Annotated in this window: 48 protein-coding genes, 2 tRNA genes and 4 rRNA genes (1 of these 54 cut by a window edge); 31 read left to right on the plus strand and 23 right to left on the minus strand. The window is 58.6% G+C overall.

Annotated elements, in window-relative coordinates:
* The first annotated feature begins 9 nt into the window (after window positions 1–9).
* Together ACM1ZW_RS09365 and ACM1ZW_RS09370 are read left to right on the plus strand one after the other, a co-directional pair.
* Entirely contained in the window at window positions 10–432 is a 423-nt protein-coding gene (locus ACM1ZW_RS09365) for a hypothetical protein (RefSeq protein WP_017341791.1), read from the plus strand.
* 40 nt (window positions 433–472) lie between these two features.
* A complete protein-coding gene (locus ACM1ZW_RS09370) occupies window positions 473–895 on the plus strand; it encodes a hypothetical protein (protein ID WP_414880274.1) in 423 nt (140 codons plus the stop codon).
* Between the two features lie 6 nt (window positions 896–901).
* Here the strand turns inward: ACM1ZW_RS09370 and ACM1ZW_RS09375 are convergent, their stop codons facing one another.
* Window positions 902–1,141, minus strand: coding sequence for a DUF1161 domain-containing protein (locus ACM1ZW_RS09375; protein ID WP_414880273.1), 240 nt, complete (start codon window positions 1,139–1,141; stop codon window positions 902–904).
* Between the two features lie 149 nt (window positions 1,142–1,290).
* Entirely contained in the window at window positions 1,291–1,722 is a 432-nt protein-coding gene (locus ACM1ZW_RS09380) for an OsmC family protein (RefSeq protein WP_008152515.1), read from the minus strand.
* A 244-nt stretch (window positions 1,723–1,966) separates the two neighbouring features.
* On the opposite strand from ACM1ZW_RS09380, the gene ACM1ZW_RS09385 reads away from it, so the two are divergent.
* Complete coding sequence (locus ACM1ZW_RS09385) at window positions 1,967–2,968, plus strand: LLM class flavin-dependent oxidoreductase (RefSeq protein WP_008027732.1); 1,002 nt, start codon at window positions 1,967–1,969, stop codon at window positions 2,966–2,968.
* A gap of 67 nt (window positions 2,969–3,035) precedes the next feature.
* On the opposite strand, the gene ACM1ZW_RS09390 is transcribed toward ACM1ZW_RS09385, so the two are convergent.
* Both ACM1ZW_RS09390 and ACM1ZW_RS09395 read right to left on the minus strand, forming a co-directional pair.
* Entirely contained in the window at window positions 3,036–3,257 is a 222-nt protein-coding gene (locus tag ACM1ZW_RS09390) for a DUF1161 domain-containing protein (protein ID WP_017335794.1), read from the minus strand.
* 122 nt (window positions 3,258–3,379) lie between these two features.
* Complete coding sequence (locus tag ACM1ZW_RS09395; RefSeq protein ID WP_010465710.1) at window positions 3,380–3,595, minus strand: dodecin; 216 nt, start codon at window positions 3,593–3,595, stop codon at window positions 3,380–3,382.
* Window positions 3,596–3,753: 158 nt separating this feature from the next.
* Between ACM1ZW_RS09395 and ACM1ZW_RS09400 the strand changes: the two genes are divergently transcribed.
* Entirely contained in the window at window positions 3,754–4,080 is a 327-nt protein-coding gene (locus ACM1ZW_RS09400) for a DUF883 family protein (RefSeq protein WP_008027738.1), read from the plus strand.
* Here ACM1ZW_RS09400 and ACM1ZW_RS09405 read toward each other — a convergent pair.
* Complete coding sequence (locus tag ACM1ZW_RS09405) at window positions 4,077–4,970, minus strand: LysR family transcriptional regulator (protein ID WP_017335795.1); 894 nt, start codon at window positions 4,968–4,970, stop codon at window positions 4,077–4,079. The two genes, ACM1ZW_RS09400 and ACM1ZW_RS09405, sit on opposite strands and share 4 nt — an antisense overlap.
* A 112-nt stretch (window positions 4,971–5,082) precedes the next feature.
* Between ACM1ZW_RS09405 and trpB the strand changes: the two genes are divergently transcribed.
* From trpB to ACM1ZW_RS09420, 3 genes are all read left to right on the plus strand, one after another.
* A complete protein-coding gene (gene trpB / locus ACM1ZW_RS09410; RefSeq protein ID WP_017335796.1) occupies window positions 5,083–6,303 on the plus strand; it encodes a tryptophan synthase subunit beta in 1,221 nt (406 codons plus the stop codon).
* On the plus strand, window positions 6,303–7,115 hold the full coding sequence (gene trpA, locus ACM1ZW_RS09415; protein WP_414880270.1) for a tryptophan synthase subunit alpha: 813 nt from the start codon (window positions 6,303–6,305) through the stop codon (window positions 7,113–7,115). The genes trpB and trpA overlap by 1 nt, the downstream gene beginning before the upstream one ends.
* 121 nt (window positions 7,116–7,236) lie before the next feature.
* A complete protein-coding gene (locus ACM1ZW_RS09420; RefSeq protein WP_017335798.1) occupies window positions 7,237–7,680 on the plus strand; it encodes an anti-virulence regulator CigR family protein in 444 nt (147 codons plus the stop codon).
* Window positions 7,681–7,793: 113 nt separating this feature from the next.
* Here ACM1ZW_RS09420 and ACM1ZW_RS09425 read toward each other — a convergent pair whose 3' ends face one another.
* From ACM1ZW_RS09425 to ACM1ZW_RS09475, 11 genes are all read right to left on the minus strand, one after another.
* Window positions 7,794–9,755, minus strand: coding sequence for a DUF4105 domain-containing protein (locus ACM1ZW_RS09425; protein ID WP_017335799.1), 1,962 nt, complete (start codon window positions 9,753–9,755; stop codon window positions 7,794–7,796).
* Window positions 9,752–10,072, minus strand: coding sequence for a DUF2388 domain-containing protein (locus ACM1ZW_RS09430; protein ID WP_017335800.1), 321 nt, complete (start codon window positions 10,070–10,072; stop codon window positions 9,752–9,754). The genes ACM1ZW_RS09425 and ACM1ZW_RS09430 overlap by 4 nt, the downstream gene beginning before the upstream one ends.
* Window positions 10,073–10,099: 27 nt before the next feature.
* Window positions 10,100–10,408, minus strand: coding sequence for a DUF2388 domain-containing protein (locus tag ACM1ZW_RS09435; RefSeq protein WP_017335801.1), 309 nt, complete (start codon window positions 10,406–10,408; stop codon window positions 10,100–10,102).
* 107 nt (window positions 10,409–10,515) lie between these two features.
* On the minus strand, window positions 10,516–10,833 hold the full coding sequence (locus tag ACM1ZW_RS09440; protein WP_017335802.1) for a DUF2388 domain-containing protein: 318 nt from the start codon (window positions 10,831–10,833) through the stop codon (window positions 10,516–10,518).
* 145 nt (window positions 10,834–10,978) lie between these two features.
* Window positions 10,979–11,188 (minus strand): DUF1127 domain-containing protein, encoded by a 210-nt coding sequence (locus ACM1ZW_RS09445; protein WP_017335803.1) that lies wholly within the window; start codon window positions 11,186–11,188, stop codon window positions 10,979–10,981.
* Between the two features lie 258 nt (window positions 11,189–11,446).
* On the minus strand, window positions 11,447–11,599 hold the full coding sequence (locus ACM1ZW_RS09450; RefSeq protein ID WP_370694728.1) for a DUF1127 domain-containing protein: 153 nt from the start codon (window positions 11,597–11,599) through the stop codon (window positions 11,447–11,449).
* Between the two features lie 382 nt (window positions 11,600–11,981).
* A complete protein-coding gene (locus tag ACM1ZW_RS09455) occupies window positions 11,982–13,475 on the minus strand; it encodes an acetyl-CoA hydrolase/transferase family protein (protein ID WP_017335804.1) in 1,494 nt (497 codons plus the stop codon).
* Window positions 13,476–13,655: 180 nt separating this feature from the next.
* Window positions 13,656–15,089 carry an NAD(P)(+) transhydrogenase (Re/Si-specific) subunit beta gene (locus tag ACM1ZW_RS09460; RefSeq protein ID WP_017335805.1) on the minus strand — a complete coding sequence of 478 codons (1,434 nt, stop codon included), beginning with the start codon at window positions 15,087–15,089 and terminating at the stop codon, window positions 13,656–13,658.
* Entirely contained in the window at window positions 15,089–15,412 is a 324-nt protein-coding gene (locus tag ACM1ZW_RS09465) for an NAD(P) transhydrogenase subunit alpha (RefSeq protein WP_017335806.1), read from the minus strand. The genes ACM1ZW_RS09460 and ACM1ZW_RS09465 overlap by 1 nt, the downstream gene beginning before the upstream one ends.
* A gap of 15 nt (window positions 15,413–15,427) precedes the next feature.
* Window positions 15,428–16,549 carry a Re/Si-specific NAD(P)(+) transhydrogenase subunit alpha gene (locus tag ACM1ZW_RS09470; protein WP_017335807.1) on the minus strand — a complete coding sequence of 374 codons (1,122 nt, stop codon included), beginning with the start codon at window positions 16,547–16,549 and terminating at the stop codon, window positions 15,428–15,430.
* A gap of 435 nt (window positions 16,550–16,984) precedes the next feature.
* On the minus strand, window positions 16,985–17,884 hold the full coding sequence (locus tag ACM1ZW_RS09475) for a LysR family transcriptional regulator (RefSeq protein WP_416740441.1): 900 nt from the start codon (window positions 17,882–17,884) through the stop codon (window positions 16,985–16,987).
* Between the two features lie 157 nt (window positions 17,885–18,041).
* Here ACM1ZW_RS09475 and ACM1ZW_RS09480 point away from each other — a divergent pair, with 157 nt between their 5' ends.
* From ACM1ZW_RS09480 to ACM1ZW_RS09520, 9 genes are all read left to right on the plus strand, one after another.
* A complete protein-coding gene (locus ACM1ZW_RS09480; protein ID WP_017335809.1) occupies window positions 18,042–19,223 on the plus strand; it encodes an acyl-CoA dehydrogenase in 1,182 nt (393 codons plus the stop codon).
* A 13-nt stretch (window positions 19,224–19,236) separates the two neighbouring features.
* Window positions 19,237–20,457: a CaiB/BaiF CoA transferase family protein gene (locus ACM1ZW_RS09485; protein ID WP_416740442.1), complete on the plus strand. Its 1,221-nt coding sequence runs from the start codon at window positions 19,237–19,239 to the stop codon at window positions 20,455–20,457.
* Between the two features lie 641 nt (window positions 20,458–21,098).
* Window positions 21,099–22,635 (plus strand): 16S ribosomal RNA (locus ACM1ZW_RS09490).
* Between the two features lie 82 nt (window positions 22,636–22,717).
* A tRNA-Ile gene (locus tag ACM1ZW_RS09495) sits at window positions 22,718–22,794 on the plus strand.
* Window positions 22,795–22,822: 28 nt separating this feature from the next.
* Window positions 22,823–22,898, plus strand: a tRNA-Ala gene (locus tag ACM1ZW_RS09500).
* A 236-nt stretch (window positions 22,899–23,134) separates the two neighbouring features.
* Window positions 23,135–26,026: ribosomal RNA gene (locus ACM1ZW_RS09505) — 23S ribosomal RNA — on the plus strand.
* A gap of 156 nt (window positions 26,027–26,182) precedes the next feature.
* Window positions 26,183–26,298: ribosomal RNA gene (gene rrf / locus ACM1ZW_RS09510) — 5S ribosomal RNA — on the plus strand.
* A gap of 106 nt (window positions 26,299–26,404) precedes the next feature.
* Window positions 26,405–26,520 (plus strand): 5S ribosomal RNA (gene rrf / locus ACM1ZW_RS09515).
* Together the 16S, 23S and 5S rRNA genes with 2 tRNA genes alongside form the textbook arrangement of a ribosomal RNA operon.
* 481 nt (window positions 26,521–27,001) lie before the next feature.
* Window positions 27,002–28,882, plus strand: coding sequence for a methyl-accepting chemotaxis protein (locus tag ACM1ZW_RS09520; RefSeq protein ID WP_017335811.1), 1,881 nt, complete (start codon window positions 27,002–27,004; stop codon window positions 28,880–28,882).
* A gap of 135 nt (window positions 28,883–29,017) precedes the next feature.
* Here ACM1ZW_RS09520 and ACM1ZW_RS09525 read toward each other — a convergent pair whose 3' ends face one another.
* From ACM1ZW_RS09525 to ACM1ZW_RS09545, 5 genes are all read right to left on the minus strand, one after another.
* The gene (locus ACM1ZW_RS09525; RefSeq protein ID WP_017335812.1) at window positions 29,018–29,485 is read right to left on the minus strand and encodes an SRPBCC family protein; all 468 of its coding nucleotides are present in this window, start codon (window positions 29,483–29,485) and stop codon (window positions 29,018–29,020) included.
* A gap of 22 nt (window positions 29,486–29,507) precedes the next feature.
* Entirely contained in the window at window positions 29,508–32,924 is a 3,417-nt protein-coding gene (locus ACM1ZW_RS09530; protein WP_416740443.1) for an amino acid adenylation domain-containing protein, read from the minus strand.
* A 13-nt stretch (window positions 32,925–32,937) separates the two neighbouring features.
* Window positions 32,938–33,867, minus strand: coding sequence for a diiron oxygenase (locus ACM1ZW_RS09535; RefSeq protein ID WP_017335814.1), 930 nt, complete (start codon window positions 33,865–33,867; stop codon window positions 32,938–32,940).
* Complete coding sequence (locus tag ACM1ZW_RS09540) at window positions 33,864–34,640, minus strand: DUF3050 domain-containing protein (protein WP_017335815.1); 777 nt, start codon at window positions 34,638–34,640, stop codon at window positions 33,864–33,866. The genes ACM1ZW_RS09535 and ACM1ZW_RS09540 overlap by 4 nt, the downstream gene beginning before the upstream one ends.
* A gap of 638 nt (window positions 34,641–35,278) precedes the next feature.
* Window positions 35,279–35,989 (minus strand): GntR family transcriptional regulator, encoded by a 711-nt coding sequence (locus ACM1ZW_RS09545; RefSeq protein ID WP_017335816.1) that lies wholly within the window; start codon window positions 35,987–35,989, stop codon window positions 35,279–35,281.
* A 197-nt stretch (window positions 35,990–36,186) separates the two neighbouring features.
* On the opposite strand from ACM1ZW_RS09545, the gene lapG reads away from it, so the two are divergent.
* Window positions 36,187–36,879, plus strand: coding sequence for a cysteine protease LapG (lapG, locus tag ACM1ZW_RS09550; protein ID WP_416740444.1), 693 nt, complete (start codon window positions 36,187–36,189; stop codon window positions 36,877–36,879).
* A gap of 14 nt (window positions 36,880–36,893) precedes the next feature.
* Entirely contained in the window at window positions 36,894–38,840 is a 1,947-nt protein-coding gene (gene lapD / locus ACM1ZW_RS09555; RefSeq protein WP_414879223.1) for a cyclic di-GMP receptor LapD, read from the plus strand.
* A gap of 86 nt (window positions 38,841–38,926) precedes the next feature.
* Here the strand turns inward: lapD and ACM1ZW_RS09560 are convergent, their stop codons facing one another.
* Window positions 38,927–39,292, minus strand: a complete 366-nt coding sequence (locus ACM1ZW_RS09560; RefSeq protein ID WP_017335819.1) for a hypothetical protein — start codon at window positions 39,290–39,292, stop codon at window positions 38,927–38,929.
* A gap of 230 nt (window positions 39,293–39,522) precedes the next feature.
* On the opposite strand from ACM1ZW_RS09560, the gene ACM1ZW_RS09565 reads away from it, so the two are divergent.
* The 4 genes from ACM1ZW_RS09565 to ACM1ZW_RS09580 are packed head-to-tail and all read left to right on the plus strand — an operon-like array spanning window position 39,523 to window position 43,207.
* Window positions 39,523–40,410, plus strand: a complete 888-nt coding sequence (locus tag ACM1ZW_RS09565) for a TauD/TfdA dioxygenase family protein (RefSeq protein WP_416740445.1) — start codon at window positions 39,523–39,525, stop codon at window positions 40,408–40,410.
* Window positions 40,411–40,428: 18 nt separating this feature from the next.
* Window positions 40,429–41,454: an ABC transporter substrate-binding protein gene (locus tag ACM1ZW_RS09570; protein WP_017335821.1), complete on the plus strand. Its 1,026-nt coding sequence runs from the start codon at window positions 40,429–40,431 to the stop codon at window positions 41,452–41,454.
* A 5-nt stretch (window positions 41,455–41,459) separates the two neighbouring features.
* Window positions 41,460–42,320 (plus strand): ABC transporter ATP-binding protein, encoded by an 861-nt coding sequence (locus ACM1ZW_RS09575; RefSeq protein WP_414879221.1) that lies wholly within the window; start codon window positions 41,460–41,462, stop codon window positions 42,318–42,320.
* A gap of 20 nt (window positions 42,321–42,340) precedes the next feature.
* A complete protein-coding gene (locus ACM1ZW_RS09580) occupies window positions 42,341–43,207 on the plus strand; it encodes an ABC transporter permease (protein WP_414879220.1) in 867 nt (288 codons plus the stop codon).
* A gap of 167 nt (window positions 43,208–43,374) precedes the next feature.
* Here ACM1ZW_RS09580 and ACM1ZW_RS09585 read toward each other — a convergent pair whose 3' ends face one another.
* Window positions 43,375–43,737 carry a helix-turn-helix domain-containing protein gene (locus ACM1ZW_RS09585; RefSeq protein ID WP_238588308.1) on the minus strand — a complete coding sequence of 121 codons (363 nt, stop codon included), beginning with the start codon at window positions 43,735–43,737 and terminating at the stop codon, window positions 43,375–43,377.
* Between the two features lie 222 nt (window positions 43,738–43,959).
* Between ACM1ZW_RS09585 and ACM1ZW_RS09590 the strand changes: the two genes are divergently transcribed.
* The 9 genes from ACM1ZW_RS09590 to ACM1ZW_RS09630 all read left to right on the plus strand — a co-directional run.
* Window positions 43,960–45,588, plus strand: coding sequence for a methyl-accepting chemotaxis protein (locus tag ACM1ZW_RS09590; protein WP_414879219.1), 1,629 nt, complete (start codon window positions 43,960–43,962; stop codon window positions 45,586–45,588).
* Window positions 45,589–45,678: 90 nt separating this feature from the next.
* Window positions 45,679–48,225: an EAL domain-containing protein gene (locus tag ACM1ZW_RS09595; protein ID WP_416740446.1), complete on the plus strand. Its 2,547-nt coding sequence runs from the start codon at window positions 45,679–45,681 to the stop codon at window positions 48,223–48,225.
* A 76-nt stretch (window positions 48,226–48,301) separates the two neighbouring features.
* On the plus strand, window positions 48,302–49,219 hold the full coding sequence (locus tag ACM1ZW_RS09600; protein ID WP_017335827.1) for a LysR family transcriptional regulator: 918 nt from the start codon (window positions 48,302–48,304) through the stop codon (window positions 49,217–49,219).
* 131 nt (window positions 49,220–49,350) lie between these two features.
* On the plus strand, window positions 49,351–50,886 hold the full coding sequence (locus ACM1ZW_RS09605; RefSeq protein ID WP_414879217.1) for an MFS transporter: 1,536 nt from the start codon (window positions 49,351–49,353) through the stop codon (window positions 50,884–50,886).
* 26 nt (window positions 50,887–50,912) lie between these two features.
* Window positions 50,913–51,977 (plus strand): HlyD family secretion protein, encoded by a 1,065-nt coding sequence (locus ACM1ZW_RS09610; RefSeq protein ID WP_414879216.1) that lies wholly within the window; start codon window positions 50,913–50,915, stop codon window positions 51,975–51,977.
* Entirely contained in the window at window positions 51,974–53,545 is a 1,572-nt protein-coding gene (locus ACM1ZW_RS09615) for an efflux transporter outer membrane subunit (RefSeq protein WP_416740447.1), read from the plus strand. The genes ACM1ZW_RS09610 and ACM1ZW_RS09615 overlap by 4 nt, the downstream gene beginning before the upstream one ends.
* 69 nt (window positions 53,546–53,614) lie before the next feature.
* Window positions 53,615–54,400 (plus strand): efflux RND transporter periplasmic adaptor subunit, encoded by a 786-nt coding sequence (locus ACM1ZW_RS09620; RefSeq protein WP_031318206.1) that lies wholly within the window; start codon window positions 53,615–53,617, stop codon window positions 54,398–54,400.
* Complete coding sequence (locus ACM1ZW_RS09625) at window positions 54,397–55,716, plus strand: efflux RND transporter periplasmic adaptor subunit (protein ID WP_017335832.1); 1,320 nt, start codon at window positions 54,397–54,399, stop codon at window positions 55,714–55,716. Before ACM1ZW_RS09620 ends, ACM1ZW_RS09625 begins: the two co-directional genes overlap by 4 nt.
* Window positions 55,717–57,479 carry the 5' portion of a biotin/lipoyl-binding protein gene (locus ACM1ZW_RS09630; protein WP_416740448.1) on the plus strand. The gene runs 334 nt beyond the window's last position, so the window shows 1,763 of its 2,097 coding nt (coding positions 1–1,763); it begins with the start codon at window positions 55,717–55,719; its stop codon lies beyond the right edge, outside the window. It begins immediately after the preceding gene.

The following is a 57,479-nucleotide window of genomic DNA, read 5'->3' on the forward strand; positions in this document are numbered from 1 at the left end:
AGCTCCGCTATGCGCAAGATGATGCTGACGGGAGGCCTGTTGATGCTGACAGGCTGTGCAGGATTCGGATTACCCCACCCTGATCCCGCTCAAGCGTGGATCGATCTCCATACGCAGCAACAAGACACCGCGCTGCAAGCGCTGGAAGTCGATGACAAGGCCTCCACCGACAAGCGCTATTTCGAGGTGCAGCCCGGCAGCCATGAGTTGACGGTGCGTTATCAATTCCCGGTCGAGCCGAGCAACATCGGGCCTGACGCCGAGCCGCTGTGGCGCGATTGCCAGCTGAATGTGAAATTCAACGGCTTCCATGCGGGTGAGAAATATCAGCTGCAAGCAGGGAATATCGGTTTTCGGCCGTGGGCCAAGCTCTACGACCAACAGCGAAAAGTGATAGGCCAGGGCACACCGGCAGGCTGCCAACGCACTTGATCAGCGCTATGCTGAATGACCAATCCTCTGGACATTCATCATGCGCAGGTTGTTGCTATTGCTCGCGGCAGGCGCCATCGCCGGTTGCCAGAGCCCGTTGCCGGCGGTCAATCCACAGATGGCGTGGGTCGAATTCTCGACGCCATTCCCCAACGATAAGTTGCTGATGGCGGAGCGACTGGACAAGCAGCGATTGCGCGATGGGCGTTTCTTCCAGGTGACGCCCGGCAGCCATGAGCTGGTCGTTCGTTTCGACTTTGAAGTGCCCGGTGGCGGGGGCTTGGGTGTGATGAATGGTCCTTCGGAGCGGTTGTGCTACCTGACCATCCACTACGAGCATTTCGAAGCAGGCCAGCGTTATGTGCTGGAAGGCCGCTCGATAGCGTTCACGCCCGGCGCTCGGTTGTATAACGCCAAGCGCGAAATCGTCGCTGAAGACCGAGAATCCTATTGCCTCATGTGAAGCGTATCAGCGCTCGTTTTTCTGGTAGATGATGGCTTTTCTACCGTAGTCGCACGTGCCGACGACCATCGCGGCGTCATGCTTGTCGGCTTCTTCCTTCGACACGATTTCCAGCGTGTAGGAGGGCACGGCATTCGCCTGAATCTTCACTTCGATCTCATTCTTGAGTTCTTCGCAATCTTTGGGCGCTGCAAACGCTGAGGTCGTAAGCACACCGCAGATAATTGCCAAGACAAAACGTTTCATGGTTGAAGCTCCTTTGAGGCAGCACGCAGGTTGATGCGTTTTCGCTGCTGTCATTTATTCGACCACAGTCACGCCAGCCGGGTTTTGTTTCAGCGCAAAAAAATCGCAGCCTGTGGAAGGCTGCGATCACTTATCGCGACAACGCGGATCTAGCTGACCAGTGTGGCATCCAGACTGATCTTCGCATTCAGCACCTTGGACACCGGGCAGCCTTCTTTGGCTTTATTGCTCAGCTCCTCGAACTGCGCCTGGGTCGCGCCAGGAATTTTCGCCTTGAGGATCAATTTCACCGCCGTGATCGCGAACCCGCCGTCCACTTGGTCCAGCGTGACCTCGGCATTGGTATCGATGCTGTCAGCCTTGAGACCGGCATCGCCGAGAATCATAGAAAATGCCATGGAGAAACAACCGGCGTGGGCCGCGCCGATCAGCTCTTCCGGATTAGTGCCCTTGCCGCCCTCGAAACGAGCCTTGAAGCCGTAGGGCGCTTCTCTGAGAACACCGGTTTCCGTGGAAATCGAGCCGATGCCGGTTTTCAGATCACCTTCCCAATGCGCCGATGCTTTCTTGGTAATAGCCATGTCTGCCTCCTCAGGATCCAGCGCGAAGCGTCGCGCCTTCGTGGTTTTCGGTTGCTAGGGTTCTGAGGATAGACGGTGGTGCAAAGTTCACCTGATCTCATAAATCCTACCGTTTACGTAGGATTTTTTGCCTTGGCTATTGAAACTCGGGTATATGCCCTCATTGCATGAAACACGCTTATGGATTCGGCAGGTTTTCGTTTACAAGAAAAAACCTGCGTCCTCAATTTGGAGAAGCAGGTTTATGAAACGACTGTCCGACATCAAATTCTCGACCCTTGACCTTGTGCCCGTGCGCGAGAATGGCAGCGCAGCCCAGTCCCTGCGTAACTCTCTGGACCTGGCGCAGCACGTCGAAAAATTCGGCTACAACCGTTTCTGGGTCGCCGAGCACCACAACATGGATGGCATCGCCAGTTCGGCGACCTCGGTGCTGCTTGGGTATCTGGCCGGCGGCACGTCCACCATTCGGGTCGGCTCCGGTGGCGTGATGTTGCCCAACCACGCGCCGCTGGTGATTGCCGAGCAGTTCGGCACGCTCGAAAGCCTGTATCCGGGCCGGATCGACCTCGGTCTGGGCCGCGCCCCCGGTTCCGATCAGATGACCGCCCGCGCCTTGCGCCGTGAGCGCTCCGGCAGTGCGGACGATTTCCCTGAAGATGTGGCGGAGCTGGTGCGTTACCTCGGCCCACGCACACCGGATCAACGGATCATTGCTATGCCGGGCACGGGCACCAATGTCCCGGTCTGGTTGCTGGGCTCAAGCTTGTTCAGTGCACAGCTGGCGGGTGAGCGCGGTTTGCCCTACGCCTTCGCTTCCCATTTCGCACCGCGTTTCATGCATGAGGCGATTCGGGTCTATCGCAATCACTTCAAGCCTTCGGCGGTATTGGATAAGCCTTATGTGATGCTGGGTGTTCCGCTGGTAGCGGCTGACACCGACGAGCAGGCCGAATATCTGGCAACGTCGGTCTATCAGCGCATCCTCGCACTGATGCGTGGCCAAAGCCTGGTGCAACGTCCGCCGGTGAAAACCATGGACGGCCTGTGGCTGCCCCATGAGAAAGACGCGGTCCATGATTTCCTGGGGCTGGCGATGGTCGGCAGCCCGCAGAAAATCCGCGCCAAACTGGACGTGTTGATTGAGCAGACCCAGGCGGACGAGCTGATTTTTACCTGCGACCTGTACGAACATGCCGATCGCGTGCATTCCTACGAGCTGCTGGCGCAGGTCATGAAAGGCTGACACGCAAGCAGCGCACAAAAAAGCCGACGCAATCGCGTCGGCTTTTTTCGTTATCGACGGAATCCATCTACCGCTTGTAGACGATTTCCTTGGAACCTTTCTCACAGGTGCCGACGACTTTTCCGTCAGTGGATGTGCCTTTATCAACGATTTCCAGTGAGTAGCCAGAAACGCCTTGGGCATCGAGCTTCGCTGCAATTTCGGCTTTCAGCTCTTCACATGGCTTGCCGTCAGCAAACGCTGTACCCGCGAGGCTCAACAAACCTACCGCCAACATAAACATCTTCATCGGTCGCACTCTCTGGTCGGATCAAAGGGAGCATCCAGCCATCAGCCGGATGCACTCATGTAGCGCTTTGCCATTCCGTATGGCACTCGGCCAGCGCGCAAGTTCAGAAGACTCGCTCAAACTCAGCTGCTGGCAATCCGGAACCCGACTTTGAGCGTTACCTGGAAGTGTGCAGCCTTGCCGTCCTTGATGTGCCCGCGGGTTTCGGTCACTTCAAACCATTCCAGGTGCTTGATGCTCTTGTTGGCTTCGGCCAGTGCGTTGTTGATGGCGTCTTCAATGCTGCTGGTGGATGAGCCGACAAGCTCGACTTTCTTGTAAGTGTGATGGTCAGTCATGGGCGTTCTCCTTGGGGTATGAAATACAGCCTAGCAGTGATTTTTCCTATTACTTCTGTCGGCTACTTCCACGCAGAAGTTCAGATTTACTGCACTTTCTCGAACCCCTGGAGTCCCAACCAACACACGCCAGTCATCACCAATGCAGGAGAGCCACCATGGCCAACACCTCTTTACGTAAAGCCTCATTGCAAAGCATGGAAGCCGAGATCGAGAGTCTGCTGAAGTCTTTGGAAAACCTGAAGGACGACGCCTCGGACGAGTCGCGTAAAACCCTCAAGGCCTTGAAAGCCAACGCCGAGAGCGCCCTGAAGCATTCGCGTCATCTGCTCAGCGATGCGTACGAAGAAGTCAAAGTCAAAACCCGTGAAACCGGGATTGCCACTCGGGACTACGCCCAGGAACATCCTTGGACTACAGCCGGTGTCGCTGTAGGTGCGCTGGGTCTGCTCGCGGCTTACCTGCTGTGCAAACGCGGCGATTAATCTGCTTGGCGCAGTTCGTTTTTGAGCCACTGCGCCAGTTGCCGAGCGCGTCCGTCCGCGGCGCGCTTGGGTAGCCACAACGCCAGTTGCGCCGGGGTTTCACTGAAGCCCCAGGGCGCAACCAGGCGACCGGCCTTCAAGTCTTCGGCCACCAGCGGTTCAGGGGCAATCGCCACGCCCAGCCCGGCCACTGCCGCCTCCAGCAAATAATACAAATGCTCGAAACCCTGCCCGTACTTCAACGCTTTGCCGTCGAGGCCGCTTTGCTGCGCCCAGCTTGGCCATGCCTGCGGGCGTGAAGTGGTGTGCAGCAACGGCTCGCTGAGCAATGCGCTGGCCGGCGCCTGTTGAAGCCGTTCGTAACCGGCGAAGCGTGGGCTCATGACCGGGCCGATGCGTTCGCTGGCCAATTCGTAAACCTGCATGTCCGCAGGCCATGGCGGCTCGGCGAACACCAGCAAAGCGTCCAGCCCCGGACGACGGGGATCGAGATCGCCTTCTCCGGCAGACAGGTGCAGGCGCAAGTCCGGTAGATCAGCATTCAACCGGCCCAACCGCGGGATAAACCAGCGCGCGAGCAGACTTCCCGAACAGCCGAGCACGAACGGGGCGTCGGCGGTGCTTTGGGTCAGTTCAGCGCAGACCGTGCGCAATCGCTCGAAGGCTTCAGCGCTTGCATCGCGTAAGCGCACACCGGCATCTGTGAGTTTAAGGCCGCGACCATCCTTGATGAACAGACTCACGCCGAGATGCGCTTCCAGCACTTTCAATTGTCGGCTGACTGCGCCATGGGTGACGTGCAGTTGCTCGGCAGCCTGACTGACGCTGTTCAGGCGGGCAGTGGCTTCGAATGCGCGAAGCGCGTTCAGCGGGGGAAGATCGTGGCTCATGGGATCTGTGAGTTTTCCTGACAGGTTGCGGCGATCTTATCGGTTTTCAGGCTGAGGCGTCAGGGGTAGAGTTGACTCCATTGTCATCTCACGCATTCAACTGGAGCGACCCATGACCCAGACTAATCTGCGCAACGGCCCCGACGCCAACGGCCTGTTCGGCTCGTTCGGTGGCCGCTACGTCGCCGAAACCCTGATGCCGTTGATCCTCGATCTGGCTCGCGAATATGAGGCGGCCAAGGAAGATCCGGCATTCAAAGAGGAATTGGCCTACTTCCAGCGCGACTACGTCGGACGTCCGAGCCCGCTGTATTACGCCGAACGCCTGACCGAGTTCTGCGGTGGCGCGAAGATTTATCTGAAGCGTGAAGAGCTGAACCACACTGGCGCACACAAGATCAACAACTGCATCGGGCAGATCCTGCTGGCCCGGCGCATGGGCAAGAAACGCATCATCGCCGAAACCGGCGCCGGCATGCACGGCGTGGCGACCGCCACCGTGGCCGCGCGTTTTGGCCTCGACTGCGTGATCTACATGGGCACCACCGACATCGAGCGCCAGCAAGCCAACGTATTCCGCATGAAACTGCTGGGCGCCGAAGTGATTCCGGTGGTCGCCGGCACCGGCACTCTGAAAGACGCGATGAACGAAGCGCTGCGTGACTGGGTGACCAATGTCGACAGCACTTTTTACCTGATCGGCACCGTGGCCGGTCCGCACCCTTACCCAGCCATGGTCCGCGACTTCCAGTCCGTTATCGGCAAGGAAACCCGTGATCAACTGCAAGCCCAGGAAGGCCGTCTGCCGGACAGCCTGGTGGCGTGCATCGGCGGTGGCTCCAACGCCATGGGCCTGTTCCACCCGTTCCTTGATGACAAGAGCGTCGAGATCATCGGTGTCGAAGCGGCCGGTTACGGTATCGAAACCGGCAAGCACGCGGCCAGCCTGAATGGCGGCGTACCGGGCGTACTGCACGGCAACCGTACCTTCCTGCTGCAGGATGACGACGGCCAGATCATCGATGCGCATTCGATCTCCGCCGGCCTCGACTATCCAGGCATCGGCCCGGAACACGCCTGGTTGCATGACATCGGTCGCGTTCAATACACCTCGGTGACCGATCACGAGGCCCTCGACGCATTCCATAAATGCTGCCGTCTTGAAGGGATTATTCCGGCACTGGAAAGCGCCCATGCCTTGGCCGAAGTGTTCAAACGTGCACCGACCCTGCCTAAAGATCACCTGATGGTGGTCAACCTGTCCGGCCGTGGCGATAAAGACATGCAAACCGTGATGCACCACATGGAACAATCAAAGCAGGAGAAACACTGATGAGCCGCCTGCAAACGCGTTTTGCCGAACTCAAGGAACAAAACCGCGCCGCTCTGGTGACCTTCGTCACCGCTGGCGACCCGAGCTATGACACGTCCCTGGCGATCCTCAAAGGCTTGCCCGGTGCTGGCGCCGACGTGATCGAGTTGGGCATGCCCTTCACCGATCCTATGGCCGACGGCCCGGCAATCCAGCTGGCCAACATTCGTGCCCTGGGTGCCAAACAGAACCTGGCGAAAACCCTGCAAATGGTTCGCGAGTTCCGTGAAGGCAACAGTGATACGCCGCTGGTGTTGATGGGTTACTTCAACCCGATCCACATGTACGGCGTGCCACGTTTCATCGCTGACGCCAAAGAGGCCGGCGTGGATGGTCTGATCGTGGTCGACCTGCCGCCCGAGCATAACGGTGAACTGTGCGACCCCGCCCAGGCTGCTGGTCTGGACTTCATTCGTCTGACCACCCCGACAACCGACGATGTACGCCTGCCGACAGTCCTGAACGGCAGTTCCGGTTTCGTCTACTACGTGTCTGTGGCCGGTGTGACCGGTGCCGGCGCGGCGACGCTGGAGCACGTTGAAGAAGCGGTTGCGCGTCTGCGTCGCCACACTGATCTGCCGATCAGCATCGGTTTCGGTATTCGTACACCCGAGCAAGCGGCGTCTATCGCGCGTCTGGCCGACGGTGTCGTGGTGGGTTCGGCGTTGATCGATCACATCGCTAATGCATCGACGCCAGAACAGGCGATTGATGGCGTGTTGAGTCTTTGCTCGGCGCTGGCCGATGGCGTGCGTAAGGCCCGCGTCAGCTGAAGGTAAAGTTCCTGATACAGAGGAATTAGAGCCTCGCGGCACAGACTAAACAGCAAGACCGAGGGCTTCAGGACTACGTTCTGAAGCCCTTTTTGCTGTAGGTGCAGTGAGGAAAGACCTGATGAAAATGCCGAAACGTCTGATTGCCAGCCTGGGCGTACTGATGCTCAGTGCCACCCCTTTGCTGCACGCCAGCGCCGATCAGCGCGACGATCACGACCGCGGCGGCCAGCAACAAGGCCATTACGACAACCACGGCGATGATCATCGCGGCCCGCAGGACAACCATCGCGGCGGCCCTCCGCCACGGGACTTTGGCCCGGTGCGTCAGACGATCCGTGACAATCATGGCTATTTCGTACGCGGCGCGCCGCCGCCTCCCGGCATTCATCTCGTACGTGGTCGGCCTTTGCCGCGCGGTTATTACGGAGAGCGTCTGGATCATCGCGCGTTGAGCCGACTGCCGTATTACCCGGGTTACGAATGGCGGCGCGCGGGTGGCGACATTGTGCTGATCGCGGTGGGTACCGGCATCGTCTATGAAATTCTGGAAGGGGTTTTGTAGTGCTGGAGGGACGCGCTTTTGCGTAATGCCAAAAAAGATCGCAGCCTTCGGCAGCTCCTACACAGGATCGCAATCCCGTGTAGGAGCTGCCGAAGGATGAGATCTTTTGAAGTTCACGGCAACTCCAACCCACCCGATGCTTTATGCAGTTTCCGCAAATGTTCGCCAACCTGTTTCAGGTTGGCTTCGTTGGCGGCCATCTCTGCGGCTCGGCTCGGTTCGAGCAACGCTCTCACTTCTTTGTCCAGATCGCCGGTCAATGCCTGAAGCTGTTTCTGCCGCAGGCTGCTTTCCGACTCCAGGCGTTGCCATTCGCTGGGCTGCGGCAATCCATAACCGCCAGTGCCGAGCAGCTCTGCCGGCCGGCTGAGAAAGCCGCTGTTGGCGAGGATCTGCTGCAACGTCGCGTTGGCTTTGTCCATGCCGCCGTTCTTCAACTCCCTAGCGCCCAGGTAGCGTTGTTTCACTTCGTCCTGAGCCAGCACCAGTTGTTGTCGGAACGCGGCCTGCTCCAGCAACAGCAACGCCGCGCTGGTGCGCAGGTCAGCCTGATCAATCCATTTGCGGCGCTCTTCGGCCTTCAATGCCAGCCAGTCTTCGACCTTGTCCTGTTTGATCGGCAAGTGCTTCTTCAGCACTTCGAACATCGCTTGATAACGATCACGGAAAGAGTCGAAGCGATAACCAAGCCGCAGCGCTTCGCGAGGATCATCCAGCACGCTGGTATCCGCCAGTCCGCGTCCCTTGAGCACTTCCAGCAAGCCGTTGGGCATGATGTTGTCCAGCCCGACCAGCTTTGCGTTGTTGGTGCCGCTGCGTAGCAACTTCAGGCCTTCCACCGCACAGTTGTTGGACAGGAAGAAGTAATTGCCGTCGTAGCTCCAGTGCATCTCGGCGGCGTGTTCCACCACGTCTTCAATCTCGTTGCGCGACAAATTCAGCGGCACCGAGGCGAGGCTGCGCAATTCGGTCTTGGTGTACTCGTCGATCACTTGGGCCAGCGGCAGGACGAACAGGCGCGACGGGTACTTGCCGACCAATCCGTCCCAGCTCGACAGCTGTACGTCACCCACGAAGGCCCGGTAGGACAACACCAGGTGCTGATCCAGATCCAGCCGACAATCCGGCCCGCGTGGCCGGCCCGGTGCGCAGATCACCAGGCGCAACATGCTGTGGCCCCAGCGGCTGACCCAGTTCTGGTTGGCTTCGGCCAGCAGATAGTCCACGGCATACACCCGTTCCGGGTCGACCTGGCCCAGGGGTTGTTTTGCGAAATCGTTGCCGGCGTTGAGGAAGGCGAAGGATTTGCCGCAAGTATCTTTGGCGGCAGGTGCCCAGCCGAAATGTTCTTTGTAGTAGCGGTACAGCGCAGGACGGCGACAAGCGTAGCTCGGGTCGAGGAGGAAGTACTCCATGTTGACCGCGACGAACTCTTTGGGACTGCTCGTTTCGTAAATATCCGGGCTGCGGGCGATCTGTCGATTGTTCTGTTCGCGTTCGCCGCGACGGCCGACGTATTGCGGCCAGCCCGCGAGGTCGAGCAGACGCGGGTCATCGCTAAGGGTAAAGCGTCGGGAAGATTGGCCACGGCATTCATCCGGAATGCCGACCAGTCCGGAACTGTTGTTACGACGGGTGCAGCGTTGGATCAGCGTGCGTTCGGCAGCTGGCCAAAAACGCGAGCGGTCATAGATGTGGGTGAGTTCGTGCAGCACCGTGGCCAGCATTTCGCGGCGGACGGTGCCGTGAGGACGATAAGTCTTTTTGGTTGCAGCGCTGCCATCGGTGAGGCTGGCAAGCAGGTTGCGGTTGAGGTCGAGCTCGGACACCAGCGATGCCTGGCCGTAGGCGTTGCTCGGCATGTCATCGGTCCAGCCGACGTCGATGCGCCGGTCGAGTTGTTCGATGAACCGCGGCGGTAGCGCCTGCATGGCTTCATCAAGCAGCGCCTGGCTGGCCTGTTGTTCCGCAGGGCTCAAACCTTCTGTCTTGAGATGTAATTGCAGGCCGGCCTGGGCCGTATTGCCGAGCAGCAACACGACCCCGGCCAGGAGCCAGGCACTTATCGACCTCACAGTGCGAGGATGGCTTCGGCGAGTACCTGGTCACTGGCGTCCCGGGCTTCCGGTACGCGGGTGCGCAATGTGTTGAAGGCCGCTTCAAGGTGCGCACCACGGATTTCACCCTCACTGGCGACGAAACTGGCCGCATCGTCGTGGGCTTCACGAACGATTTTCGAATCACGGATCGACGTCGTGGTGTCGGACGTGAAATCGAGTGTTCGCTGGGTGGCGTTGATGATGATGTTACTGGTGGCTACCAGGGTGTGCGCCTGGGCCAGATCGGCCAATAACAGCAGGCCAAGGGTGGCGACAATCAGCGGGCTACGCATGGAACGACTCCGGAGGAACAAGGATAACTATTGGACGAGAATAGCCTGTGCCAGTTCAAGATCGCTTGCATGAAGTTTTGGCTGGACCCGACGCAGGTAAACCAACGCGGATTCCAGTTGTGCTCCTCGCAATTGGCCGTCACTGGCAATGAATGACGCGGCGTCATCCCGGGCGGCCAGCAGCAGCTTACGGTCGAAAGGGGCGGAGGTCACCATGCTGGTGGCGTAGCCTGTGGCCACGAGACCCTGTGTCGTCAGGTCAAAGGCATGGGCCGTGCCTGCCCAGCAGGCCGCCATGAAAACCGGTGTAATCAGTAGATGTGTAGGAAAACGCATGGGACTCGACAGTTGAAAGCGAGTCCAAAGGCTAGCGCAACGCCCGGTTTAGAGCCAGCGTCGAAACATTGGGACACGTTGGGCGTGTCCCAAGAGGAAATGACGTTTTAGATCGTCAGAATAGCCTGAGCCAGTTGAGCATCCGTTGCATTCAACCCCGGCGCCTGATGGCGAATGTGGTCGAGTGCGCTTTCCAGTTTCACGCCGCGAATGGCGCCTTCGCTGGCGACAAAACTGGCCGCGTCATCGCGGGCGGCACGGACGATCTTGTCATCCCGAAAGGACGACGTGACATCGGAAGTGGCGTCGGACGTGGCCTTGAGTGCACCGACGACAGCATCGGTGGTGACGATGAAGCTGGTGGCGTGGGAATTGGCAGCCACGGCAAGCAGGGCTGCAGCGCTGAGCAGACGAAGACGGGACATGGTGTAACTCCTTTGGGTGAACCGATTGAGAGGTGGCGCGGTATCTGTTGAGTCAGACGCCTGTCGCGCAGTCATCGCCACGTTCTGGATTGATATTAGGCCTGTAGACAGCGGTTCGCACAGTCCCGTCTGTTCAGGTGAGACTTCAGCGCCAGAACGGTTTATCCAGTTCCCTGACACGATCGGAATGACTGATGCCCAGGTCAGACAGCTGCCTGCCATTGAGTTGCGCCAGTAAACGCCGGGTTCTGGCTCTCTCGATGCTGTCGGCGAGGCTTCTGAACATTCTTCTTGTCCAGGTAAATCGGGGCGTCGATTGCGGGGTGTCGGCGGCAAGTTCCAGTAGATGATTCATGGTGCAGTCCTTTTGCGGGCAGGTCGGGATTTCATGATGATCCCGCCGGATATCCCGGAACAGACACACTCAAGTGAAATTGTACTGGTTCAGTTGTATTGTAGTGTTAACTGTACCTGTTGAAAGGTAAGGTTATTGTTTGGGAGGATTTTCCGGCCCAAAAACGACAAAACCCGTCGCGGTTTCCCACGACGGGTTTTGTTTGTTCAATTCGGGTGCTGGCGGTTGATCTTAAGGATCAGAGCCAGCGACGCTAACTTAGCGCCAGAACGGCTTGCTCAGCTCTTCGTAGCGTTGTGCTTCGCTAATCCCGGCGTCAGCCAGCAGACGCGAATCCAGACGGGCCAGTTGGTGGCGGCTGGAGATGCGGCGCTGCCACAGCATCAGGTTGGCGATAACGCGAAGAGGCATGGAAGCCTGGGTTTTTGCAGCGGTGTCTTCGAAGAACAGATCGGAACTGAGTGTACGTTCCATGGTTTTCATCCTTCCGCTTGTGGCGGGATTAGGTAGTGGTTTAACTGATGCCAATGATCCTCTCGTTTGGCCAGTCTCTCTAGATACAGTTCACCTGTATTGTGAGGGACCAGTTAACTGTTAAAGAGTGGTGTACTGGTCAAAATTGAGGCAACTGTACCTATCTGCACTTATATAGTGCATTTATTGGGATTTTGGTCGGAAAGGTAGGCAATTACGGTAGGAAATGACCGGTACAGCAGTACAGTTTTAAACACTTATCTGCCTGACAGTAGCAAGCTGACGAAACTGTGTTTGCGTCAGCCGCTATCTGTATCAATTACACGGCGAGCATCCGCCCGGTTTCTTCCAGATTCATGTGCCAGCTCAGTGCGTCACGCAGGATATGCGGGGTGTGTCCGCCAAGTGCACAGGCGGCGGTGAAGTAATCATTCAGGGCTTGGCGATAGTCCGGGTGCACGCAATTATCGATGATGACGCGAGCCCGTTCCCTTGGGGCCAAGCCACGCAAGTCCGCCAGACCCACCTCGGTTACGAGGATGTCGACGTCATGCTCTGTGTGATCGACATGGCTGACCATTGGCACCACGCTGGAGATCGCGCCGCCCTTGGCGATCGACTTGGTCACGAAGATCGCCAGGTGCGCGTTGCGCGCGAAGTCGCCCGAACCGCCAATGCCGTTCATCATCCGTGTGCCACAGACGTGGGTGGAGTTGACGTTGCCGTACAGATCAAACTCCAGCGCGGTGTTGATGCCAATGATCCCGAGCCGGCGCACCACTTCCGGGTGGTTGGAAATTTCCTGCGGACGCAGGACCAGCTTGTCCTTGTAGCGCTCCAGGTTACCGAACACATCGGCATTACGACGGCTCGACAAGGTGATCGAACTGCCTGAGGCAAAACTCAGCTTGCCGGCGTCGATCAGGTCGAAGGTCGAGTCCTGCAACACTTCGGAGTACATGGTCAGGTCTTCGAACGGCGAGTCGATCAGGCCGCACATCACGGAGTTGGCGATGGTGCCAATGCCGGCCTGCAGTGGGCCGAGTTTGTTGGTCATTCGCCCGGCCGCCACTTCCTGCTTGAAGAAGTCGATCAGGTGGTCGGCAATGGCCTGAGTGTCGACGTCCGGTGGCAGCACGGTCGAAGGCGAGTCGGACTGGTTGGTGATCACGATCGCGACGATCTTTTCCGGCGGGATCGGAATGGCGGTGCTGCCAATACGATCATCGACCTTCACTAATGGAATCGGCGTACGGGTCGGGCGGTACGTCGGTATATAGATGTCGTGCAAACCCTCGAGGTTCGGGTTGTGCGCCAGGTTGATCTCGACGATCACGTGTTTGGCAAAAATCGCGAAACTGGCCGAGTTGCCCACGGAAGTGGTCGGTACGATGTGGCCTTGCTCGGTGATTGCCACGGCCTCGATGACGGCGATGTCCGGCAGCTTCAGCTGCTGGTTGCGCAATTGCTCCACGGTTTCCGAGAGGTGCTGGTCGATGAACATGACTTCGCCGGCGTTGATTGCCTTGCGCAAAGTGCTATCGACCTGGAATGGCATGCGTCGCGACAGAACGCCGGCTTCGGTGAGCTGTTTATCGAGGTCGTTGCCCAGGCTGGCACCGGTCATCAATGTGATTTTCAGCGGGGTGACTTTGGCGCGTTCGGCCAATGCGTGAGGCACGGCCTTGGCTTCACCGGCGCGAGTGAAACCACTCATGCCGACGGTCATGCCGTCCTCAATCAGAGCGGCAGCATCGGCGGCGCTCATCACCTTATCCAACAACGAAGGCAAGCGAATACGATCACGGTACATGGGTTGTTATCTCGGGTAACGGAAGCAAGGTGTGCAGTCTAGTGGCTTGAAAAAAATCCGTCCCGCTACCATGGTCGAATGCCGAGCCCTGATTTAGAGCCTTTGGTCGGGTTTCACGGGGAATAAAAAAACCCCAGCCTACTAAAGGCTGAGGTTTTGGGTATTGCGTTGGAGCAGGTTTTACTCGACGGCTTTGACCATGTCTTCGATGACCTTTTTGGCGTCGCCGAATACCATCATGGTTTTATCGAGGTAGAACAGTTCGTTGTCCAGGCCGGCATAACCGCTGGCCATCGAACGCTTGTTTACGATGATGGTCTTGGCTTTGAACGCTTCAAGAATCGGCATGCCGGCAATCGGCGATTTCGGATCGTTCTTCGCGGCCGGGTTGACCACGTCGTTCGCGCCGAGCACCAGCACCACGTCGGCCTGACCGAACTCGGAGTTGATGTCCTCCATCTCGAACACCTGGTCATAAGGCACTTCGGCCTCGGCCAGCAAGACGTTCATGTGGCCAGGCATCCGACCGGCCACCGGGTGAATCGCGTACTTCACGGTCACGCCGCGGTGGGTCAACTTCTCGGTCAGTTCTTTCAGTGCGTGCTGTGCCCGCGCTACCGCCAGGCCGTAGCCCGGAACGATGATCACCGTATCGGCGTTGGTCAGCAGGAAGGTCGCATCGTCAGCCGAGCCGGATTTCACCGGACGGGCTTCCTTGGCGCCTGCAGGACCGGCTTCGGCTGTGTTGCCGAAACCACCGAGCAGCACATTAAAGAAGGAGCGGTTCATCGCCTTGCACATGATGTACGAGAGGATCGCACCGGACGAACCCACCAGCGAGCCGGCGATGATCAGCATCGAGTTGTTCAGCGAGAAACCGATCCCCGCTGCTGCCCAGCCGGAATAGCTGTTGAGCATCGATACCACCACCGGCATGTCTGCGCCGCCGATCGGGATGATGATCAGCACGCCCATCACGAAGGCCAGGGCCAGCATCAACGCGAAAGCGCCGAGGTTGCCGGTCATCATGAAGGTGATGCCCAGTGCGAGCGTTGCCAGACCCAGCAGCAAGTTCAGCTTGTGTTGGCCGCTGAACTGTACTGGTGCGCCTTGGAACAGACGGAACTTGTACTTGCCCGAGAGCTTGCCGAACGCGATCACCGAACCGGAGAAGGTGATTGCACCGATGGCCGCGCCGAGGAACAGCTCCAGGCGGTTACCGGCAGGAATCGCATCGCCCAGTTGCTTGACGATGCCCAGCGATTGCGGCTCGACCACCGCCGCGATGGCGATGAATACCGCGGCCATCCCGATCATGCTGTGCATGAAGGCGACCAGTTCCGGCATCTTGGTCATTTCAACGCGCTTGGCCATGATCGAACCGGCCGTGCCGCCGACCAGCAGGCCGACGATGACGTAACCGATGCCGGCGGTGGCAAGCTCTGCGCCCAGCTTATAGATGAGACCCACGGTGGTGAGGATCGCCAATGCCATGCCGAGCATGCCGTACAGATTGCCGCGCCGTGACGTGGTCGGGTGCGACAGGCCTTTCAAGGCCTGGATGAAGCAGATGGACGCGATCAAGTAGAGCGTCGTTACAAGGTTCATGCTCATTACTTGGACGCCTCTTCTTTTACCGCTTTCGGGGCTTTCTTCTTGAACATCTCAAGCATCCGGCGAGTCACCAGGAAGCCACCAAAAACGTTCACCGCTGCCAGAGCCACCGCCAGGGTGCCCATGGTCTTGCCCAGAGGCGTGACGGTCAGCGCCGCTGCCAGCATGGCGCCGACGATCACGATCGCCGAGATGGCGTTGGTCACGGCCATCAATGGCGTGTGCAGTGCAGGCGTAACGTTCCAGACCACGTGATAACCGACATAAATCGCCAGCACGAAGATGATCAGGTTGTAGATACCGGGGGAGATAAGCTCTTCCATCGTCTGAATCCCTGCTTAGGCGTTTTTGCGGATGACTTGGCCGTCGCGGCACATCAGGCACGCGGCGACGATGTCGTCTTCGAGGTTCACTTCGAACTGGCCTTCTTTGTTGAAGACCAGCTTCAGGAAGTCCAGCAGGTTGCGTGCATACAGTGCCGAAGCATCTGCCGCGACTTCACCGGCCAGGTTGGTCGGGCCGCAAATGGTCACGCCATTCTCGACCACCACCTGATCCGCCACGGTCAGCGGGCAGTTGCCGCCCTGGGCCGCGGCGAGGTCGATGACCACGGAGCCTGGCTTCATTTGCGCCACGGTTTCCGCACTCAACAGCGTCGGTGCCTTGCGGCCCGGAATCAGTGCGGTGGTGATGACGATGTCAGCCTGTTTGGCGCGCTCGTGCACCGCCAGGGCCTGGCGCTGCATCCAGCTCGCAGGCATTGGGCGTGCGTAACCGCCAACACCGACGGCGCATTCACGCTCTTCATCGGTCTCGTAAGGCACGTCGACGAACTTGGCGCCGAGGGATTCGATCTGCTCTTTAACCGCAGGACGCACGTCAGACGCTTCGATCACCGCACCCAGACGTTTCGCCGTCGCGATTGCCTGCAAGCCGGCTACACCCGCGCCGAGAATCAGCACGCGCGCCGCTTTCACGGTGCCCGCAGCGGTCATCAGCATCGGCATGAAGCGTGGGTAGTGGTGAGCGGCCAGCAACACGGATTTATAACCGGCGATGTTGGCCTGTGAGGACAGCACATCCAGGCTCTGGGCGCGGGAGGTGCGCGGCGCAGCTTCCAGTGCGAAGGCGGTAATGCCGCACTCAGCCAGCTTGGCAATGGTTTCATTGCTGAACGGGTTGAGCATGCCCACCACAACGGTGCCGCTTTTAATCAGCGTCAGCTCGCTGTCGCTGGGGGCGACCACCTTGAGAATCAGCTCGGCACCAAACGCATCGTTGGCGCTGCCAATAATTGCGCCTGCCGCTTCATAAGCACTGTCGACAACACTGGCCTTAATGCCGGCGCCGCTTTGCACAGTGACCTTATGACCTTGGCCGATCAGCTTCTTGATGGTTTCCGGGGTTGCAGCAACCCGTGTTTCACCCGTCTGGGTTTCGAGAGGAACACCAATGTGCACGTCAAATCTCCTGCGTGATCTTATTGATTAAACCCAGGCACTTCGGATGGTGCAGCTGGGGCGGCCGATCAGCACGATCCCGCCAAATCAGGGCGGGGCGCGGCATTTTGCAGGCGAACTTTGTGCCCTTCAAGGGATTATGACGGGTGACGGAAAATTAACTACAAGTCACCCCGTGACCGAATGTCGCAACCAACCGGTTCAGTCCCTTGCAGGCCGTGCCTTGTAAGGATTCTGGCCGAAATACAAGAATTTACACATCGGCACGGTGAATGGGTTGGTATTGCCATTGAATAGCGGCTCAAGGCCACGTTTTCAGGCGCTTGTGGGACGTTTGTACCGCTTCTAGGTACAGTCTGCGAATATGCGACAAAAACTTACATCTGTAGGGCTTTTAAATTGCTGACTACGAGGTCAGCTAATGCCGATAAGCCTTTATTCCTCTAGGCTGTAGCTCTGTGCCTGATTAACTAGCCAGTCGCGAAATGCCTTCAAGGACGCCGATTCGACCTTTCGCTCAGGAATCATCAAGTAATACGCCTTGATGCTGGACAGTGCCTGTGTGTTCGCAATCACCAGTCGCTTCTCCGCCAGTTCGCGCTGAATCAGGAACGGCGGGATCAAGGCGATCCCCATGTCGTGCATCGCCGCTTGGGCAAGCATGGAGAATAGCTCGTAGCGCGGTCCTGTCATGTCTCGCGGGATATTAAGGTTCTGCGAGTTGAACCATTGGCGCCAGGCGTAGGGGCGGGTGGTTTGTTGCAGCAGGGGCAGTTCGGCAATTTCAGTGGGGGTAAGGTTTGTCTTTTTACCCAGTAGGGTGGGGCTGCACACGGGCATCGGATTTTCGCCCATCAGCCTGTGGGATTCAGTGCCTGACCAGTCCGCATCACCAAAATAGATCGCCGCATCGAAATCGGTGTCGGCAAACAGGAAGGGGCGGGTGCGGTTAGTGAGGTTGACCGTCACTTCCGGATGTTTTTGCTGGAAGTCCTTGAGTCTTGGCAACAGCCATTGGGTGCCGAAGGTCGGCACAACCGCCAGCTCGATCACGTTGGCACCTTGCTGGCCCATGACCGACAACGTGTCACGCTCAACGGCATCCAGCTGGGTGGCGATCCTGCGGCTGTAGGAAAGTCCTGCTTCCGTCAGCTTGACCCCACGTTGGGAGCGTCGGAACAATTCCACGCCTAGGAACTCCTCCAGGCTGGCGATCTGTCGGCAAATCGCTCCTTGGGTGAGTGAAAGTTCCTGGGCTGCCTTGGTAAAACTCTCGTGGCGTGCAGCCGCTTCAAAGCTGATCAGGGCCGTGGTGCTGGGAATCTTTCTGCGCATGTACGTCAACCTCACTAATACATCGCATTAAAGCTGCTTCGCGACGTTTCGGAGTGAGAAATTAGCACAACAGTATGCAAAATCCTCGTTTGCGGTGACGCCGAAGCGGGCCTAGGATCAGTCCACGTTATTTGACCCGATACGAGAGGACACACTCATGGGCGGTAAAGCTAGCTTCAACTGGATTGATCCCCTGCTGCTGGATCAACAGCTCACCGAAGAAGAACGCATGATCCGCGACACCGCCGAGCAATTCGCTCAGCAAAAGCTCGCGCCGCGTGTTCTTGAAGCATTCCGCCATGAGAAAACCGATCCGGCAATCTTCCGCGAGATGGGTGAAGTCGGCCTGCTGGGTGCAACCATTCCTGAGCAGTATGGCGGCAGCGGCCTGAACTACGTCAGCTACGGCTTGATCGCCCGAGAAGTCGAGCGCGTCGATTCGGGTTATCGCTCGATGATGAGCGTGCAGTCCTCTTTGGTGATGGTGCCGATCAATGAATTCGGTACTGAAGCCCAAAAGCAGAAGTACCTGCCAAAACTCGCAACGGGTGAATGGATCGGTTGCTTCGGCCTGACCGAGCCTGACCATGGTTCCGACCCCGGCTCGATGATTACTCGTGCACGCAAAGTGGAAGGCGGCTACAGCCTGACCGGCAGCAAGATGTGGATCACCAACAGCCCGATCGCCGACGTGTTCGTGGTCTGGGGCAAGGACGACGCGGGCGACATCCGTGGCTTCGTTCTGGAAAAAGGCTGGAAAGGCCTGAGCGCTCCGGCGATCCACGGCAAGGTCGGCTTGCGTGCGTCCATCACGGGCGAGATCGTCATGGACAACGTGTTTGTCCCTGAAGAGAACATTTTCCCTGACGTCCGTGGCTTGAAAGGCCCTTTCACTTGCCTCAATTCTGCGCGTTACGGCATTTCCTGGGGCGCCCTGGGTGCTGCGGAATTCTGCTGGCACACCGCGCGCCAGTACACCCTGGATCGTCAGCAATTCGGTCGCCCGTTGGCCGCTACTCAGCTGATCCAGAAGAAGCTGGCCGACATGCAGACAGAGATCACCATGGCGCTGCAAGGCTGCCTGCGTCTGGGTCGCATGAAAGATGAGGGTACGGCTGCGGTGGAGATCACTTCGATGATGAAGCGCAACTCCTGCGGCAAGTCCCTGGACATTGCCCGGATGGCGCGGGACATGCTGGGTGGTAACGGCATCTCCGACGAATTCGGCGTGGCCCGTCACCTGGTCAACCTGGAAGTGGTGAATACCTATGAGGGTACGCATGACGTCCACGCGCTGATCCTCGGTCGTGCGCAGACCGGCCTCCAGGCGTTCTATTAATAGGAGAACGGCCATGGGCGCGCTTTCGCATCTACGGGTACTGGATTTATCGCGGGTGCTGGCCGGGCCCTGGTCCGGGCAGATTCTGGCGGACCTTGGCGCCGAGGTGATCAAGGTCGAGCGTCCCGGTAATGGCGATGATACGCGCGCCTGGGGTCCTCCGTTTCTTAAAGACGCCTATGGCGAGAACACCAGCGAGGCCGCCTATTACTTGTCGGCCAATCGCAACAAGCAATCCGTAACCATCGACTTTACGCGCCCGGAGGGGCAGAAGCTGGTGCGTGAGCTGGCGGCCAAGTCGGACATCCTGATCGAGAACTTCAAGGTCGGTGGTCTGGCGGCTTATGGGCTGGACTATGAGTCGCTCAGGGCAGTGAACCCGAATCTGATTTACTGCTCGATCACGGGGTTTGGTCAGACCGGCCCATATGCCAAGCGCGCGGGTTATGACTTCATGATCCAGGGCTTGGGCGGCCTGATGAGCCTTACAGGTCGGCCGGAAGGAGATGAGGGGGCGGGGCCGGTGAAAGTCGGCGTGGCGCTGACGGATATTCTGACCGGGCTCTACTCGACTGTGGCAATCCTTGCGGCACTGGCTCACAGGGATCATGACGGCGGCGGCCAGCATATTGATATGGCGCTGCTGGATGTTCAGGTGGCTTGTCTGGCTAACCAGGCGATGAATTACCTGACGACGGGCAACGCGCCGAAGCGGCTGGGTAATGCGCATCCAAACATCGTGCCCTATCAGGACTTTCCTACGGCAGATGGCGATTTTATCCTCACTGTGGGTAATGATGGGCAGTTCCGCAAATTTGCTGAAGTGGCCGGGCAGCCGCAGTGGGCGGATGATCCGCGCTTTGCGACCAATACGTTGCGGGTCGCCAATCGGGCGGTGCTGATTCCGTTGATCCGCCAGGCTACGGTGTTCAAGACTACGGCTGAGTGGGTGTCGCAGCTGGAGCAGGCTGGTGTGCCGTGTGGCCCGATCAATGATCTGGCGCAGGTGTTTGCCGACCCTCAGGTAAAAGCACGCGGTTTGGCGTTCGAGCTGCCTCATTCCTTGGCAGGGATGGTGCCGCAGGTGGCAAGCCCGATTCGCCTGTCCGAGACGCCGGTGGAGTACCGCAATGCTCCTCCTTTGCTGGGTGAGCATACGTCGGAGGTATTGCTGCGAGTGTTGGGTCTGGACGCTGGCGCGGTAGCTGCTTTCAAAGAAGCCGGGGTGCTCTGAAGATTTCTTCTATATAGAGGGAGTGGTTTCCCTCTCCTATATAGAGGAAAACAGGCTGTTTCCTGGCTTTCTGCAAGTTATTGATAGAAAAGCCAAATCAGGGGTTGACGGCAGATTCTGGAAGTCTATAATTCGCCCCACTTCCGGCGCAGTCGAAACGGAAAACTCCTTGGTAAACAAAGAGTTACGCGGTTTTCGATAGCGAGTTGCTTCAGTTCATCGAAGCCCAGAAGGAGTTGGTCAGGCAGTGTGTTGTCGCTTGATTGACGGTTCGATCTTCTCGGTCGAAAGCGGAGAAAAAGAGGTGTTGACAGCAGCGAACAACGCTGTAGAATTCGCCTCCCGCTAACGAGAGATCGGAAGCGCAAGTGGTTGAAGTTGCAAAGGAAACTTTGAAAACTTCTGAAAATAACCGCTTGACAGATACAGAGGACGCTGTAGAATGCGCGCCTCGGTTGAGACGAAAGATCTTAACCAACCGCTCTTTAACAACTGAATCAAGCAATTCGTGTGGGTGCTTGTGGAGTCAGACTGATAGTCAACAAGATTATCAGCATCACAAGTTACTCCGCGAGAAATCAAAGATGTAACCAACGATTGCTGAGCCAAGTTTAGGGTTTCTTAAAAACCCAAAGATGTTTGAACTGAAGAGTTTGATCATGGCTCAGATTGAACGCTGGCGGCAGGCCTAACACATGCAAGTCGAGCGGTAGAGAGAAGCTTGCTTCTCTTGAGAGCGGCGGACGGGTGAGTAATGCCTAGGAATCTGCCTGGTAGTGGGGGATAACGCTCGGAAACGGACGCTAATACCGCATACGTCCTACGGGAGAAAGCAGGGGACCTTCGGGCCTTGCGCTATCAGATGAGCCTAGGTCGGATTAGCTAGTTGGTGAGGTAATGGCTCACCAAGGCGACGATCCGTAACTGGTCTGAGAGGATGATCAGTCACACTGGAACTGAGACACGGTCCAGACTCCTACGGGAGGCAGCAGTGGGGAATATTGGACAATGGGCGAAAGCCTGATCCAGCCATGCCGCGTGTGTGAAGAAGGTCTTCGGATTGTAAAGCACTTTAAGTTGGGAGGAAGGGCATTAACCTAATACGTTGGTGTCTTGACGTTACCGACAGAATAAGCACCGGCTAACTCTGTGCCAGCAGCCGCGGTAATACAGAGGGTGCAAGCGTTAATCGGAATTACTGGGCGTAAAGCGCGCGTAGGTGGTTCGTTAAGTTGGATGTGAAATCCCCGGGCTCAACCTGGGAACTGCATTCAAAACTGACGAGCTAGAGTATGGTAGAGGGTGGTGGAATTTCCTGTGTAGCGGTGAAATGCGTAGATATAGGAAGGAACACCAGTGGCGAAGGCGACCACCTGGACTGATACTGACACTGAGGTGCGAAAGCGTGGGGAGCAAACAGGATTAGATACCCTGGTAGTCCACGCCGTAAACGATGTCAACTAGCCGTTGGGAGCCTTGAGCTCTTAGTGGCGCAGCTAACGCATTAAGTTGACCGCCTGGGGAGTACGGCCGCAAGGTTAAAACTCAAATGAATTGACGGGGGCCCGCACAAGCGGTGGAGCATGTGGTTTAATTCGAAGCAACGCGAAGAACCTTACCAGGCCTTGACATCCAATGAACTTTCCAGAGATGGATTGGTGCCTTCGGGAACATTGAGACAGGTGCTGCATGGCTGTCGTCAGCTCGTGTCGTGAGATGTTGGGTTAAGTCCCGTAACGAGCGCAACCCTTGTCCTTAGTTACCAGCACGTTATGGTGGGCACTCTAAGGAGACTGCCGGTGACAAACCGGAGGAAGGTGGGGATGACGTCAAGTCATCATGGCCCTTACGGCCTGGGCTACACACGTGCTACAATGGTCGGTACAGAGGGTTGCCAAGCCGCGAGGTGGAGCTAATCCCACAAAACCGATCGTAGTCCGGATCGCAGTCTGCAACTCGACTGCGTGAAGTCGGAATCGCTAGTAATCGCGAATCAGAATGTCGCGGTGAATACGTTCCCGGGCCTTGTACACACCGCCCGTCACACCATGGGAGTGGGTTGCACCAGAAGTAGCTAGTCTAACCTTCGGGAGGACGGTTACCACGGTGTGATTCATGACTGGGGTGAAGTCGTAACAAGGTAGCCGTAGGGGAACCTGCGGCTGGATCACCTCCTTAATCGACGACATCAGCTGCTCCATAAGTTCCCACACGAATTGCTTGATTCATTGAAGAAGACGATAAGAAGCAGCCCGAAATTGGGTCTGTAGCTCAGTTGGTTAGAGCGCACCCCTGATAAGGGTGAGGTCGGCAGTTCGAATCTGCCCAGACCCACCAATTTTTGTGTGGGATCCTGTAGCAATACGGGGCCATAGCTCAGCTGGGAGAGCGCCTGCCTTGCACGCAGGAGGTCAACGGTTCGATCCCGTTTGGCTCCACCACTACTGCTTCTGATTGTATAAAGCTTAGAAATGAGCATTCCATCGTGATGGTGGTGAATGTTGATTTCTAGTCTTTGGCTAGATCGTTCTTTAAAAATTTGGGTATGTGATAGAAAGATAGACTGAACGTTACTTTCACTGGTAACGGATCAGGCTAAGGTAAAATTTGTGAGTTTAATCGCGAATTTTCGGCGAATGTCGTCTTCACAGTATAACCAGATTGCTTGGGGTTATATGGTCAAGTGAAGAAGCGCATACGGTGGATGCCTTGGCAGTCAGAGGCGATGAAAGACGTGGTAGCCTGCGAAAAGCTTCGGGGAGTCGGCAAACAGACTTTGATCCGGAGATGTCTGAATGGGGGAACCCACCTAACATAAGTTAGGTATCTTAAGCTGAATACATAGGCTTAAGAAGCGAACCAGGGGAACTGAAACATCTAAGTACCCTGAGGAAAAGAAATCAACCGAGATTCCCTTAGTAGTGGCGAGCGAACGGGGACTAGCCCTTAAGTGGCTTTGAGATTAGCGGAACGTTCTGGAAAGTGCGGCCATAGTGGGTGATAGCCCTGTACGCGAAAATCTCTTAGTCATGAAATCGAGTAGGACGGAGCACGAGAAACTTTGTCTGAATATGGGGGGACCATCCTCCAAGGCTAAATACTACTGACTGACCGATAGTGAACTAGTACCGTGAGGGAAAGGCGAAAAGAACCCCGGAGAGGGGAGTGAAATAGATCCTGAAACCGTATGCGTACAAGCAGTGGGAGCCCACTTTGTTGGGTGACTGCGTACCTTTTGTATAATGGGTCAGCGACTTATTTTCAGTGGCGAGCTTAACCGAATAGGGGAGGCGTAGCGAAAGCGAGTCTTAATAGGGCGTCTAGTCGCTGGGAATAGACCCGAAACCGGGCGATCTATCCATGGGCAGGTTGAAGGTTGGGTAACACTAACTGGAGGACCGAACCGACTACCGTTGAAAAGTTAGCGGATGACCTGTGGATCGGAGTGAAAGGCTAATCAAGCTCGGAGATAGCTGGTTCTCCTCGAAAGCTATTTAGGTAGCGCCTCATGTATCACTGTAGGGGGTAGAGCACTGTTTCGGCTAGGGGGTCATCCCGACTTACCAAACCGATGCAAACTCCGAATACCTACAAGTGCCGAGCATGGGAGACACACGGCGGGTGCTAACGTCCGTCGTGAAAAGGGAAACAACCCAGACCGTCAGCTAAGGTCCCAAAGTTATGGTTAAGTGGGAAACGATGTGGGAAGGCTTAGACAGCTAGGAGGTTGGCTTAGAAGCAGCCACCCTTTAAAGAAAGCGTAATAGCTCACTAGTCGAGTCGGCCTGCGCGGAAGATGTAACGGGGCTCAAACCATACACCGAAGCTACGGGTATCACTTAGGTGATGCGGTAGAGGAGCGTTCTGTAAGCCTGTGAAGGTGAGTTGAGAAGCTTGCTGGAGGTATCAGAAGTGCGAATGCTGACATGAGTAACGACAATGGGTGTGAAAAACACCCACGCCGAAAGACCAAGGTTTCCTGCGCAACGTTAATCGACGCAGGGTTAGTCGGTCCCTAAGGCGAGGCTGAAAAGCGTAGTCGATGGAAAACAGGTTAATATTCCTGTACTTCTGGTTATTGCGATGGAGGGACGGAGAAGGCTAGGCCAGCTTGGCGTTGGTTGTCCAAGTTTAAGGTGGTAGGCTGGAATCTTAGGTAAATCCGGGATTCTAAGGCCGAGAGCTGATGACGAGTGTTCTTTTAGAACACGAAGTGGTTGATGCCATGCTTCCAAGAAAAGCTTCTAAGCTTCAGGTAACCAGGAACCGTACCCCAAACCGACACAGGTGGTTGGGTAGAGAATACCAAGGCGCTTGAGAGAACTCGGGTGAAGGAACTAGGCAAAATGGCACCGTAACTTCGGGAGAAGGTGCGCCGGTGAGGGTGAAGGACTTGCTCCGTAAGCTCATGCCGGTCGAAGATACCAGGCCGCTGCGACTGTTTATTAAAAACACAGCACTCTGCAAACACGAAAGTGGACGTATAGGGTGTGACGCCTGCCCGGTGCCGGAAGGTTAATTGATGGGGTTAGCTAACGCGAAGCTCTTGATCGAAGCCCCGGTAAACGGCGGCCGTAACTATAACGGTCCTAAGGTAGCGAAATTCCTTGTCGGGTAAGTTCCGACCTGCACGAATGGCGTAACGATGGCGGCGCTGTCTCCACCCGAGACTCAGTGAAATTGAAATCGCTGTGAAGATGCAGTGTATCCGCGGCTAGACGGAAAGACCCCGTGAACCTTTACTATAGCTTTGCACTGGACTTTGAATTTGCTTGTGTAGGATAGGTGGGAGGCTTTGAAGCGTGGACGCCAGTTCGCGTGGAGCCAACCTTGAAATACCACCCTGGCAACTTTGAGGTTCTAACTCAGGTCCGTTATCCGGATCGAGGACAGTGTATGGTGGGTAGTTTGACTGGGGCGGTCTCCTCCTAAAGAGTAACGGAGGAGTACGAAGGTGCGCTCAGACCGGTCGGAAATCGGTCGTAGAGTATAAAGGCAAAAGCGCGCTTGACTGCGAGACAGACACGTCGAGCAGGTACGAAAGTAGGTCTTAGTGATCCGGTGGTTCTGTATGGAAGGGCCATCGCTCAACGGATAAAAGGTACTCCGGGGATAACAGGCTGATACCGCCCAAGAGTTCATATCGACGGCGGTGTTTGGCACCTCGATGTCGGCTCATCACATCCTGGGGCTGAAGCCGGTCCCAAGGGTATGGCTGTTCGCCATTTAAAGTGGTACGCGAGCTGGGTTTAGAACGTCGTGAGACAGTTCGGTCCCTATCTGCCGTGGACGTTTGAGATTTGAGAGGGGCTGCTCCTAGTACGAGAGGACCGGAGTGGACGAACCTCTGGTGTTCCGGTTGTCACGCCAGTGGCATTGCCGGGTAGCTATGTTCGGAATAGATAACCGCTGAAAGCATCTAAGCGGGAAACTAGCCTCAAGATGAGATCTCACTGGGACCTTGAGTCCCCTGAAGGGCCGTCGAAGACTACGACGTTGATAGGTTGGGTGTGTAAGCGCTGTGAGGCGTTGAGCTAACCAATACTAATTGCCCGTGAGGCTTGACCATATAACACCCAAGCAATTTGCTGACTCGAAAGAGCACCAGATTGCGGTGTGTGAAGACGAAACGAACCGAAAGTTCGAGAAACAAACACACAAACTATCGCATACCCATTCGCTGGAGCGTGAACCTGCAAAGGCCCACGACCTGGCTACCGAATTTCTTGACGACCATAGAGCATTGGAACCACCTGATCCCATCCCGAACTCAGCAGTGAAACGATGCATCGCCGATGGTAGTGTGGGGTTTCCCCATGTGAGAGTAGGTCATCGTCAAGATTAAATTCCGAAACCCCTATCTGCGTATGCAGGTAGGGGTTTTGTTTTAGTAGAAGTCACCAATTTTGCTGGCACGTTACCGCGTAACGGGCTGGTCACAGAATTTCTTGACGACCATAGAGCATTGGAACCACCTGATCCCATCCCGAACTCAGCAGTGAAACGATGCATCGCCGATGGTAGTGTGGGGTTTCCCCATGTGAGAGTAGGTCATCGTCAAGATTGAATTCCGAAACCCCTGTCTGTTAACGCAGACAGGGGTTTTGTCGTTTCAGGCTTGCTGAAAGCCCGATAGGCCGTCTCAACGAAACCAAAAAGCCAGCCCTTGTTCTCGATCACGTCTATTGGCGTGCTCAAGGTGCTGATCATCGACTTCGAGTACTCGATGTATGAACGCGACAGCCCGGACGCCACAAATGATAATTAGTCGCATTTTTATCAAGGGCTGGGAAGTTTGCAACCGCCGCTCGAACAACCGTCATCGCGAAAATGTTACTGAGGCGCTCTAGCACGCCGTTCGGCGGGTATCTGACGGAAATGCCGGTCATTTTGTACATATCCCTAAGATTTAACCCGTTTGTGCCGACAGACTGATGAGACATGCGTGCACCAAAGTAGAGCGGCCATAGAAGCCACTTGAGCTGCACATGGAATGTTGCAACCCGGACCGCATCCCCACTTTCTGCATAAGAAGTCCCATGAAATGAATCTCAAGTTCAGCCATAAAATCCTGCTGGCCGCCTCCGGCGTCGTGGTACTGGCCTTTGCGTTGTTCACTTTGTACAACGACTATCTGCAGCGAAATACCATTCGGCAAAACCTCGAGTCCTCTGTTCAACAGGCCGGCGACCTGACCGCCAGCAGCGTGCAGAACTGGATGAGCGGCCGCGTGCTGGTGCTGGAAAATCTCGCACAGAACGTCGCTCATCAAGGCGCCAATGCCGATCTGCCGGGTCTGGTTGATCAGCCGGCCTTCACCTCGAACTTTCAGTTCACGTACGTCGGCCAGACCAATGGCGTGTTCACCCAGCGCCCGGACGCGAAGATGCCGGACGGCTACGATCCGCGTCAGCGGCCGTGGTACAAGCAAGCCGTTGTCGCTGACAAAACCATGCTGACTCCGCCTTACATGGCCGCCGTCGGTGGCCTGGTCGTGACCATCGCCATGCCGGTAAAAAAGAACGGCGAACTGCTCGGCGTGGTCGGCGGTGACCTGAGCCTGGAAACCCTGGTGAAGATCATCAACTCGGTGGACTTCGGCGGCGTTGGCCATGCGTTTCTGGTCAGTGCCGACGGGCAGGTGATCGTCAGCCCGGACAAAGACCAGGTCATGAAAAACCTGAAGGACATCTACCCTAATACAAGCCTGCGCATCGAGAAGGGTAATCAGCAAGTCACCCTGAACAACCAGGAACGCATCCTCTCGTTCACCCCGGTCAACGGTTTACCGAATGCGGCGTGGTACATCGGTCTGTCGATCGATAAGGACAAGGCCTACGCACCATTGAGCCAATTCCGAACCTCGGCATTGATCGCGATGTTCATCGCCGTGGCTGTGATCGCAGTGCTGCTGAGCCTGCTGATCAACGTGCTGATGCGTCCGCTGACTACCATGGGCCGCGCGATGCAGGACATCGCCCAGGGCGAAGGCGACCTGACCCGTCGTCTGTCCGTGGAAAGCAAAGATGAATTCGGCGAACTGGGGAGTTCTTTCAACCAGTTCGTGGAGCGGATTCACGCGTCGATTTCCGAAGTGTCGTCGGCCACTCGCCAGGTCCATGACCTGTCGCAACGGGTCATGGCCTCGTCCAACGCCTCGATCGTTGGCTCTGACGAGCAAAGTGCTCGCACCAACAGCGTGGCGGCGGCGATCAACCAATTGGGTGCCGCCACCCAGGAAATCGCTCGCAACGCTGCTGATGCCTCGCAGCACGCCAGCGGCGCGAGTGAGCAGGCGGATGACGGTCGTCTTGTGGTGGAAAAAACCATTCTGGCCATGACCGAGCTGTCGCAGAAAATCAGCCTGTCCTGCACGCAGATCGAAACCCTCAACGCGAGCACCGACAACATCGGGCACATTCTCGATGTGATCAAAGGCATCTCCCAGCAGACCAACTTGCTCGCCCTCAACGCGGCCATTGAAGCGGCTCGCGCTGGTGAAGCCGGGCGTGGTTTTGCGGTGGTGGCGGACGAGGTGCGCAACCTGGCCCATCGCACGCAAGAGTCGGCCGAGGAGATTCACAAGATGATCACGTCGCTGCAGATCGGCTCGCGCGAAGCGGTGACCACCATGAACGCCAGCCAGGTCTCCAGCGAAGAGAGCGTCGAAGTGGCGAACCAGGCGGGCTTGCGCCTGGTCAGCGTGACGAAGCGTATTGGCGAAATTGACGGTATGAACCAATCGGTGGCCGCCGCGACGGAAGAGCAGACGGCGGTGGTGGAGACCCTCAACGTTGACGTCAACCAGATCAATTTGCTGAACCAGCAGAGCGTGGCCAACCTCAATGAAACGTTGAAGGATTGCGATGCGTTGTCGTTGCAGGCGAACCGATTGAAGCAGTTGGTTGATAGCTTCAGGATCTGACCGCGTTATCGTTCAATCGCGGGCAAGCCCGCTCCCACAGGATTTTTGGCGCACACAAAATTGTGTCCAGCCGCGATACTGTGAGAGCGGGCTTGCCCGCGATTGCGATGGCTCAATTACCACCAAGCTGAAGCTTTAAACAAACAGTTTCAACACATTACTCATCGCATTATCAGCAAATCCCTGCACAAAATCCTTGAACCCCGGCAGTGCCTCATCGCCACCCTCAGCCGGTTCAGCAATGATGGTCCAGGTCGCCCGGGACTTGCCTTCACCGAGCGCTTCAACCGTCATCGCCGCCCACAAATTAGCCACGCCCAGCGTGTTGTAAATCGTGGTCCAGGTCATGCTCTGAGCCTGGTCATCCCGCGAGTTGAGTTGCTCGACCACCAGGTTGCCATCCTTAAAGAATTTCTTGCGCAGGGACGATACGCCTTCGCCGGTCATCTCGATGTGCGACAACGCCGGGATGAAGCGATCGAAGCCGGCAAAATTGCCGACCACTGCCCAGACTTTCAGGGCCTCTGCCGGCACATCCACCGACGACACGACGTGGCAGCCTTGAGGGTTTTTGATCAGGGTATCGGGTTGCAGGGTCTTCATGGTTTTGCTCCGGTTGGGTGAATCAGATGAAGTTGATTTCCTTGAGGTAGTCGCAGCCGCGGCGCAGCAGTGCCGGGGACTTTTCCGGGTAGTGCGCACCCATCTGCCGCACACCGGCCTGGGCGTTGTCGTGGCCGATCATCGAGATGTCGCCGATGTCTTCCTCGAAGCCGTTGAGGTAGAAACCGAGTACGCCGAACAGCGCGTTGTCGCTGTCGACCCGGCCCAGTTGCTGCTGCCAGTCGGCCACGCTGACCATGGAAAATTCCCGCCCCGCTTCACGGAAGGACGCGACGTAATCGTCCCAACTCAAGGGTTCGGGGTTGTGCAGGTTGAACACCGCTTTTTCCGCTGAATAACGACTGGCGTGGAACGCGATGAAACGGGCGAGAAAATCCACCGGCATCAGGTCGAAATTCAACGCGAACTCTGGCACCTGACCAAGCTGGATCGAGCCTTTGAGCATCAGCATCAATCGATTTTTGTGTGGCTGGCAGACACCCGTGAGGCTGTTGAAACTGATGTTGCCGGGGCGATACACATTGACCCGGACCCCACGCTCCCGCGCTCGTTCGAGGATGCGCTCACCGACCCACTTCGACAGGTTGTAGCCGTTCTTGATGTAGATCGGCGGGGTCTGCGCGGCGGGCAGTTCAAGCACCCGACCGTCATCGGAAATCGTGCTCGACGCAGACAATGTCGACACGAAATTGAAGATCTTTTTGCTGCGCCCTTCGCACAAGCGCAAGCACTCGAAAATCGGCTCGACGTTGTCCCGCGCCAGCGACTCGTAATCGAGCACGTGATTGACGTTGGCGGCGTTGTGAACAAGTGCGCCGAACTCGCGATCCAGGTGCTCGTAAACCTCCACGGCGAGCCCGAGTGAGGGCTGTGTGATGTCCGCCGCGTAGACCCGCACCCGGTTCAGATCCAGATGCTCCAGACGGTTCTCGCGCAGTGCATGAGCAAAGCGCTCGGCCGCCGATTGCCCGTCACCATCGCGTACCAGACAAGCCACTTCGCTGGCCCCCCAGGCCAGCAACGCCTCGACGATGTGCACGCCGACAAAACTGTTGGCGCCGGTGACGATCACCTTGTGCACATCGCCCATGCGGCTGACCGGTAACGGCTGTACATCCAGCTCGCGGAACGCATCCGCCATGGCCTGCTCGCTCAGCACTTCTTCGGTGCCGGAGCCGCGTACCAACGTCGCGAGTTTCGTTACGGTGGGCAGTTCGATGAAGCGGTTGATCGAAATGCTGCGCCCGAACTCTTCACGCAGTCGCAATAGCATGCGCGACAACAGGATCGAGTGACCGCCCAGATTGAAGAAGCTTTCGTCAGTGGAAATATCGCTGGCCGGCAGCTCCAGCAGCTCGGCCCAGATCTCCAGCAGCAACGCTTCATCGGCGTTGGCGGGCAAACGGCGCGACGGGTTTTCCGTCATGCTGACGGGTAGTTCCAACAGCGCTTTGCGGTCAACCTTGCCGTTGCTGGCGAACGGCATGCTCGTCAATTCGGTCCAGGCGGTGGGCTGCATGTAGTCCGGCAGAAACCGGGTAGCGTGTGCCTTCAGTGCTTCTCGCGCGGCACCGGTTTGATTTTCCTGAGGCTGGGCGAGGAAGGCGAGGATCCGCCGCTGGCTGTCGATCACCACCGCCACCTGGCGGTACAGCTGACTGTCACGCAGGCAGCGTTCGATCTCTTCCGGCTCGACCCTAAAGCCGCGAATCTTGACCTGATTGTCCCGGCGTCCGCACAGCTCGATGCCTGCACCGGTCCACTTCGCCATGTCGCCGGTGCGATAGGCGCGCAGACTCTCACCGTTCGGCAAGCTCAGGTTCAGGTAACGTTCGGCGGTCTGTTGCGGGTTGTTCAGGTATCCCAGGCAAACGCCCGGTCCGATGATGTACAACTCGCCGACGGTCTGTTCGGGCACCGGTTGAAAATCCTCGTCGAGAATCAGCACCTGACTGTTGGCGATCGGCGCGCCGAGTGTGCGATTGCTGTCATCGACGCGCAGTTGCCGCGCGGTGATCAGCACCGTGGCTTCGGTCGGGCCATAGAGGTTGTAGAGATTGCCCTGGCGGGTGAGTTGCTCGATGACACAGGGTTCGCAGACATCGCCACCAGTCATCACGTGGTTCAGCACCTGCAATTGATCCAGCGGCAGAATGCTCAGCAAGGCCGGTGGCAAAAACGCATGGCTCAACTGTTGGTGGCGGATCAGTTCGACCAGTTGCAGCGGGTCACGGCGTTGATCGTCGTTGGGTACGATCAGCTCGGCGCCTTGGAGCAACGTCGGGAAAATATCGATCAGCGACGAGTCGAAGCTCAGTGACGAAAACTGCAATACGCGGCTCTGTTCAGTCAGTTGCACATAGTCGGCATACCACGCGGTGAAGTGGGCCAGGTTGGCCTGGCTGAGCAACACGCCCTTGGGATGACCGGTAGTGCCCGAGGTGTAGAGCGCCATGCACGGCGCGTCGAGGTCCGGGCGCTGGCGCATCAACGGTTGATCGACATCCACGTGCTCGATGTCGATTGCGCTGATGTCCAGGCTGGGCATCTCGGAGGCGAGCGGGTGCTGTCCGTCGTGCAGCAACAGCACGGCGCCAGCATTCGACAAAATGTACTGCTGGCGCTGCAACGGGTGGCTCGGTTCCAGCGGCAGGTACACCGCGCCGCTGCCGAGAATCGCCAGAATCCCCGCATACAACGCGCTGCATTTCGGCAGGCAGATGCCCACCACCAACGGCTTGTCGTGCTGTTCGAGCAATGGTTGCAATCGCTGCGCGATGGCACGGCTGTGAGCATGCAGTTGGCGATAGCTGAGGAACGTGCCGGCAATGCTCAGCGCTGGCCGTTCGGCGGAATCGATGAAGCGCTGCTCAAGGCGCTCGATCATCGGCACCTGAGCGCGTTGCAGCACACCGGGGTTAGCGGTTGCGTTGAGGCGGTGGACGAAGGCCAGGTGTTCTAAAAAAAGCAGACTTTCCACCTGCTCGAACTGAACGGGCGTCACCGGTTCGACGAGCAGAAAATAGTCGGCATCCCGGGAGAAACGGCTGACCAGCAAAGCGACATGGTCCACCAGCTGCGCCACCGCTCGCAGACGCAACGCCTGGCCATTGCCCGAAGGTTCGTCGGCAATCGGCACGCGGGTGAGCAGCGTCGAACCGTACAGGCACAGCAGGTCCAGCGGCGGTAAACCTGAATCCCCACGAACTCCGACACCCAGGCGCAACGTCAGTCGAGGTACATCGCCCAACGGCTGGAACGACAGGCTGGCATCGTCGATCAGTAAGTCAGCGTTGTCCGACGGCGGCGGGTCGAGGGCCGTCAGCCGCGTCAGTGAATGACCGTGTTGTTCAAGCTCCAGCGCCAGGTCGGTCAGGGCCTGGCTGTGGCCAATGAGCAGAATGTCGAGACGTCTCATGATGTGCTCCTCGTTAAACCAGGTAGTCGCTCAGGGCTTCTTGAACACACGGCGAATCGAGCAGCGAACTGCTGTGGAAAAACCGCACGATGTTGGCGACCAGCGGGTGATGGCGGTTGATCGGGAAGGCCAGCCCCGACACTTCGCTCTTGAGTGCGCGGCGCGTGGCATCGCTGATTTGCAAGGACTCGATCAGGCGCAAGTCGAATGATTTCTGGATGTCGTTGGTCAGGTAATGGCCGATGAACACCGGCAGAAGCTGAGCGATGCACTGACGGTCGTCTTCGCTTGCGGTGTGCCAGTAAATGCGCACCAACCGCGCCCAGAATCCGGAATGACGGCCCTCGTCGAGCAAATGATCGGCCATCAATCCCTTGATCGATTGCTTGACCGTGTTGTCCTTGGCGAATGCCGCCACGTCGCCTGTCACGGTGTTCTCCGCGATGGCTACGCAGATCAATTCCACGGCGCTGCGCAAATGCTCCGGTGCCAGTGCAACAGCCGCCGGAATCGCCCGGCTCAGCTCGATTTCATCCGGCAGCCCGATCGGTGTGATCCCGGTCATGGCGACGGTTTGCTGCATGAAATCCATCGCCACCAGCGCGTGGTAATCCTCGTCCACCACGACGGTCATGGCGTCGTAACGACAGGCGAACGGAAAGGTCACGGCGAAGCGGTTCTTGGCGATGCTGCGCGCGGTTTTGTCGACGATCTCGGTTTCGAAAATCACCACGTCGTTGATGAATTTGTAGAGCGTCTGCACCAGGGCGAAATCCCGTTGTTCGGGGCATTCGCGCAGAAAGGTTTCGCTCAACACCAGCGGTTGACGACTCAGCGGGTAGATCAGCTTTTCGTCGTTCTCCAGCACGCGGCGCGGGCGGGTGCGGATGGTCGCGCGGCTTTCCCAGGCGTCGGCGAAGGATTGGTAGTCGGCGGCGTTCATGCGTTCACCTCCGCCACCGGTTCGCTCATGCTCAGGCGCAGGCCGTCCCACAGGGCGATGCGACTTTCAACGGCCGCCAGAGCGCTGGCGTAGACGTCTTCTTCCCGTTGCGGATCGCCGTTGACCAGCCGCGCGAGGAGTTTTTCCGCCGCCGGGCCGTGGTCCTCGGAATCGACTTCAATGTGCCGCTCCAGGTAGTAACGGAAGGTCGGCGCCTGTTCAAAACCGATACCCCAATCGTCGAGAATGCGCTGGAACATTTGCGGAATAACGCTCTCGCGCCCGTGCAGAAACGCCGCCGCCACGCTGTGGCCGGGCGCATGCAGTGCGGTGTGCAAGGTGTGGCGCACGAATTGCGCAGCGGCCGGGTCGATGTCCACGCTTTGCAGCGCCACGTCGTAACTCACGCCCTCTTGTTGCAGCGCCACGAAGCGTTCGATGGCGACGGTGCTGGCGCCCACTTCACGCATCGCATCCAGGTACAACTCGAAGTGGCTGTAATGACCGTGGGCCGGACGATCATCGGACTCTTCGCCCAGCACAATTTCGTTGATCAGTCGGGCAGCCTGCGGATCTCTTGGCGGCAGCCAGGGCAACTGGATGCAGGTCAGTTCCTGTTGCAGGCGCTTGGTCAGCGACATGAAATCCCACACCGCAAAAACATGGGATTCCATGAAGCGTTGGAGTACCGAAAGCGAATGTATTTCAGAAAAAATCGGATGCGCACTCAGTTCTGCTTTCTTCTGATTAAGACGGTCTTTAGTCGATTTCATGGCGAGCCTATAAGTGATCCGGAATGAAGTGTGATCAGTAATTGACGGCGTTTTGAATGTTCTGATGGCGAGCATGTACCTCAAATGAATTGATCGTTATTAGTTGCATACAAGTAGTGTGGCTTTGGTGCTGCGGCCAGTGTCCAGTGGTCGCGAAGAAACGCTAATACACGAGCAAAGTTCCGGGCAAGTTATTTTTATACTATTTGCAAGTTTAACTTTTCCTGGCGCGACAAGTTCCAATAAGACTTTTGATTAAAGTTTTATTTGGGCGTAGTTGCTCCTTCCGGCTTATGTAAGTCGAAATTGAAGTAAAGAGTGAATGCCTCACTCGAAGCAACTTTCCAAGGGTGATCGTTAGTGTGATTTGAGGGGTGGAAGTTGGCCGGGATGCCGATGCTTCCTTTCCCGTTGCAAGACTCCTTCCGTAGGTTCTTGATGCGGGGACTGCACCGCTGATGCGATGCGTCACCCGTTTATTACTGGTTGGCACGCCAAGAGTGAGCGTAAATCAAGGCAGCCGCTATCGCCGACGCGTCATACGGTCGATGCAATTGTCTGGCTTGGGGTAACGGACACGCAGGTGCGGCCAGCGCAGGCGAGCAGGTTGATCTGCTCGCTCCGATAGCCGGTATGATTTATTTCGAGGTTTTTCTGCTTTGTGCTTCGGGGCTGTTGAGGTAGTTCGTGATGACCTCGACGCCCCGGTTGAGGTGTTGTTCGAGCAGCTTCACCGCGCGTTCGACGTCGCGGTCTTCCACTGCGCGCAACAGCGCACGGTGATCTTCCTGGGACAGTTTGCCCAGGCCCATGGCTTCCAGGTTGAAGCGCAGGAAGCGTTCCTCTTCGTTCAACCCGTCTTCGACCAGTTTCAAGAGCCGGCGATTAGGCGCCTTGCTGTACATCGCCATGTGAAACAGACGGTTGAGCCGGCCAATTTCGGTGTAGTCGTGCTCCGTTTCCAGTTCATCGATGTAGCGGGCCGCCTGTTCAAAGTCTTCATGGGTGAGCAACGGGATCGACAGGCGCAGGGCTTCGGACTCCAGCAGGATCCGCAGCGCATAGGTTTCGACGGCGTCGCCCTGAACCAATGGCGCGACCACCGCACCTTTATGGGCGATCACATTAAGCAGCGCTTGCGCTTCGAGCTGGCGCAAGGCTTCACGGACCGGCATGCGACTGACCCCGAACAGGTCGGCCAGGTCTTGCTGACGAAGGGCTGTGCCGCAAGGAATACGGCCGTCGAGAATGGCGGCGCGCAGGGTTTCTTCGATGACCGAGCGTGCCAGATGAGCGGGAATCGGACCGTTGACCTTGATGCTGCTGAGAGGGTTGGGCTTCTGTGGCACTACTACACACCCTGAATGACTGAAAGAATTTGGATCCAAGAGGACACTAGTGACTGCCTGACAGGTTGTCAAACACGCAGACTAAACAGCTCACACCCCAAGTTTAGCCCGCTCCGGTGATCTCACCGTGCCATTGTCTTTTAACCGGCTAACCTTCACCATCAATCGATTCCACCTGCCTACCTGGATGCCTCCCATTGGCGGTACGTTTCGCGATCCCCTGGACGTTGCGCTGGCTATGCTGCGCGTTGCTGCTGGCCGGCGTCATGCCGGGCGGTCTGCATGCCGACTGGGATTTTTCCCTGGTCAGCCGCCGGGCGCAGGCATTGTACGGGCCATTGGGCGCAGGGCAGCAACGCATTGATGCCTGGCAGCATTTGCTGGCCACGCAGAAGCAGATCAGCGAGCTGGAGCAGCTCAACGTGGTTAACCTGTTCTTCAATAAACAGATGCGCTACGAAGAGGACATCGACCTGTGGCACGAGGTCGACTATTGGGAAACCCCGATCGAAGCCTTGTGGAAAGGTGCCGGTGACTGCGAAGACTACGCCATCGCCAAGTATTTCAGCCTGCGCCGCCTTGGCGTGTCCAGCGACAAGCTCCGCATTACCTACGTCAAGGCCGTGAGCCTGAACCGCGCGCACATGGTGCTGACTTACTACGCCAGCCCCGACGCCATGCCGTTGGTGCTCGACAGCCTGATCGATGCGATCAAGCCCGCCAGCCAACGAACCGATCTGCTGCCGGTCTACGCTTTCAATGCCGAAGGGCTGTGGTTGCCCGGTGCCAAGGGCAATAAAAAAGTAGGTGACACCAAACGGTTGTCCCGTTGGCAGGATGTGTTGAAGAAAATGCAGGCGGAAGGTTTTCCGATCGAGACGATTAACTAGGAGCACGCGCTCAGATGTCTTTGTTCAAACAGCTGTTGATCGCAATCTGTCTGTTCCTGGTGGTCGCCTTCACCGGCAGCTTCATGGTCAGCCTCGAGAGCTCGCGCACCCAGTACGTCAACCAGTTGCGCTCCCACGCGCAGGACGCCGCGACGGCGCTGGCGCTGTCGTTGACCCCGAACATCGACGACCCGGCGATGGTCGAGCTGCTGGTCAGCTCGATTTTCGACAGCGGTTATTACGCGAGCATCCGTGTTGTCGATTTGTCCAACGACAAAACCCTGGTCGAGCGCAGCGGGATTCCGGCGGTGACCAACGTGCCGGACTGGTTCGTCAAGCTGATCGGTCTGGAGCCCGCGGGCGGCGATGCGATTGTCAGCCGTGGCTGGGAGCAGGCGGCGCGGGTCGAAGTGGTCAGCCACCCGATGTTCGCGTTGGCCAAACTCTGGCAGAGCGCCTTGGGCAGCCTCGGCTGGCTGCTGCTGTGCGGCGCGGTGAGTGCGGTGCTGGGTGCGTTGCTGCTGCGCCGGCAACTGAAGCCGCTGGATTACATGGTCCAGCAATCCCACGCCATCGCCCGCCGGGAATTCCTCAGCCTGCCCAATCTGCCGCGTACGCCTGAATTGCGTCGCGTGGTACAGGCCATGAACCAGATGGTCGAGAAGCTCAAGGCGTTGTTTCAGGAACAGGCCGAGCGCAGTGAAAAATTGCGCGAGGAGTCCTATCAGGACACGTTGACCGGGTTGGCTAACCGGCGCTATTTCGAAATGCAATTGAATGCCCAGGTGAGCAATCCGGAAAAGGCCAGTTCAGGCTATTTGTTGTTGCTGCGGGTCAGGGACCTCGCTGGGTTGAATCAGCGTCTCGGCGGCCAACACACGGATGATTTACTGATCGCGGTCAGCGAGCAGCTGTCCCGTGAGTGCGCCAGGTATCCGGAGACACTGAACCTCGTCACGCGGATTCGCGGTGGCGAATTCGCCGTGCTGGCGCCGGGGCTGTTGCACGCCGAAGCGTTGCAACTGGCGCAAAACCTCGACAATGCCCTGGCGAGCCTGCACGCGACCGGCGCCACCGATGTGGCCGCTGTGGCGTACATCGGGCTGGCGCCGTTTATGTATGGCGACTCACCGCAAGCAGTGCTCGGACTGGCGGATCAGGCGTTGGCACAGGCTGAAGGCCAGGGTGATTCGAGGTGGGTCTGCCTGGATCACACGGCTGCGGCGAGCCTTGGCGATGCTCATCATGCCTGGCACCGCTTGCTCGATGAGGCGCTGAATCAGCGGCGGTTCGAACTGTATTTCCAGCCGGTGGTGGCGAGCCAGGACACGACACTGGTGCTGCATTACAAAGTGCTTTCGCGCCTGATTGACGAGCAGGGCCAGGCGATTCCTGCCGGTCGGTTCCTGCCGTGGCTCGAGCGTTTCGGCTGGGCTGCGCGGCTGGATCGCCTGATGCTGGAGCGAGTGCTCGAACAAATGGTTGACCACGAAGCGTCGCTGGCGCTGAACCTGTCTTCGGCGACGCTGAACAATCCGCAGGCGCTGGGCAAAGTCCTGGATATGTTGCGCGCGCACTCCAGTCTGGGGCCGCGGCTGACCCTGGAGATCGGCGAGGAGCAACTGCCGGAGCAAGCGAAGCTGGAAGACCTGACGCGACGCCTGCGAGAAATCGGCTTCTCGTTGAGCCTGCAACATTTTGGTGGCCGTTTCAGCATGATCGGCAACCTGGCCCGGCTCGGGTTGGCGTATCTGAAGATCGACGGTGTTTACATCCGCGCGATTGATCAGGAGAGCGACAAGCGTCTGTTTATCGAGGCGATTCAGCGGGCGGCGCACAGCATTGATCTGCCGTTGATTGCCGAACGGGTGGAGACCGAAGGGGAGTTGTCGGTGATTCGCGAGATGGGGGTTTATGGCGTGCAGGGGCGGTTGTTTGGGGAGCCCAAGCCTTGGGATTAAGGTCCTGAAGTTGCTTTGCCTGAACCGACGCTAACGCGGGCAAGCCTGTGCGATAGCGTCAGTTCAGGCAATGAAGACAGCGAGGGCTAGATCAACCCCGAATCATCCTCATCCACTAGATTACTCAACCCACCCAACTCCTCCCGGGCCTGGGAACGGCCCATGAGTTTGGCCTGTGCAGCGGCCGGCAGGTCGGTGATGCGCATTACGCCCTTATCAGTCAGCACCTGGATCAGGTCGTCCAGTACCCGGATCATGTCCAGGTCGCTCTGCCTCAACTGCTTGAGTTGTTTGATTTGCTGCAGTTGCTTGTGATTGATCGCCACGACTTCGCGGGCGAACCAGGCCTGAAGATCCGGGTGATCGGCGGGCAGGCTTTCGGTGGACTCGGCATAGGCCTCGGCTTCCACGCGCATCAGTTGGCCATCTGCATTGCGTTGCACGTAGAGCATTGAGCGTCCCTCAAGCGTTGAGCGGCTTCATCCTGTCAGCAGCATAGGCGAAATCAGCCATATGGTTATTCGCTAATGGTATTTAAATTCGCGTTCTTATACCTATAAAGTCAGCCTCCTGCGTACCTGCCGACCAATCGGCGCGCCGCACGACACAAACCAACACGGGATCTCCGTGAGTTTCTGATCGACGCGCGCGCCCTTGAGCGCGCCGTGCGTGGGAGTGATTTATGTCTGTCGTCTCTGCAACTCAAAGCATCGCGCCGCAAATTTTCGACATTCGTCCGTTCAGTGGCGCCGTCGGTGCCGAAATCATCGGCCTCGACTTGTCTCGCCCGGTCAATGATCAGGACTTCGCCCGCATCCACCGCGCGCACCTTGATCATCATGTCGTGGTGTTCCGCGATCAACGCATTACCCCCGAACAGCAAATCGACTTCAGCCGCCGCTTCGGCGTGTTGCAGATCCATGTGCTCAAGCAGTTCCTGCTGGCCGGGCACCCGGAAATCCTCATCGTTTCCAACATCATCGAGAACGGCCAATCCATCGGTCTCGGCGACGCCGGCAAGTTCTGGCACTCCGACCTGTCCTATAAAGAACTGCCCAGCCTGGGCTCGATGCTGCACGCCCGGGAGTTGCCGTCCGAAGGCGGCGACACCTTGTTTTCGGACATGCATAAAGCCTGGGAAAACCTGCCCGACGCACTGCGCAAAGCGGTCGAAGGTCGCTCGGCGGCTCACTCGTACACCGCGCGCTACAGCGAAACCAAATTCGAAGGCAATTGGCGCCCGACGCTGACGCCGGAGCAGCTGGCTCAGGTCGCCGAAGTCGTCCACCCGATCGTACGCACGCATCCGGAAAACGGTCGCAAGGCGTTGTTCGTCAGCGAGGGTTTCACCACCCGCATCGTTGGTTTGCCGGACGACGAGAGCAAGCAACTGCTCGACGAGCTCTACGCCCACAGCGTACTGCCGCACAACATCTACCGCCATCAATGGCAGCCCCACGACCTGGTGTTCTGGGACAACCGCTCGCTGATTCACCTCGCCGCCGGATGCCCGAGTCATCTGCGCCGCAAGTTGTATCGCACCACCATTCAGGGCGACGCGCCTTTCTGATTTGTCGGAGATTGAATCATGTCCAAACGTCTTCCCTTTGCACCGCTGGCTGCGGCCATCGGCCTGGGTTTCAGCCTCATCGCCGGCAGTCTGGTGGCGCCGACCGTGGCCCACGCCGAAGGTGAAATCCGCATTGCCGAGCAGTTCGGCATCGTTTATCTATTGCTCAACGTGGTGCGCGATCAGAACCTGATCGAAAAATACGGCAAGCAGGAAGGCATCGACATCAAGGTCGACTGGACTCAGCTGTCTGGCGGCGCGGCGGTCAACGATGCGTTGCTTTCCGGCTCCATCGACATTGCCGGCGCGGGCGTCGGTCCGCTGCTGACCATCTGGGATCGCACCCACGGCAAGCAGAACGTCAAGGCCGTGGCTTCCCTCGGCAACTTCCCGTACTACCTGGTAAGCAACAATCCCAAGGTCAAAACCATCGCCGACTTCACTGAGCAGGACCGCATCGCGGTGCCGGCGGTGGGCGTGTCGGTGCAGTCGCGCTTCCTGCAATACGCGGCCGCCAAGCAGTGGGGCGACAAGGAATTCAATCGCCTCGACAAGTACACCATCGCTGTTCCGCACCCCGATGCCACGGCGGCGCTGATTGCCGGCGGCACCGAGCTGACCGGGCACTTTTCCAACCCGCCGTTCCAGGATCAGGCGCTGGCCAACCCGAACGTGCATGTGGTGCTGAACACTTATGACCTGCTCGGCCCGAACTCGCCGACAGTGCTGTTCGCCACCGAGAAATTCCGCAACGAGAACCCGAAAACCTACAAGGCGTTCGTTGAGGCGCTGACCGAAGCCGCGCAGTTTGCCCAGAACGATAAAGGCGCCGCCGCCGATACGTACATCCGTGTGACCAAGGCGAAAATCGATCGGGCTGCGTTGCTGAAAATCATCGACAACCCGCAGTTCGAATTCAGCGTCACGCCGAAAAATACGTATCCACTGGCCGAGTTCCTGTACCGCGTCGGCGCGATTAAAAACAAACCGGATTCGTGGAAGGATTACTTCTTCCAGGACGCCAAACCGCTGCAAGGGAGCTGATCGTCATGAATGCCCCTTTGCAAGACCACACGGTCAGCAAACCGAACGCCACAGCCCAGGCGTTGCTGTCGGTCGACAACGTCAGCCTTGAATACCGCACGCCACAGCGTGTGGTTCGAGCGACCCATCAAGTCAGTTTTGACATCGATCCGGCGGACCGCTTTGTGCTGCTCGGGCCGTCCGGTTGCGGCAAGTCGACCTTGCTCAAGGCGGTTGCCGGGTTCATCCAGCCCGTTGAAGGCGAGATTCGTCTGCAAGGGCAAACGGTCAACGCGCCGGGGCCGGACCGGATCGTGGTGTTCCAGGAGTTCGATCAACTGCCGCCGTGGAAAACCGTCAAACAGAACGTGATGTTTCCACTGTTGGCGTCGAAAACCCTCAAGCGCAAAGAGGCCGAAGAACGGGCGCTGCATTATCTCGACAAGGTTGGGCTGGCCGCGTTCGCCGATGCGTATCCGCACACCTTGTCCGGCGGCATGAAGGCGCGCGTGGCGATTGCCCGGGCGTTGGCGATGCAGCCGAAAATCCTCCTGATGGACGAACCCTTCGCCGCGCTCGATGCGCTGACCCGCCGCAAGATGCAGGAAGAATTGCTGCTGCTCTGGGAAGAGGTGCGCTTCACCCTGCTGTTCGTCACGCACTCCATCGAAGAAGCACTGGTGGTGGGCAATCGCATCCTGTTGCTGTCGCCGCATCCCGGCCGGGTCCGGGCGCAAGTCCACAGCCATCAATACGATTTGCACAGCCTCGGTGGCGTGGATTTTCAGGCGTCGGCGCGACGGATTCATCGGTTGTTGTTCGATGAAGGCCAGTCGCCGGAAACCGCGCGCGAGCTGGATTTTTCCGATATTCGCATCGCTTACTGAGCCATTGAGAGGAGTGCCCGATGAGCCAGTTATCATCTGCGCGTGAAGAATTTGAAACCGTTTTGCAGCCGCTGACCAGTGTACCGCTGGAGCGTGAGTTGCCCCTTGGCCAACGCCTGTGGCAACAAGGCTGGATTCGCAAAAGCCTGATCCTGGTTCTGCTGGCGGTGCTGTGGGAAGTGGTTGCGCGCATCCAGAACAATGACCTGCTGCTGCCGAGTTTTTTGCAAACCGCCAGTGCGTTGTATGACGGCCTGCTCAGCGGCGAATTGCTGGGCAAGGTGTGGATTTCGCTGGTGGTGTTGCTCAAGGGTTACCTGATCGGCATCGTCCTGGCGTTTGCCCTGACCACGCTGGCGGTGTCGACGCAGTTCGGGCGCGATTTGCTGAGCACGCTGACGTCGATGTTCAACCCGCTGCCGGCCATTGCGCTGTTGCCGCTGGCGCTGTTGTGGTTCGGGCTGGGGCAGAACAGCCTGATTTTCGTGCTGGTGCATTCGGTGCTGTGGGCGTTGGCGTTGAACACCTACGCCGGGTTTCTCGGCGTCTCGGAAACCCTGCGCATGGCCGGGCGCAATTACGGTTTGAAGGGCATGCGCTTCGTGCTGTTCATCCTGATACCGGCAGCGTTGCCGTCGATTCTCGCCGGGCTGAAAATCGGCTGGGCGTTCGCCTGGCGCACGCTGATCGCTGCTGAGCTGGTGTTTGGTGCGACCAGTGGCAAGGGTGGTTTGGGTTGGTACATCTTTCAGAATCGTAATGAGCTTTACACCGACAAGGTGTTTGCCGGGTTGGCGGTGGTGATCTTGATTGGGTTGCTGGTAGAGAATCTGGTGTTTGATTCGCTGGAGCGGGTGACGGTGAAGCGGTGGGGGATGCAGCGTTAGGTGCGTCCATCTCACCCTTATTTTATTCACGGCTCATCAAGCATTGAACAGCATGACCAGGAAGAACTTCGTATCGAAGAAACCTCGGAGTGAAGTGACTCATTCAAGGAGTCAATGGCGCCACCGGTGATAGAGCCGCACCAGGGAGCCGATCTCCTGGCGGGTCTCTATCGTCGGCCAGCGCTCGAATCATAGTGTTGAACCGGCTCTCTGGATTTCAACACCTTGACGATTTCAGCAACGAAATTAACCACCAACACTCGCTCACCGACCGGCAGGCTCTGAATCAGCTCATTGATGTTCTGGGACTGGCTGTGGGAGTCATGGGCGTTGGTGCGCACCAGATCGCTAAGCGAGCAATCGAGCACTTCCGACATTTGCTGCAGGCGTGTCAGGGTCAGGGAAATCACGCCATTTTCCATGCGGCTGACCGTCTCTTTTTCCACGCCGATAGCTTCGGCAATATGAGCCTGAGTCAGGCCCTTTGCTTTACGGCGGGCTGCGATTGCGGCACCCACATGATCTGTCACTGTGCGCTCCTTCATGATTTTGACCTCCAGCGTCAATTTTCCGTAGTTATGTGACATTTTGCGCACTTACTACGTTCAAGCGAATGATGTTATACGACGAAGGTATTGATGTATTACGTCATTGTTTGTTTGATTCATATCAAATTGCCCCTATAGGATGTGGTGTAATTTGATGCTGGCTTTTTGGCTGGTGACCGCCCGTACAACTGAGAACTGTCCAAAATGCTGACTCATCTGAAAATCCGAACGGGTATGTTCTGGGTGCTTGCATTGTTCGTCTGTGCATTACTGGTTTCATCGTTGACCAGTTGGCGCAGCGCGCTGAGCAGCGATGAGCAGATCCAAGACCTGCATCAGGTCGGGGTGACCCAGAACAGTCGGGTGCACCTGGCCTACTTGCGTCTATTGCGTTCCCGGGTGGGCATGGCGGGGGCATTCCTTGAAACGCGCACGGGCGATACCGTCAAGGCCCAGGCCAGTCTGCAGCGGGCGACGACCCTGTTTCAGGAAGCCATCGATTACTTCGACACGTTTGCTGCGCAAGAGAAGAGCAGCGGTTCGACCCTTCAGAGCGATGAGTTGCAGCAGGCTTTTGCGGTGTATCGCGATACCCTGGAGGAGCAGATGCAGGCGCTGAGCCAAGGATCGGAAGCGCGTTACATTGAGGTCAATCTCAAGGCGCGGACGGCTAACGACCGGTTTGACATGGCTTTGGTCGGCTTCGAAAAGCAGCTCGATGTGCAAACCGCCGCAATCATGGATCAAGCCCATTCCCGCTACAGCATGGCCCAGGCTCAGGCGGTGATTCTGTTTGTGATCGCCGGGTTACTGGTGGCCGGTTGCTGGTGGTTTATCGCCAGCCGCGTGCTGCGCCCACTGCGCGAGGCAAGGCAGCATTTCGAGGAAATCGCCTCGGGGGATTTGCGACATCCGATCGATGTGCAGTCGAGCAATGAGATCGGCCAGCTATTTTTGGGGTTGCAGCAGATGCAGATCAGCCAGCGTCAGACCATCGAGCAGATCAGCCATTACGCCCATCAATTAGCCAGTTCTGCCGAGCAATTGAGCCGGGTCACGGTGGAAAGCAATCACGGCCTGAATCAGCAGCACAACGAGCTCGAACAAGCGGTCACCGCCGTCACCGAGATGACGGCGGCAGTCGAAGAAGTCGCGAGAAACGCAGTGTCCACATCAGAGGCCTCCAACGCGACCAATCAATTGGCGGGCCAAAGTCGCCGGCAGGTGCAAACCACGCTTGAGGAGGTGGATGCCATGAGCCGGGAGATCAGCACCAGCTCCGCCTTGGTACAGGATCTGGCCACCCAGACTCGCGACATCGGCAAGGTACTGGAGGTGATTCGCAGTATTTCTGACCAGACCAATTTGCTGGCGCTCAATGCCGCTATTGAAGCTGCGCGAGCCGGTGAAGCGGGGCGCGGGTTTGCAGTAGTCGCAGACGAGGTGCGGACCCTGGCTTATCGCACTCAGGAGTCGACCCGGGAAATCGAACAGATGATCGCCGGAATCCAGAGTGGCACTCACCAGGCCGTCAACGCCATGGACGCCAGTACCTTGAGGGCCAGTAGTTCGTTGCAGGCGACGGAAGCTGCCGGTCAGGCGCTTGAGGCGATCTTTGCCGCAGTGCACGAGATCACCGAACGCAACCTGGTGATCGCCAGCGCCACCGAGGAGCAGGCCAAGGTTGCCCATGAAGTGGATCGCAATCTGTTGAATATTCGTGAATTGTCGACCCATGCAGCTGACGGCGCGCATCAGACGAGTTTGGCCAGCAGCGAATTGTCTCGCCTGGCCTCCGAACTGAGCTCGATGGTGCGGCACTTCAAGACCTGACGCCGGGGAATTCTGGAAGACCGGTTGGCTCGGCAAACCTGACGCAGCATGGAGCCTTGTACGTTAAAGCGTTATCAGTGAGTCATCGGCATGTCGGATGTTCAGGATTTTTCACCCATCTTTACCCAGGCACTCGCGCAATCCATTGATAGCGTTGTGGTCATCGACAGCCAGAATCGGGTCATTTTGTTCAATGATGCCGCAGAGAGCCTATGGGGCAATGACCGCGATCAGGTGCTCGGACAGAACGTCCGCTTGCTGGTGCCGGACATGATCCGGGCTGATCACGACAGTTACATTGACGCCAACAGACGGAGCGGCATCAACAGGATTGTCGGTAGCAGTCGAGACGTATTGATTGAACGGCCGGACGGTGATCACCGCTGGGGAGCCATGTCCATCTCCAGAGTCAACGCTTCAGGGCAGCTGTTCTATGTTGCAGTCGTCAAGGACATAACCCGTCAACACAAGGAGCACGAACGCCTGCAACTGCTGTCGCTGGTGGTCGATACCACGGAAAACGCCATCATCATCACCGACGCTCAATGGAGCATGGTGTACGCCAACGGTGGATTCACCCGGATGTTCGGGTACGACCTCGATCAGGTCCGCGGACGCACGCTCGATAGCGTGATCGCGCCGGATTTTGATCCGCAGACCATTGCCGCCATCAACGGGCAGGTAATGCGTGGCGAGGTCTACCACTCGCAGGCTGTCGGCTACCTGCGCGAGGGGCGCCGGGTTTGGTGCGATGTCACGATTTACCCGGTCTGTGACGAGCACGGTAACCTGGTCAATACCGTCAGCGTGATGATCGACGTCACTCACTCTCGAATGCCGGAGATCCTGCGTCACAAGATGCTTGAGGCGATGGTGCAGGAGGAGTCGATTGAGTCGTTGATGGGCCTGGTATGCAATGAGGTCCAGAGGGTAGCGCCGGAAGTGGTCGCCTCGATTTTGAGCGTCGACGATAGCGGGCGGTTGCGTACCCTGGCGGCTCCCGACCTGCCGGCCAGCTACTGTGCGGCGTTGGATGATGTGGCAATCGGACCGGGCGTCGGCTCTTGCGGCGCAGCTGCGTTCAGCGGCACGGCGGTGATGGTCCGTGACATTGCCAGTCATCCGTTCTGGGTCCGTTTTCGTGATTTGGCGTTGCCCTTGGGCCTCAGGGCCTGTTGGTCGACGCCGATCAAATCCAGCTCGGGCCGGGTGTTAGGTACTTTTGCGTTTTACTATCACGAGCCCCGTGAGCCTTCGTTGCTGCATCAGCAATTGATCAGCGCCAGTATTTACTTGTGTGCATTGGCCCTTGAGCGCGAGGAATCACGTGCGCATATCCGTCAACTGGCTTTTTATGACGACTTGACCGGTCTGCCCAACCGCAACCTGCTTAACGCCCGCGCGGACCAGGCCATCGCCGAAGCCTCACGCGACGACACGCCGCTCACCGTCCTGTTTATTGACCTGGACCGTTTCAAGCAGGTCAATGACTCGCTGGGGCATCCGGCCGGTGATGAGTTTCTGCGAATGATCGCCCGGCGCCTGGGCAAGTGTCGGCGCAACGTCGACATCGTGAGCAGGTTATCGGGGGATGAGTTTGTCGTGGTGTTGCCCCAGTGCGCACTGGCGCAGGCGCAGGTAGTGATCGAGCATTTGAGGTATGAACTGTGCGCGCCCTGCGAGATTGCGGGTGTGACGCTCAAACCTTCGGCAAGCATCGGTGTCAGCCTGTTTCCTGACGATGGCCGTTCCATGGAGACCTTGCTGCATCGCGCCGACATGGCCATGTATCAAGCCAAGACCAGCGGGCGTGGGTGTGTCAGCTTCTTCAGCCAAGGTCTTGATCAGTTGGCGCGCGCACGCTTGAACCTTGAGGCCGCATTGCGTGAAGCCATTGATCAACATCTGTTGCACCTGGTCTATCAGCCGCAAATCAATCTGCAGGGTAATGATCTTTACGGCGTGGAGGCCTTGGCTCGCTGGAGGCATCCACAATTGGGCGATATCTCGCCCGGCTGCTTTATTCCACTCGCCGAGGAGTGCGGCTTGATTGTCGAGCTTGGCCAATGGGCCCTGCGTGAAGCCTGCCGCCAACTGGCCACCTGGCGTCGCGAAGGGCTTGAGGTGCCCGCCATATCCGTCAATCTGTCGCCCACCAATTTCCATAATCGGGGATTGCCCGGGATTCTGACCGGGATCCTCGCCGAGCAGCAACTGACCACTTCCGACCTGACTCTGGAAATTACCGAAAACGTCCTGATGGATAGCAATCCCGACACCCTGACCACGATCAACGAGGTGCACGCCCTGGGGATCCGCCTGGCCATGGATGACTTCGGTACGGGTTATTCGAGCCTCAGCTATCTGCGTCGAATTCCTATCCAGGAACTCAAGCTCGATCGCAGCTTTGTTCATGACCTGGAAGATGACATCACTAGTCAGGCCCTGAGCGAAGCGGTAATCCGTATTGGTGAGAGCCTGAAATTACGCGTGGTGGCCGAAGGTATTGAAACGCTGGGCCAGCAACGCATCCTGCAGGCGCAGGGCTATCACGTCGGCCAGGGCTATCTTATTTCAAGGCCGCTCTCGGCATCGGGGTTGAGGTTTTGGCTTGAGGATCGCTCGTATCGCGAATAAGGGTGGCCTTCGGCGCGCTCATTCAAGCTGCTAGCATTGCGTCTGAATCAATCCAGATCAGCCACGAGTGTTCAGCATGCAACTCCCGGACATGAATCTTCTGGTCGCCCTCGATGCTTTGCTCGACGAAGGCAGCGTGGTGGGTGCCGCGCGGCGGATGAACCTCAGCCCGGCGGCCATGAGCCGCACGCTCACACGCATTCGCGAAGCCATCGGCGATCCGATTCTGGTGCGCGCCGGTCGTGGCCTGGTGCCGACGCCCAAGGCACTGGCGTTGCGTGAGCAGGTGCGGGATCTGGTTGAGCAGGCCGCGCTGCTGTTCCGATCTGCCGACGACGTGGAGCTGGGCAGCTTGCGTCGACGCTTCAGCATTCGCGCCAACGATTTCTTTGTAGGCGTGTATGGCGGCAAGCTCTTCGACACGATGGAGCGCCAGGCGCCGCATTGCGAACTGCGCTTTGTCCCGGAGGGCGATGGGGATGACGAAGCGTTGCGTGAGGGACGCATCGATTTGAGCGTCAGCAACAACCGGCCGCTAATGCCGGAAGTGAAGGTGCAGACCCTGTTCTCCACGCACTTTGTCGGCCTGGTGCGCGACGATCACCCGTTGTTTGATGAAGAGATCACCGCCGAACGTTATGCCGGGTTTTCTCACATCAGCATGTCTCGTCGCGGCATCGCTCGCGGGCCGATTGATACGGCGCTTAACGCATTGGGCCTGGAACGACGGGTGGCGGTGATTGCGCCGAGTTTCCATGCCGCGATGTTTGCGTTGCCTGATTCGGATCTGATTCTGCCGGTGCCCAAGGAAGCGCTGCTGAGCGTGCGACGCCTGGGGCTGAAATTGCGTTCGTTTACCCTGCCGATCCCGTTGCCGACCCTCATGCTGACCCAGGCCTGGCACCCGCGCTTCGACAAAGACCCGGCGCATCGCTGGATGCGTGAAACGCTCAAGTCCTGTTGCGACGAGACGTGGCTGGCCGCGCAACCTTGAAGATCGAAAGATCGCAGCCTTCGATCTGACAGTTGCGTGGAGCGCACTTATAACCTGCCAATAAGTTGATTTTCGTCAGCTTCCACGCTTCCTAAAATGCTTCGGTATTCAAATCCCGGAGCTTGCAGTCCATGACTTCCCTGACGGCCCCGGCACCTCTCGCCGCGGCCAGCCACTCCGCCATGACGCCACCGGTCTTCGGCCCGCGGATCATCATCGGTCTGGTGGGCGTGTTGCTGGCGGTGCTGGTGTCGGGCCTCAACGAAATGGTGACCAAGGTCGCCCTCGCCGACATCCGCGGCGCATTGGCCATCGGTTATGACGAAGGTACCTGGCTGGTGGCCAGTTACACCGCGACCTCGGTGGCGGCGATGGCATTTGCACCGTGGTGTGCGGTGACGTTCTCGTTGCGGCGCTTCACCCTCTGTGCGATCAGCGTGTTCACCTTGTTGGGCGTGCTGTGCCCCTTCGCTCCTAACTACGAAAGCCTGCTGGTGATGCGCACTGTGCAAGGCCTGGCAGGCGGTGCATTGCCGCCGATGCTGATGACCGTCGCCCTGCGCTTCTTGCCGGCCAACGTGAAGCTCTACGGCCTGGCCGGTTATGCCCTGACGGCGACGTTCGGCCCCGGGCTCGGCACGCCGCTGGCCGGGCTGTGGACCGAGCATGTCGGCTGGCAATGGACCTTCTGGCAAATCATCGCGCCGTGCCTGATCGCCATGGCCGCAGTGGCCTACGGCTTGCCTCAGGATCCGTTGCGCCTGGAACGTTTCAAGCAATTCAACTGGCGCGGGTTGTTATTGGGTTTTCCGGCGATCGGCATGCTGGTCATCGGCATCCTGCAGGGCAACCGGCTGGACTGGTTCGAGTCGAGCCTGATCTGCGGCTTGCTCGGGGGCGGGCTGCTATTGCTGGTGCTGTTCCTGGTCAACGAATGGTCGCAGCCGATCCCGTTTTTCAAGATGCAGATGCTCGGCATCCGCAACCTGTCGTTCGCCTTGCTGACCCTGGCCGGCGTGCTGGTGATCTTGCTGGCGGTGATCATCATTCCGTCCAGTTACCTCGCGCAGGTTCAGGGTTATCGCCCGGTGCAGACTGCGCCGATCATGTTGCTGGCGGCCCTGCCACAGTTGCTTGCGCTGCCGTTGGTGGCGGCGCTGTGCAACCTGCGCTGGGTCGATTGCCGCTGGGTACTGGGAATCGGCCTGAGCATGCTGGCGCTGTCGTGCATGGGGGGTTCGCAGCTGACGTCGGTGTGGATTCGCGACGATTTCTACGTCCTGCAACTGCTGCAGATCTTCGGGCAGCCCATGGCGGTGTTGCCATTGTTGATGCTCTCGACCGGCAGCATCAGCCCGATGGAAGGGCCGTTCGCGTCGGCCTGGTTCAACACCGTGAAAGGCCTGTCGGCGGTGATCGCCACGGGAATGATCGACGCGCTGACCACGTCGCGGCTGCACTTTCATTCGACCATGTTGGTGGACCGCCTGGGCAACTCGCCGCTGGCCGACAGCGACAGCGTGGGCCTTGCCCATCGGTTGCATGAACAGGCGGTGGTGCTGACGGCTTCGGATCTTTATCTGTGCATGAGCGGCGTCGCCCTGGCGCTGATCCTGCTGATTTTCTGGCTGCCGACGCGGATCTATCCGCCGCGTGCGCCGACTTGAATGCTCCACTGAAACAGAAGGTTTTTATGACGACTCAAGCAACGAAAAAAGTGGCCGTGGGCGTCGCCACCCTGGTGGCGGTCGGCGTGCTGGTTTATTTGCTGGCGCCGGGAGTGTTTGGCAAGCGCACGCAACAGAACACCAATGACGCGTTTGTCTCCGCGGACTTCACCCTGGTGGTGCCCCGCGTCGCCGGGTTCATCAAGGAAGTGCTGGTGGAAGACAATCAGCAGGTCAAGGCCGGGCAATTGCTGGCGCTGATCGATGACCGGGATTTACGCGCTGCCGCTCAGGCTGCCGACGCCGAAACGCTGGTGGCGCGGGCGCAACTGCAAAACGCTCGCGCAACCCTTGAGCGCCAGACATCGGTGATCGCCCAGGCGCAAGCCACGGTGGTGTCGGCCAAGGCGGAAATGGCGTTCGCTGAACATGAATTGAACCGCTACAACCACCTCGCCGGCGTTGGCGCGGGTACGGTGCAGAACGCTCAGCAAGCCCGCACGCGTATCGATCAGGCCCGCGCCCGGTTGGCCAATGCGACGGCAGTGTTGGCGGCGGAACGCAAGCAGGTGGACATCCTCACCGCCCAGCGCGATGCGGCCGACGGTGGGTTGAAACGTGCGCAAGCGGCGCTGGAAATGGCCAGCTACGAGCTGTCCTATACGCGTATCGTCGCGCCGCAGGACGGTATGGTCGGCGAGCGCGCCGTGCGGGTCGGGGCTTACGTGACACCGGGGAGCAAGTTGCTGGCGGTGGTGCCGCTGACGCAGGCGTATGTGGTCGCCAATTTTCAGGAGACCCAATTGACCGACGTGCAACCGGGGCAAGCCGTGCAGGTGCGCGTCGACAGCCTTGGCGGTGAAGCGTTGCGCGGTCGCGTCGAGAGCATTGCCCCGGCGACTGGCGTGACTTTCGCTTCGATCAAGCCGGACAACGCGACCGGTAACTTCACCAAGGTTGTGCAGCGGATTCCGGTGAAAATCGTTCTGGATCCGGGGCAAGTGCTGGCCGAACGGCTGCGTGTGGGGATGTCAGTGGAGGCGAGTATTGATACCGCTGATATCGGTGAGCATGAGGTTGCACAGCGATGAACTTCGTCAATCGCATCCCTTTGTGGCGAGGGAGCTTGCTCCCGCTCGAGTGCGCAGCACTCGCCAATTTTGAGTCTGCTTCGCGGCCCAGCGGGAGCAAGCTCCCTCGCCCCAAGGTCGGTGTTTGTTCAGTAGCGTTGGTGCTGAGCCTCCTGACCCTGAGTGCCTGCACTGTCGGCCCGGACTTTCAGAAACCGCAGGCACCCCAAATCAGCGAATGGTCCAAACCACAAAAAGCCGCCGCCAGCCAAGCCGTCGCCGACACCATGGACGAACGCTGGTGGGAAGTCTTCCACGACCCGAAACTCTCGGCCCTGACCCAGCGTGCCCTGACGGATAACCTTGACCTGAAACTCGCCAGCAGCCGCCTGCAGCAAAGTCGCGCCGCGCGCCAGGTGGTCACCGCGGATCGCTACCCCAACACCGCCGCCACGGGCAGCTACGGGCGTAAGCGCAACAGCGGCGAAGGTCTGAGCGATCCGTCGGGGAACAATGGCCATTCGGCGTTCAATCTGTGGGATGCCGGCTTTTCGGCGTCCTGGGAACTGGATTTCTGGGGGCGGGTGCGCCGCGAAACCGAAGCGGCGGATGCCACGCTGGACGTCGCGGAAAACGACCGGCGCGGCGTGTTGCTGTCGGTCCTTGCCGAGACTGCCCAGGACTACATTCAGCTACGCGGCGTGCAAAGTACGCGTGCCGTCACGGAAGAGAACCTCGACGTCGCCCGCCACAGCCTGAAGCTGTCGCAGTTGCGCCTGGCCGACGGTGTCGCCACCGACCTCGATGTCGCCGAAGCCGCCGCACAAGTCGCGGCCATCGAATCGCGCCTGCCGGCGCTGGAGCAGCGTCAGTCGCAATTGATCAATGCCCTGAGCCTGTTGATGGGCGAACCGCCCCAGGCGCTGCATGCCGAGTTATCCACAGACGCACCCGTGCCACAGACCCCGCGCCAGGTCGCCATCGGCCTGCCGTCGCAACTGGCCGAACGTCGCCCGGACATCCGCCAGGCCGAAGCTCGCCTGCATGCCGCCACGGCGAACATTGGGGTGGCCAAGGGGGATTTCTATCCGCGTATCACCCTGTCGGGCAACGTTGGCTCCCAAGCGATGCAATTGGGTGATTTCGGCTCCTGGGGCTCGCGCGCGTTTGGCATCGGCCCGCAATTCAGTCTGCCGCTGTTCGATGGCGGTCGCCTGCGCGGCGTGCTGAACTTGCGCGAAGCCCAGCAACAGGAAGCCGCCATCGCCTACCAGCAAACCGTGCTGCGGGCCTGGCATGAAATCGACGACCAACTGACTGCCTACAACGCCAGCCAACTGCGCCGCGACAGCCTCGCCGAAGCCGTAGGCCAAAACCGGATCGCCCTGCGCACCGCGCAACAACAGTATGTGGAAGGGGTGGTGGATTTCGTCAACGTCCTCACCGTGCAAGGCGAATTGCTGGCGACCCAGCAGCAATGGGTCGAGAGTTCGACCGGCGTGTCGCTGGCGATGGTCGGGTTGTACAAGGCGTTGGGTGGAGGGTGGGAGTCGGTGTATCCGGTGGGGGAGATGGCGCAACGCAGGTAAAAACTCCCCTCGCCTTGACGCTCACCCACGCTGTCATAGACTCCGCTCATCCGTCAGGGAGTTACGGTTATGCGACGAGTTCGTGTGTGGGTTATGGGATTGACCTTTTTTACGTGTACCGCTCAGGCGCAAACGCCCGTGCCAGACGATCTGTTATTGGACAACGGCGCAGTTGGCAGTAGCAGTTCGGCTGCCAGCACTGAGGCCCGTGGTGTATTGCGGGCACGGGATCAGGCGATGCTCGCCAGTGAGTTGTCCGGGCGGATTGTCGAGTTGCCGTTCAGTGAGGGTGAGTCCTTCAAGAAGGGCGATACGCTGGCGCGTTTTGATTGTTCGGCCTATCAGGCGCAGCTCAATGCGGCGCAGGCGGCCAGCCGGGGAGCCAGTGAGGAGCTGGCTCACAACAAACAGCTGGCGGCGTTGAATTCGGTCGGGCGTTTCGAAGTGGCGCGGGCCGAGGCCCGGCTCAGCGAGACGCAGGCGCAATCCCAGGTGTATCAGGTTCAGGTCAAACGCTGCAGCGTGGTGGCGCCCTTTGACGGGCAGGTCGTCGAGCGAAAGGTCCAGCGTTATGAAAGCGTCGCCGCCGGTGCGCCGTTGCTGGATGTGGTCGACAACCGCACGCTGGAAATCCATTTGCTGGTGCCGTCGCGCTGGATGGGCAAGCTCAAGCCCGGCCAGACGTTCAGTTTTGTCCCCGACGAAACCGGTAAGCCGCTGGATGCTACGGTCAAACGGCTGGGCGCGCGAATTGACGAAGGCAGCCAGACCTTGCTGTTGGTCGCGACGCTACCCACGGCCTCAGGTCTGTTGGCCGGCATGAGCGGTACGGCGCGTTTCGCGGAGCTCAAGTGAACGCTCCGGTCACTGGCGGTGCAGAGCAGGTATTTGCTCGCTTTCTTGACCTTGAACGCCAGACCCGCGCCGCGCGCAATCCGTCGCAACTGGCCTACAGCCTGGTCAATGACGCTCAGGCGCTGTTCGGTTTTCGCCATGCCGCGTTATTGATTGCCGGCAAGGTGCAGGCGGTGACGGGCGTCAGCGCCGTGGACCCGAATGCGCCGTTCGTGGCGTTCGTCGAGCAGGCGGTGGCGCAGTTGTTCAAGGGCGATGTGCTGAAAAAGGCGCGGGTGATTTCGCCCGATCTGCTCAACGAGTCTATCCAGGCGGACTGGCAAAGCCTGTCTCCCGCTCAGGTGTTCTGGCTGCCGTTGATCGATCATCAAGGTGACGTGTTCGGCGGCCTGTGGCTGGCCCGGGATTTGCCGTGGAACCCACCGGAGCAAGTGCTGCTGTCGCAACTCGGCGACACGTACAGCCATGCCTGGCTGGCGCTGCAGCCACGCAAACCCTGGCGATTGCGCTGGACCCGAAAGCGTCAGGTGGCTCTGCTTGCATTGCTGTTGCTCGGGCTGGCGATCCCGGTGCGCCAATCGGTGCTGGCGCCGGCGGAAGTGGTGCCATTGGGTGGCCGGGTCGTCGCGGCGCCGCTGGACGGGGTGATCGCCGAGTTCCTGGTCAAGCCCAACCAGACGGTGAAAACCGGCGACCTGCTGCTGCGCTTTGAGAGCACCACGCTCAAGGCTCAGGCCGATGTGGCCGAACGCGCCCTGGGCGTTACCGAAGCTGAATTGAAGGCCAATTCCCAGCGCTCGTTTGCCGATGCCGAGTCCAGTTCGAAGATTGACCTGCTGGCCGCGCGCGTCGAGCAAAAACGCGCCGAACGGGACTATGCCCGTGAGCTGCTCAAACGCAGCGAAGTGCGTGCCGAGCGCGACGGCATCGCCGTGTTCGCCGACGCCGAGCGCTGGACCGGTAAACCGGTGCAGACCGGCGAGCGGCTGATGGAAATCGCTGACCCGACCCAGGCCGAACTGCGCATCGAACTGGCCGTTGGCGATGCGATCTCTCTGGAGCCCGGCGCGCAAGTCGCGCTGTTCCTCGACAGCGATCCGTTGCAGCGACATCTGGCCCGGCTCGAGCGCGCGGCGTACGAAGCGCAACCCACGGCCGGCGGGCAGTTGGCATATCGACTCGATGCCAGTTTCGATCAGGCGCCACCGCGTATCGGCCTGCGCGGCACGGCGAAAGTCTTCGGTGATCGTGCGCCGCTGGCGCTCTATCTGCTGCGCAAACCCCTGGCCGGTTTGCGCCAGAGTGTGGGGCTGTAGATGAGCCTGCCAAGCCTGCGTGCGGACTTGCAGCTGACCCCCGCTTCACCGGCGCTGGACGGCTCGCCGCGCTGGACCCTGGCCGACCCGGTACGCGGTCGCTATTTCAAACTGGGCGTGGCGGCGATGCGCTTGCTGCGACATTGGTCCCTGGGCGATCCCGAGCAGGTTCTGCACGCCGCCAATCGCGAGCCGGGCTTGCCTTTGGGCGGCAGCGATCTGGAGCAACTGCTGGGTTTTCTGCGCAGCCATGATCTGATCAGTGCCCTCGACCCGCAGCAGCGTGACAGCTACAGCCTGAAGGCCGCCGCCCAGCGTCAGTCGCTGTGGCAGATTCTGTTGCATCAGTACCTGTTTTTCCGGATACCCCTTTGGCGCCCGGATGCGTTTCTCAATCGTGCCTGGCCCTGGCTGGCGCGCTTCGGCCCGCGAGTGCTGCGCTTCGGACTGCCGGCAACGCTGGGCCTCGGGGTGTTTCTGGTGTCTCGGGACTGGCAGCGATTTATCGCGACCTTCCCGCATTTGTTCAGCCTTGGTGGTGCACTGGCCTTTGGCGTGGCGTTGTTTTTTGCCAAGCTGTGCCACGAATTCGGCCACGCATTCATGGCCAAGCGTGCGGGGTGTCGGGTGCAGAGCATGGGCGTGGCCTTCATGGTGATGCTGCCGATGTTCTACACCGACGTCAGCGATGCGTGGCGGGTCAATGATCGGCGTGCCCGATTGCTGATCGGCGCCGGTGGCGTGCTGGCCGAGCTGCTGCTGGCGAGCATCGCCCTGCTGGCCTGGTCGCTGTTGCCCGACGGGCCGGCGCGCACGGCGGCGTTCATGCTCGCCAGCGCGACCTGGATGACCACGCTGGTGATCAACCTCAACCCGTTCATGCGTTTTGACGGTTACTTTTTGCTCAGTGATTTCTGGGAGGTGGACAACCTGCAGGGGCGTGCCTTTGCCCTGTGTCGCTGGCACCTGCGTGAAACCCTGTTCGGCTATGGCGAACCGGCTCCGGAGCCGTTGTCGCCGAGCCTGCAACGACGTCTGTTGGTGTGGGGCTACGGCTCGTGGCTGTGGCGCGCCGTGCTGTTTTTCGGGATTGCGCTGGCGGTGTATCACTTGTTCTTCAAGCTGCTGGGCATTTTCCTGATGCTGGTCGAGCTGGTGTGGTTCATCTTTCTGCCGATCGTGCGCGAGTGGCGGGAGTGGTGGAGCCGGCGCGATCAAGCCTATGCGCCGCGGGTGTTGTTGAGTGCGTTGGGGCTGCTCGCCTTCGTGCTGTTTCTGGCATTGCCCTGGCGCAGTGCGGTGGAGTTGCCTTCGATGCTCGAGGCAGGGCGGGTCAGTGCGTTGCATGCGCCGGTGGCGGCGCGGGTCAAAGTGGTGAATGTGCACGATGGGCAAAAGGTCGCTCAGGGTGATGTGCTCATCGAACTGGAATCGCCGGACCTGGACTCGCGCCAGGCCATCGTGCGCCGTGAAATCCAGATCCAGCAATTGCAGATGCGCCGGCAGGCGAGTCGTAGCGAGACCGCGGCGGACGCGGGTATTGTCGAGCAGCGCCTGGCTGAAGCGGTGGCCGAATACCGTGGGTTGGCGGCCCAGCGCGAACGTTTGCTGCTGCGCGCGCCCCATGCCGGTAGCGTGCGTGATCTGTTGCCGCAATTGGCCGTCGGCCGCTGGCTGGCGACCAAGGAACCGCTGGCGCGGGTGGTGGAGGAAGGCGTGCGGTTGCGTGGCTATCTGGCCGAGGCCGAGTTGTGGCGTGTTGC

It is taken from the genome of Pseudomonas sp. NFX71, assembly GCF_048079215.1.
Classification (GTDB): domain Bacteria; phylum Pseudomonadota; class Gammaproteobacteria; order Pseudomonadales; family Pseudomonadaceae; genus Aquipseudomonas; species Aquipseudomonas fluorescens_B.

Excerpts from the sequence above, each read along its gene's own strand:
- ACM1ZW_RS09365 (WP_017341791.1), top strand. The coding sequence starts at position 10 with ATGCGCAAGATGATGCTGACGGGAGGCCTGTTGATGCTGACAGGCTGT.
- ACM1ZW_RS09370 (WP_414880274.1), top strand. The coding sequence starts at position 473 with ATGCGCAGGTTGTTGCTATTGCTCGCGGCAGGCGCCATCGCCGGTTGC.
- ACM1ZW_RS09375 (WP_414880273.1), bottom strand. The coding sequence starts at position 1,141 with ATGAAACGTTTTGTCTTGGCAATTATCTGCGGTGTGCTTACGACCTCA.
- ACM1ZW_RS09380 (WP_008152515.1), bottom strand. The coding sequence starts at position 1,722 with ATGGCTATTACCAAGAAAGCATCGGCGCATTGGGAAGGTGATCTGAAA.
- ACM1ZW_RS09385 (WP_008027732.1), top strand. The coding sequence starts at position 1,967 with ATGAAACGACTGTCCGACATCAAATTCTCGACCCTTGACCTTGTGCCC.
- ACM1ZW_RS09390 (WP_017335794.1), bottom strand. The coding sequence starts at position 3,257 with ATGAAGATGTTTATGTTGGCGGTAGGTTTGTTGAGCCTCGCGGGTACA.
- ACM1ZW_RS09395 (WP_010465710.1), bottom strand. The coding sequence starts at position 3,595 with ATGACTGACCATCACACTTACAAGAAAGTCGAGCTTGTCGGCTCATCC.
- ACM1ZW_RS09400 (WP_008027738.1), top strand. The coding sequence starts at position 3,754 with ATGGCCAACACCTCTTTACGTAAAGCCTCATTGCAAAGCATGGAAGCC.
- ACM1ZW_RS09405 (WP_017335795.1), bottom strand. The coding sequence starts at position 4,970 with ATGAGCCACGATCTTCCCCCGCTGAACGCGCTTCGCGCATTCGAAGCC.
- trpB (WP_017335796.1), top strand. The coding sequence starts at position 5,083 with ATGACCCAGACTAATCTGCGCAACGGCCCCGACGCCAACGGCCTGTTC.
- trpA (WP_414880270.1), top strand. The coding sequence starts at position 6,303 with ATGAGCCGCCTGCAAACGCGTTTTGCCGAACTCAAGGAACAAAACCGC.
- ACM1ZW_RS09420 (WP_017335798.1), top strand. The coding sequence starts at position 7,237 with ATGAAAATGCCGAAACGTCTGATTGCCAGCCTGGGCGTACTGATGCTC.
- ACM1ZW_RS09430 (WP_017335800.1), bottom strand. The coding sequence starts at position 10,072 with ATGCGTAGCCCGCTGATTGTCGCCACCCTTGGCCTGCTGTTATTGGCC.
- ACM1ZW_RS09435 (WP_017335801.1), bottom strand. The coding sequence starts at position 10,408 with ATGCGTTTTCCTACACATCTACTGATTACACCGGTTTTCATGGCGGCC.
- ACM1ZW_RS09440 (WP_017335802.1), bottom strand. The coding sequence starts at position 10,833 with ATGTCCCGTCTTCGTCTGCTCAGCGCTGCAGCCCTGCTTGCCGTGGCT.
- ACM1ZW_RS09445 (WP_017335803.1), bottom strand. The coding sequence starts at position 11,188 with ATGAATCATCTACTGGAACTTGCCGCCGACACCCCGCAATCGACGCCC.
- ACM1ZW_RS09450 (WP_370694728.1), bottom strand. The coding sequence starts at position 11,599 with ATGCCTCTTCGCGTTATCGCCAACCTGATGCTGTGGCAGCGCCGCATC.
- ACM1ZW_RS09455 (WP_017335804.1), bottom strand. The coding sequence starts at position 13,475 with ATGTACCGTGATCGTATTCGCTTGCCTTCGTTGTTGGATAAGGTGATG.
- ACM1ZW_RS09460 (WP_017335805.1), bottom strand. The coding sequence starts at position 15,089 with ATGAGCATGAACCTTGTAACGACGCTCTACTTGATCGCGTCCATCTGC.
- ACM1ZW_RS09465 (WP_017335806.1), bottom strand. The coding sequence starts at position 15,412 with ATGGAAGAGCTTATCTCCCCCGGTATCTACAACCTGATCATCTTCGTG.
- ACM1ZW_RS09475 (WP_416740441.1), bottom strand. The coding sequence starts at position 17,884 with ATGCGCAGAAAGATTCCCAGCACCACGGCCCTGATCAGCTTTGAAGCG.
- ACM1ZW_RS09480 (WP_017335809.1), top strand. The coding sequence starts at position 18,042 with ATGGGCGGTAAAGCTAGCTTCAACTGGATTGATCCCCTGCTGCTGGAT.
- ACM1ZW_RS09485 (WP_416740442.1), top strand. The coding sequence starts at position 19,237 with ATGGGCGCGCTTTCGCATCTACGGGTACTGGATTTATCGCGGGTGCTG.
- ACM1ZW_RS09520 (WP_017335811.1), top strand. The coding sequence starts at position 27,002 with ATGAATCTCAAGTTCAGCCATAAAATCCTGCTGGCCGCCTCCGGCGTC.
- ACM1ZW_RS09525 (WP_017335812.1), bottom strand. The coding sequence starts at position 29,485 with ATGAAGACCCTGCAACCCGATACCCTGATCAAAAACCCTCAAGGCTGC.
- ACM1ZW_RS09530 (WP_416740443.1), bottom strand. The coding sequence starts at position 32,924 with ATGAGACGTCTCGACATTCTGCTCATTGGCCACAGCCAGGCCCTGACC.
- ACM1ZW_RS09535 (WP_017335814.1), bottom strand. The coding sequence starts at position 33,867 with ATGAACGCCGCCGACTACCAATCCTTCGCCGACGCCTGGGAAAGCCGC.
- ACM1ZW_RS09540 (WP_017335815.1), bottom strand. The coding sequence starts at position 34,640 with ATGAAATCGACTAAAGACCGTCTTAATCAGAAGAAAGCAGAACTGAGT.
- lapD (WP_414879223.1), top strand. The coding sequence starts at position 36,894 with ATGTCTTTGTTCAAACAGCTGTTGATCGCAATCTGTCTGTTCCTGGTG.
- ACM1ZW_RS09560 (WP_017335819.1), bottom strand. The coding sequence starts at position 39,292 with ATGCTCTACGTGCAACGCAATGCAGATGGCCAACTGATGCGCGTGGAA.
- ACM1ZW_RS09565 (WP_416740445.1), top strand. The coding sequence starts at position 39,523 with ATGTCTGTCGTCTCTGCAACTCAAAGCATCGCGCCGCAAATTTTCGAC.
- ACM1ZW_RS09570 (WP_017335821.1), top strand. The coding sequence starts at position 40,429 with ATGTCCAAACGTCTTCCCTTTGCACCGCTGGCTGCGGCCATCGGCCTG.
- ACM1ZW_RS09575 (WP_414879221.1), top strand. The coding sequence starts at position 41,460 with ATGAATGCCCCTTTGCAAGACCACACGGTCAGCAAACCGAACGCCACA.
- ACM1ZW_RS09580 (WP_414879220.1), top strand. The coding sequence starts at position 42,341 with ATGAGCCAGTTATCATCTGCGCGTGAAGAATTTGAAACCGTTTTGCAG.
- ACM1ZW_RS09590 (WP_414879219.1), top strand. The coding sequence starts at position 43,960 with ATGCTGACTCATCTGAAAATCCGAACGGGTATGTTCTGGGTGCTTGCA.
- ACM1ZW_RS09595 (WP_416740446.1), top strand. The coding sequence starts at position 45,679 with ATGTCGGATGTTCAGGATTTTTCACCCATCTTTACCCAGGCACTCGCG.
- ACM1ZW_RS09600 (WP_017335827.1), top strand. The coding sequence starts at position 48,302 with ATGCAACTCCCGGACATGAATCTTCTGGTCGCCCTCGATGCTTTGCTC.
- ACM1ZW_RS09605 (WP_414879217.1), top strand. The coding sequence starts at position 49,351 with ATGACTTCCCTGACGGCCCCGGCACCTCTCGCCGCGGCCAGCCACTCC.
- ACM1ZW_RS09610 (WP_414879216.1), top strand. The coding sequence starts at position 50,913 with ATGACGACTCAAGCAACGAAAAAAGTGGCCGTGGGCGTCGCCACCCTG.
- ACM1ZW_RS09615 (WP_416740447.1), top strand. The coding sequence starts at position 51,974 with ATGAACTTCGTCAATCGCATCCCTTTGTGGCGAGGGAGCTTGCTCCCG.
- ACM1ZW_RS09620 (WP_031318206.1), top strand. The coding sequence starts at position 53,615 with ATGCGACGAGTTCGTGTGTGGGTTATGGGATTGACCTTTTTTACGTGT.